Origin of the sequence: Sutcliffiella sp. NPDC057660, assembly GCF_042800035.1 — a bacterium.
In the GTDB taxonomy this organism is placed as follows: Bacteria; Bacillota; Bacilli; order Bacillales; family Bacillaceae_I; genus Sutcliffiella_A.
Map to the genome: position 1 here is coordinate 1 of NZ_JBHVHV010000025.1, position 57,671 is coordinate 57,671.

Here is a 57,671-nt window from a genome sequence, read left to right on the forward strand (position 1 = left end):
GTTGGGGGCTGTCCCCCTGTGAGAGTAGGACGTTGCCAGGCAAGTTTAGAGGGAAGATCAGTGCTTAGGTGCTGGTCTTTTTTTGTTTTGGTTTTTGTTTTTTGAATAGGTTGTTGTGGGGGGCGGTGCTGAGTAGTGCCAGGCCCCTCTTTTTTTGTTTTGGGGAGAAAGAGGTTGTGTGGTTGGTGGAGGGGCCAGGCACTGGTGAGGGTGTGGAAGTTGGTTTGTTTATTGTTCTTTAGATGAGTGTGGTGAGGGGATGGTACTTATTAGTGCCAGGCCCCTCTTTTTGTTTTGGGGAGAAAGAGGTCGTGTGGTTGGTGGAGGGGCCAGGCACTGGTGTGATTCGTACCGTGACAAAGGAAAAAAGCGAGTGAGGCGGTAAGAAAAGGAGTGATTCGTACCGTGACAGAGGGGGAAAATTGAGGATGACGGTAAGAAAGAGGTACTGATCTTTTTATGTTTGTTTTTTGGTTTGCATCTTTGGATTTGCGTAGTTGGGGGATGGTACTTAGTAGTGCCAGGCCCCTCTTTTTTTGTTTGGGGGAGAAAGAGGTTGGTTAGTGGATGGATGGGCCTGGCACTGGCGTAGTGAGGGATTGGTGGAGAACAATGTCCTTTTTAAAAACAGCCCATTCTTTTTATTTGAAGACAAACACAGACTAGTAGGCGCTACATACACTAGATGTAAGAGTTTGGTAGGCTGTGATTTTGATAATTTTGTATAGAGTCGGCGCTTTTGGATAGACTAGTGGATGGAGGTGGAGAAAGAGAAATGGAGTCCATTCATTCATCGGTTGGGGAAACGTGTATTGTTTGTGAGGAGAAGAAAGAAAGAGGGATCCATCTTTATACGGAGTTTATTTGTACGGACTGCGAGAAGGATATGCTTCAGACGGGTACTGAAGATCCGAAGTATAGGTTTTATCTGCAACAGCTCAAAAAGATTACGATTCCTAAGATTTATTCCTGAGTAGAAAAGTCCTGTAAAAGGGCTTTTATTTTTGTTACGGGAGAAAAGGGGAAAGGCTTTTGGATGGCAGGGGTAGGAGTTGGGACGGCTATCGGCTATAATGGGTAGTAATAATGAAGGAAAAAGAGTGAAGGTTATGAAGATGGATCAACAGAAAACACCGGTATATTCAAGATTGAAGGAGCATTGGGAGACAAACCCTGTTTCGGGTCATGTGCCTGGGCATAAGTATGGGAGAGTCCTGCCTGATAAGGGGCAAGCTTACTTTCGGGATATTTTAAAAATAGATGCAACGGAAATTTCCGGGTTGGATGATTTGCATGATCCGGAGGAGATGATAAAGGAAGGTCAGGAGCTGGTTGCCGACTTATATGGCTCGGATGCTTCCTTTTTCCTTGTGAATGGTTCGACTGTAGGGAATCTTGCTATGATTCTTGCAGCATGTTCGAGGGGAGGCAGGGTGCTGGTACAGCGTAATTGCCATAAATCCATTTTGAACGGCTTGGAGCTAGCAGGAGCGGAGCCTGTGTTTTTATCATGCGGATATGATTCAGGGATGGATGTTTCGACATCCATAGCATTGGATGAACTGGATGAGGCGTTGAAGACCATCCAAGATGTGCAGGCGGTTATTTTGACCAATCCAAACTATTATGGACTATCGATAGAACTGAAAGCTATCATCGAAAGGGTGCATGAGGAAGGAATTCCTGTACTTGTCGATGAGGCGCATGGTGCTCATTTTGTGCTTGGGGGAGCCTTCCCTGTTTCTGCTTTGGAACTGGGGGCAGATGCAGTGGTGCATTCTGCGCACAAAACATTGCCGGCGATGACAATGGGATCTTTTTTACATATAAAGGGGAACCTGGTGCGTGAAGAACGGATAGCCTATTATTTACGGATGCTTCAATCGAGCAGCCCTTCCTATCCTATAATGGCATCGTTGGATTTGGCGAGATATTACCTTGCTGCCTTAAGTAAAGAAGATGTAGCTGCCATTGTAGAGGAAACTGCAGAGATCCGCCGGGAATTGGACAAGCTGGATGGCTTAAGCGTGGTAGTTCCTAAGAGTAAAAGTATAGCAGTGGATCCTTTGAAGGTAGTGATGAGGTCGACGAGGGGCTGGAGCGGCTTCGAATTGCAGAAGGTTTTGGAGAAAGAAGGCGTGTTTTCGGAGCTTGCTGATGCTTGGAATGTATTAATTGTTTTGCCGTTAGCGGTTATGGACTTAAAACATGATATGATAGAGAGAATAGAACGAGCTTTGCAAAAGAACGTCGGGAATGAGAGTAGCAGGAAAGAGATCGGTTATGGGAGTGTTCCTCTTTTCCCGATGAAAATCAGTCGGCTTGCGATCCATCTTGATAAGCAGCAGAAGCTTCCGAGTATGGAGTGCAAATTGGAGGAAGCGGTAGGAAAGGTTGCAGCAGAATCCATTATTCCCTACCCGCCCGGTATTCCTGTACTGTTAAAGGGAGAAAGGGTTACAGAGGAAGTTGTAAGGTACCTTGGCCAGCTTATGAGACTTGGGGCAAGGTTTCAGGGAAATGATAGAATAAAAAGTAATTATATTTCTATATATAAGGAAGTAAAGGAGTAACAGGCTTGTGAGTGGACTATTTATTACGTTTGAAGGACCTGAAGGAGCAGGAAAGACGTCGATTATCCAGAAGTTGGCCAGAGAGTTGAAGGAAGAGGACTTTCCCATTCTTTTAACACGGGAGCCAGGGGGCATCAAGATTGCCGAACAGATCAGAAGTGTTATTCTGGATTGTGATAATACGGAGATGGATGCGAGAACAGAGGCGCTATTATATGCAGCTGCAAGACGTCAGCATCTGGTTGAGAGAGTGCTGCCTAGCATGAAGGAAAATAAAATCGTGTTATGCGACCGCTTTATTGACAGCTCATTGGCATACCAGGGACATGCACGAGGAATAGGGCTCGAGGAAGTGTTAAGCATCAACGAATTTGCGACAGAAAAAAAGATGCCATCCCTGACGATTTATTTCGATATCGAGCCGGAAGAAGGACTTAAGAGAATTGCGGCGAATAATAAACGAGAAATAAACCGTTTGGATCAGGAAGAATTGGATTTTCACTATCGAGTAAAAGAGGGCTATAGTAAAGTGATAGAAAAGTATCGGGAGCGTTTCCTCATGATTGATGCGTCAAAGGACTTTGATACGGTGTATGCGTCGGTAAAAGGTGAGCTTACTGGATACTTAAAGAAACAAGGATATTAAGATTTACCAATAATGAAGTAATGAAGATATATCTTATTAATGGTAAAATAAAGGAGGTACAACAAGATGAAAATGATTATGGCTGTTGTTCAGGATAAAGATAGCAATAAGTTGATGAATGCGCTGGTGGAAAATAATTTTCGCGCAACCAAGCTAGCAAGTACCGGCGGATTTCTTAAGTCCGGGAATACCACGTTTATGATTGGTACGGAGGATGTTCGCGTGCAAAAGGCAATGGATATCATCAAAGAGAATTGTCAGCATCGTCAACAGTTGGTTGCTCCTGTTTCCCCAATGGGTGGGAATGCAGATTCGTATGTTCCTTATCCTGTTGAGGTGGAAGTCGGAGGGGCTACGGTCTTTGTTTTACCGGTAGAGCAATTCCACCAGTTTTAGTTTTTGGAGCGGCTTATCGGAGCTGCTTTTTTATAAGAAGGTTATTCTATAAGAAAGGGACGTTTTCATTTGAAAATATCGTCTGAGCTTCGAACGAATTTAGATAAAAGCAGAATGGACATAAAAGGCGATGCCGCTTCCCGTGCAGGCTTTGGGGAGATCATGCAAAAGCATTCGTCCAAGCTGCATTCGGAACAGCTGAATATCCTGATGAAAGATATAGAGATTGTGGGAAATAGACTGGGAAACTCCAGGACATTTCAGGATCTGGCAAAATATAAAACGCTCGTAAAGCGGTTTATGGAAGAAGCGGTGGAGTTCGGCATGGAGCTTCATCAGTCCCACCACTGGACCAATGAAGGGCAATCCAGGCATCTGCAGATTGTGAAACAGGTGGATGAATCGTTGATTACCCTGACCGAAGATGTAATGGATCAAGAAAAAACAAGAATAAATATTTTGAGCAGTATCGGAGAGATCAAAGGCCTGCTCATTAATTTATACATGTAAGTAAGTGAGTGATAAATGTGATAAAAAGTTGGTCAGACTTGGACTACCAACCTACCGTTGCAAGAATCGTAACAAATAGTCTGCATAGAAACCGTATTGCACATGCCTATCTGCTGGATGGCATGAAAGGTACCGGTAAAAAAGAGGTTAGCTATCTCTTTGCAAAAAGCTTATTGTGCAGGGATCGTAATGGGGTAGACCCATGTCAGAGCTGTTCAAATTGTAAGCGGATAGATTCTAGAAATCATCCGGATGTGCATGTGCTCGAGCCTGATGGGAATTCGATCAAAAAACAGCAGATTCAGTTCCTGCAGGAAGAGTTTACGAAAACAGGTTTGGAGTCTAAAAGAAAGATATACATTATTGAGCATGCAGATAAGATGACCACCAATGCGGCGAATAGTCTATTGAAGTTTTTAGAGGAGCCAAACCAGGAAACTTTTGCCTTTTTATTGACCGAAAATGTTCATCAAATGCTGAACACCATCATTTCGCGCTGCCAGCCCCTGTCTTTTCGGGCATTAACCACTACTAGACTGGTCGATAAGCTTGTGGAAGAAGGCTTTTCCGTACCTTTGGCAAGGACAGCCACTCATTTGACCAACAGTTTAGAGGAAGCGGTAGAATTATGTCGAGATGATTGGTTTGCGCTTGCTAGAAATTTAGTGATAAAATTGTATGAAGCGCTATTCACGAGACAGCAGCAGGCGTTGCTGTTCATTCAAGAAAAGTGGATGCCTCATTTTCAAGAAAGAAAGCAATTGGAGATAGGTTTAGATTTAATGCTATTTATTTATAAAGATATGTTATATGCTCAAGTAGATAAAGGGGACGAGTTCGTATTTACGGACGAGAAGGAGCAGATTGAAAAGTATGCACTTCAGACAACCCAGCAACGTGTCACGGAGCATTTATCCTATATTTTACAAAGTAAGTCTCGGCTAGCATCGAATGTAAATCCGCACCTTCTCATGGAAAGATTAGCTTTAAACTTGCAGGAGGGATATTAGTTTGTATGAAGTTGTAGGAGTACGATTCAAAAAAGCAGGGAAAATATACTATTTTGACCCAAATGGGCTTGATATAACAGATAATGAATATGTCATTGTCGAAACGGTACGCGGTGTGGAATTCGGTAAAGCAGTTATCGGGATGAAACAAGTGGATGAAAATGACGTCGTTCTTCCATTGAAGAAGGTGCTGCGTATTGCGGATCAAAAGGATCGTCTCATAGTGGACGAAAACAAAAAAGCCGCACAGGAAGCGTTCGATGTATGCTTCACGAAAGTGACCGATCATGGATTGGATATGAAACTGGTCGATGTGGAATACACGTTCGACCGAAATAAGATCATCTTCTATTTTACAGCAGATGGCCGAGTGGACTTCCGGGAGCTGGTAAAGGATTTGGCTTCCATCTTCCGAACACGCATCGAGCTGCGTCAAATCGGGGTACGGGATGAGGCCAAGCTTCTTGGCGGAATTGGACCATGTGGAAGGATGCTATGCTGTTCGACCTTCCTGGGGGATTTTGAACCGGTGTCCATCAAAATGGCGAAGGATCAGAACCTGTCTTTAAACCCATCCAAGATCTCAGGGCTTTGCGGACGTCTCATGTGCTGTCTGAAATATGAAAATGACGAATATGAGTCTGCAAAAGAGCAATTGCCTGATTTGGATGAAGTGATCCAAACTCCAAGTGGTTCTGGTCGTGTGGTAGGGTTAAACATCCTGGAACGCGTGTTGCAAGTGGAGTTGGCAGGAAAAGAACGAGTGGTAGAATACACGCTGGATGAACTACTACAAGAGGGAGCCGTTTCATCACAAGCCACAGATTAAGAGGTGGAGAATTTGGACAAGAAAGAGATTTTTGATTCTGTAAGCAATATGGAAGAACAGATCGGACATTTATATAAACAGCTCGGAGAATTAAAAGAACACCTTGCCCTTATTATCGAAGAAAACAACAGTGTCCTCGTTGAAAACGGACATTTGCGGAACCGTCTGGAACAAATGTCAAATGAATCGGTTACGCAGAAGAAGACAAAAAAGAAACCGAACGAGCAAAAAGAGCTGAACAAGCAGATCGATGTGGGAGAAGGATATGATAACCTTGCACGTTTGTATCAAGAAGGGTTCCATATCTGCAATCTCCACTTTGGAAGTCCCCGTAAAGAAGGCGATTGCTTGTTTTGCCTGTCCTTTCTTAATAAGAAGTAAAGTCGCCTCCTTCAATGCGGGCGACTTTTTTCTATTTAAAAGGATCTTTTCATAAAGTTTGTTGCGATAAGAATAGAGCTGGGCTAAATATAAGGTGTCAACATTAAACACCCTGTTGGTCTCCGTTCCAGGCGTTCGCTTATCCTAAGGCGGCCTCGGGAGCCTCCTCGGCGCTTTTGCGCCTGCGGGGTCTCCCCTTGACACGCTGCTCCCGCAGGAGTCTCACACCTTGCACTCCAACCAACAGGGGTGACTCATAGTAGAAAATTGCCTTACTAAAGGTACAAAATTTATCTCAAGTTTTCATTTCAATAGTGAATTAAATTTGTCTTGAGGCTCTTTCTAATAGCAAATAATATTTTACCCGTGAGTTGATTGTAGCGGAGGACACTTGACTCCTGCGGGAAAGTAGAGGGCATGGGAGACCCCACAGGCGAAGCCGAGGAGGCTCCCATCCGTCCCCGGGGAATCTTGTGTCCGGAGCGGAAATCAACGGGCTTCATTTGTTGTGTCCATTTTTAATAGCGCCACTGAATACGAAAACAGCCATTTTAAAAAGAAGTCTAGGTTATAATAAAGTATAAGATAGGAAAGAAAGGGTTATGGAGAAATGGTACAGCTTGTAGAAGATGAGCGTTTAGATTACTTATTGGCAGAGAATTTACGAATTATACAGAGCCCATCGGTTTTTTCCTTTTCCTTGGATGCGGTCCTTCTGGCGCGGTTTGCCTATGTGCCTATCCAGAAAGGGGCAATCCTTGACCTTTGCACAGGAAACGGAATCATACCGTTATTATTAAGCACAAGAACCAAGGGGACCATTACAGGTGTTGAAATCCAAGAGCGGCTCGCAAACATGGCGCAAAGAAGCTTTGCCTATAACAACCTGGATGATCGATTGAAGGTACTGCATCAAGACATCAAGGAAATCCCGGCAATTATTGGGCATGGGAAATTTGATGTAGTAACGTGCAATCCTCCATATTTTCTCGTACCGGAAAAAGAAGAGAAGATAAATACCAATATCCATTATGCGATAGCTCGCCATGAAATCCATTGTACGCTTGAGGATGTGGTTAGAGTGAGCAGTCAAATGGTCAAACAAGGGGGCAAGGCTGCTTTTGTCCACCGGCCGGGAAGGTTCTTGGATATTGTGACGTTGATGAGAAAATACCGTCTGGAGCCAAAGCGAATCCAGTTTGTGCATTCAAGGGTGGATAAGCCCGCGAATACACTGCTTATAGAGGGAATAAAGGATGGCAATCCTGATATGAAAATACTGCCACCGCTTATTGTATATGATGAAAAAGGGGAGTACTCTCCGGAGGTCCGGAATATGCTCTATGGCGAAAACGAATAACCGGTGGCCATTTCGAAGAGCCGGCAAAAGAAAAGTACGTAAATGAGGGATGGAAAGATGGACATATGGCAGCAAAACAGTTTTTCAGATAAATATAAGGAAGGGCGGCTTTATCTTGTGCCGACCCCGATCGGCAACTTGGAGGATATCACCTTTCGCTCCCTTCGGATGTTGAAGGAAGTTGACTTTATTGCAGCAGAAGATACAAGACAAACGAAGAAGCTGTGCAATTATTTTGAGATAAGCACCCCGCTGATCAGTTATCACGAACATAACAAGCAGCAGAGCGGCAAGAAAATCATCGAGCTATTGAAAGAAGGAAAGGATGTGGCGCTTGTCAGTGATGCAGGTATGCCCTCCATCTCCGACCCGGGCTATGAAATAGTGGTAGAGGCGTTGGAAGAACGCTTGTATGTCGTACCGATGCCAGGGGCAAATGCTGCTTTGACCGCGCTGATTGCATCCGGACTGGTAGCCCAGCCCTTCTACTTTTACGGCTTCCTGGATCGGCATAAAAAGGAGAAGAAAAAGGAGTTGGACAAACTACTCCGTTTGCAGGATACCATTATCCTTTACGAATCTCCTCACCGTTTGAAGGATACGCTTACTGCAATGCTTGAGGTCCTTGGGGACAGGAGGATTGTTGTAAGCAGGGAATTGACCAAGAAGTTTGAGGAGTTCACTCGTGGACGGATTTCCGAAGTGCTTGCTTTGCTTGGCGATCAGGCTGTAAAAGGGGAATGCTGCCTGATCCTTGAAGGCAATAATGAAGAAATACAGGACGCGGGAGAAGCATGGTGGCAGACCTTATCCCTGCAGGAACACGTAGAGCATTATATGAAGGAAGGCAACCACTCTTCCAAGGACGCAATCAAACAGGTCGCAAAAGAAAGAGAACTGCCCAAACGTGAAGTGTATCAGGCGTTTCATGTGGAATAAATAAACAAGAAACTTAAGAAGTTGCAGACTGTAGACAAACTCGTGGTAATTCGAGGTTGTCTACAGTTTTTTTTGTAGCTGTATAATAAAGCCCGTTGATTTCCGTTCCAGGCACTGCGCTTTCCGCGGGCGGAAAGCGAACCCCTGGAGCGGAAACCATAAGGGTGTTTAACTGATTTATTTGTTAATGGGACAATAGGGTAAAAATAAAAAAGAGGTCGCGACAGCGACCTCTTTTTTATTTTGCAGCTAAGCTGTTTTGGATTTCTTCGATGATTTTTTCTGCACCTTCACGGCTTAAGATGATTTTGCCATCTGCAAGTGTAAGGTTGTTATCAGAAACTTCGCCAGTAACTTGACAAGTCATGTTAGGCTTGTATTTCTTTAAGATGATTTTTTCGTCATCCACATAGATTTCTAAAGCGTCTTTCTCAGCAATCCCTAATGTTCTGCGAAGCTCGATAGGAATAACCACACGGCCAAGCTCGTCAACTTTACGTACAATCCCAGTAGATTTCATAAGAAAAATACCCCTCTCTGAATATAAAATGAAATTTTATAAGAATCTAATAATCTATCATTTTCGTCATTATTCGACAAATCTAATGTAATTTCATCATAACAATATTTACAAAAATCGTCAACAGATTTAATTGAAAAAAATTGTATTTCTATAAAAAAATGTATTTAAAAAGCAGGTTAAAAGCGCTATACAAAGGGTTTTAAGGAATAAAAATTACAGTTTGTTTACAGAGTATCACTTTATGATTTATTTGAATGATAATAATATTATATACATCATTCGACAAAATTCAACTTTTTTATTCGGCGAAATTTCGACAAAACTCAACCTTGGTTAAAAGAGGAAATCAGGGGAAGCGCATTGCACTAAAAATTTTTGCTCAATCCTTAACAATACTGGCCTAAACCATGTATAATAGTAATAAAAATTAGGTTAAGATGTACATAAATGTATAAGTAGAAGACGCTCAATGCTCTCGTCCCATGGGCGAGAGCTTTCTGCTTTTATATGTTTCGATTAAAGGGAGGTAATTTTGATGGTAGAAAATAAAAAAACATTCTATATTACAACGCCTATCTATTATCCAAGTGGTAATTTACATATTGGCCATGCCTATACAACCGTTGCAGGTGACGCAATGGCCAGGTACAAGCGTCTAAAGGGCTATGATGTCATGTATCTGACAGGTACGGATGAGCATGGACAAAAGATCCAAAGAAAAGCGGAAGAAAAAGGGGTTACGTGCCAAGCATATGTGGATGATATTGTATCCGGCATCAAAGACCTTTGGAATAAGCTTGATATCTCTTATGACGATTTTATCCGTACAACGGAATCCCGCCACAAGGATGTGGTAGAGAAGATTTTCAAACAGCTTTTGGATCAGGGAGATATATACCTGGATGAATATGAAGGCTGGTATTCGGTTCCCGATGAAACCTACTACCGTGAACACCAGCTGGTCGACCCTGTCATGGAGAACGGAAAGGTTGTCGGCGGGAAAAGTCCGGATAGCGGTCACCCTGTAGAATTGGTGAGAGAACAGTCCTATTTCTTCAGAATGGGCAAATACGTGGATCGACTTCTTCAGTATTATGAAGAGAATCCAGGGTTCATCCAACCGGAATCCCGCAAAAATGAGATGGTCAATAACTTTATCAAACCAGGATTAGAGGATTTGGCGGTATCCCGTACTTCCTTCGATTGGGGAGTGAAAGTGCCTGGAGACCCGAAGCATGTCATTTATGTATGGATTGACGCATTATCCAACTATATTACGGCACTTGGATATGGAACGGAAAACGATGAGAAGTACCTGAAATACTGGCCGGCGGATGTTCATCTTGTAGGGAAGGAAATCGTCCGTTTCCACACTATCTATTGGCCGATCATGCTGATGGCTCTTGACATGCCGCTTCCAAAGAAAGTTTTCGCACATGGCTGGCTTTTAATGAAAGATGGCAAGATGTCCAAATCAAAAGGAAATGTGGTCGATCCTGTTACATTAATCGATCGCTATGGCCTGGATGCACTGCGTTATTACCTATTAAGGGAAGTTCCATTCGGTTCTGATGGTGTCTTTACTCCGGAAGGCTTTGTGGAACGGGTAAACTTTGATCTTGCAAATGATTTAGGAAACCTATTGAACCGTACAGTAGCGATGATTGATAAGTACTTCAACGGGGGAATTCCTGTATATAAAGGAAATGTCACTGATTTTGATCAGCCGTTGAGTGCGCTCGCACAGGAAACGGTGGTCCATTACGAGGAAGCGATGGAGAACATGGAGTTTTCCGTGGCATTATCAACGATTTGGCAGCTTGTGAGCAGAACTAATAAATATATTGATGAAACAGCGCCTTGGGTATTGGCAAAGTCTGAGGAAACGAAAGAGGAGCTTGCTTCCGTAATGGGACATCTGACAGAGTCCCTACGCTATATAGGGATCCTTCTTAAACCGTTCCTGACAAAAACCCCTGGTAAAATCTTTGAACAGCTAGGGATCAATGAGTCCTTGGCAAGCTTAGAAAGCCTGCAAAGCTTTGGTATCATACCGGAAGGAACTCAAACGAAAAAAGCAGATCCGATCTTCCCTCGCCTTGATGTGAAGGAAGAAGTTGAATACATCAAAGCAATGATGCAGCCTGCGCTTGCAGCAGAGGAAAAGCCGGAAGAGAACAAGCCGGAAGAAGTACCCGTTTCTGAAGAAATCACATTTGAGGATTTCATGAAAATAGACTTGCGTGTAGCGCAGGTTACCCATTGTGAACCTGTGAAGAAAGCAGATAAACTGCTGAAGCTGCAGCTTGATTTAGGTTACGAAAAGAGGCAGGTCGTTTCAGGAATCGCGAAATTCTATACACCTGAAGAACTGGTGGGGAAACGCGTAATTTGTGTGACGAATTTGAAGCCTGTGAAACTTCGCGGGGAGCTATCGGAAGGAATGATTCTTGCTGGGGAAAAAGACGGAATTCTGTCATTGGCTTCGGTGGACGAATCGTTGCCTCTTGGTGCGAAAGTGAAATAACTAATTCCTATCAGGAAATAATAAATTTTAAGAGTAAGAGATGTTTCACGTGTAACAACGGGCTACATCTCTTATTTTCTAATTGAGAATAATATTGGTTAATAATATTTCAAAAAAATTCTTTTATTGCTTGTTACCGCATTAAATGTTACCCGTTCCTTGCCGCTGCAGGCACTTGCTTTCCGCGGGGAGAGATGGGAGCCTCCTCGGCTTTGCCTGTGGGGTCTCCCATTCCCTCTATTTTCCCGCAGGAGTCAAGTGCCTTCCGCTCCAATCCACTAAGGATAATAAACTTTTTTAAAGATATTTAAAAACGATACCTACGAGTAATCATTTCAAAATTTGTTGCTCGTAGTAAAAAACTAATGCCTTTTAAAAGTGGTTTTGTTATAAAAGAGTTTTGATTTTAGACAGTTTCTAGCTGTTGATTGGAGCGTAAGTCGAAGACTCCTGCGGGAGAAGCGGAGTATGGGAGACCCCGCAGGCGTTAGCCGAGGAGGCTTCCGACCCGCCCGCGGAAAGCGAAGACTTACGCGGAAATCAACAGCGGTGCATACAGACCAAATAAAGTAAAAAACAGGAGTGTTAAAAATGTTATTTGATACACATGTTCACTTGAATGCAGATCAGTATGAAGAAGACCTTCAAGAGGTAATCGAACGGGCCCGGAATGAAAAAGTGATGAATATGGTGGTCGTTGGCTTTGATCGAAAAACAATCCAAAAAGCGATGGAGCTGGTAGAACAGTATGACTTCATCTATGCTGCTGTCGGTTGGCACCCTGTAGACGCAATAGATATGACAGAAGAGGACCTTAACTGGATCGAGGAGCTTGCCTCCCATGAAAAAGTGGTGGCCATTGGTGAGATGGGGCTGGACTACCATTGGGACAAGTCCCCAAAGGACATCCAAAAAGAAGTGTTCCGTAAACAGATTAGATTGGCCAAGAGAGTGAAGCTGCCAATTGTGATCCATAATCGTGACGCAACCGCGGACGTAGTGGAGATCCTGAAAGAAGAGGATGCAAAAGAGGTTGGTGGGATCATGCACTGCTATACCGGGAGTCTGGAAGTGGCAAAGGAATGCATGGAGATGAATTTCTACATATCCTTTGGAGGGCCAGTCACATTCAAGAATGCAAAAAAACCGAAAGAAGTGGCGAAGGAGATTCCGTTGGACATGCTGTTAATAGAAACGGACTGCCCATACCTGACGCCTCATCCATACCGGGGAAAACGGAATGAACCGGGCTATGTCCGTTTGGTGGCGGAAGAGATAGCTTACTTAAGAGGTATGACAGTGGAAGAGGTAGCAGAAAAAACAACAGCAAATGCAAAGAAACTATTCGGCATAAACTGACAAGAAAGCCTGACATAATTAGGGGATACTTGTCCAAAACCCTCAAAAAATAAAAAAGTTCTACCGTACTTCTTCTCTTCATAGGATAATCGTGTCGATATATTTCACTTCCCTTTTATTGAAATATTCTGCATAATAGACATTACGGTCAAGCAAGTGGCAAGGGTTGACAAGATACATACATGTCTATATAATTCCATCCGAGGAGAAGGAGGCGTTTTTTTACATGTTACAGAGCATGAAAAAACTGTTTTCTGGTTCGATGAGCAAGACCAGACTAGCTATTTTTATTACTAGTTTCATAGTCTTCTCAGCCATACTTGGCTTTGGTGTCTTCCATGGCACAAAGGCTGCTGTAAAAGTGAATGTTGACGGAGAAGAAGTGTCATTACGCACTCACGCTAAAACCGTAGCGGATATACTGAAAGAGCTGAATATCACAGTTCGCGCGGAGGATCATCTGCATCCTTCAGAAAATACAAAAGTAACCGATTCGATGCAAATAGTATGGAATCCCGCCAAAGAAGTGGAGCTCGTCATCGACGATGATAAGCAAAAGGTGTGGACGACAGCCAAAACAGTCAAGGAATTACTTAATCAAAAAGATATAAAGCTAGCAGAGCATGATAAATTGAATGTGAGTCTGAATGACTCAATCAAAGATGAGTTAGTCATAGAAATAGAGAAGGCATTCCAGGTAACCCTGAATGTCGCCGGAGAAGAGCAACAGGTATGGTCTACTTCGACTACGGTCGCTGACTTTTTAGAACAGCAAGAAATTACATTGAATGATCTTGACCGAGTGGAGCCAAGCTTAGAAGAATTGGTAGCAAACAATTCTGTAGTTAACGTTACTAGAGTTGAAAAAGTCACCGATGTAGTGGAAGAGACTATCGATTACGGTGTCGTCACAAAAAATGATGGCAACCTCGATAAAGGGAAAGAAAAAGTTGTTCAAGAAGGACAACACGGTACCGTTGCAAAGCATTATGAAGTGGTTTTTGAGAATGGAAAAGAAGTGTCTCGTGAGTTGGTCAAGGAAGAGACGTTAAAAGAGACGATGGATAAAATCGTGGCAGTCGGAACGAAAGCTGCTCCAAAGCCGGAACAAGTTGTTTCCCGTAGTACGGAAAGCAGCTCGAAGGAATTCTATGTGTCCTCCACAGCCTATACTGCGTTTTGCAATGGTTGTAGTGGAGTCACAAGCACAGGGATCGATTTGCGCGCAAATCCGGGTGTGAAGGTGATTGCCGTGGATCCTAGCGTGATCCCGCTGGGTACAAAGGTCTATGTAGAAGGATACGGCTATGCGATTGCCGGAGATACTGGCGGTGCCATCAAAGGAAATAAAATCGATGTGTTTTTCGCTGACAAAGAATCTGCGTATCGCTGGGGAAGAAAAAGAGTTAAAATCAAAATCCTCGATTAATATAATTTATTTATTTTTGGTAAATAACGGAGCAGGGGTGAACAGCCTCTGCTTTTTTCTGTTATTCTGTTAGAATGGAAAGAGTGAAATGGCTTATTGCCATTCCTATTATTCCATACCCGCTACTAATATTAATTAGTCAAGATAGATAAAATAAAGTAGAATACATACTATTGTCACCGTTCATATAGTTAGACGAATCAAACTAAAGAAAGTTTCACCATTTTGGAGGAAAAAATGAAAATAAAAGAAATAATTGTGGTCGAGGGAAAAGACGACACAGTTGCCATAAAAAGAGCGGTGGATGCCGATACGATTGAAACGGGCGGCTCTGCCATTAATGAAGAAATACTGAATCGGATCAAACATGCCCAGGAGACGCGAGGGGTAATTGTGTTCACCGATCCGGATTACCCAGGGGAAAAGATCAGGCATACCATCAGACAGTCTGTTCCTGGCTGTAAGCATGCATTTTTGCCAAAGAGCCTTGCGCGTGGAAAAAACGGCAAAGGGATTGGAGTCGAACACGCTACGGTTGCTTCCATCCAAGAGGCATTATCCGGACTTCATCAGGAATATGAGCAGAACATGGAATTGATTTCCTTTGACACATTACTCTCCTTCGGGTTGATAGCAGGTCCTTCTGCCAAGAAAAAAAGGGAGCGGTTAGGGGAGTTCCTGAATATAGGATACACAAATGGGAAGCAGCTTCAGAGGCGCTTGCAGATGTTCCATATCACCCAGGAGCGGCTTGAAGAGGCATTAGTTCAATTAGAGCAGGAGGAGCAATAAATGCAAAAGGATATCGCCACACCGAAACGAACGAAGGAAATACTCGATAAATACGGCTTTTCATTCAAGAAAAGCTTAGGGCAAAACTTTCTGATCGACACAAACATCCTTAATAAGATTGTAGACTTTGCAGGGGTTTCAGAAAAAACTGCCGCGATCGAAATCGGACCGGGTATCGGCGCCCTTACCGAACAGGTTGCCAAAAGAGCGGGTAAGGTCATCGCCTTTGAAATCGATCAGCGTCTATTGCCAATCTTAGCGGACACACTATCACCGTATGATAATGTAAAAGTGATCCATCAGGATATCCTGAAGGCAGATGTAGAAAACCTGATACGTGATGAAATCAAAGGCTTTGAAGAAGTGAAGGTGGTAGCGAACCTTCCTTACTATGTAACCACGCCGATCATCATGAAGCTCTTAACGGAAGGTTTGCCTTTAAACAGCATCACTGTCATGTTGCAAAGGGAAGTGGCCGATAGGATGGCTGCAAAACCGAGCACCAAGGAATATGGATCCCTTACCATTGCCGTGCAGTACTATACCAAGGCTGAAACGGTCATGATCGTTCCTAAGACAGTCTTTGTGCCGCAACCTAACGTAGATTCAGCGGTTATCCGCCTCACGGTCAGAGACGAGCCTGCAGTGAAGGTAGGGGACGAAAACTTTTTCTTTGAAGTGGTCAGGGCAAGCTTCGGACAACGCCGGAAAACCATCCTGAACAACCTGACAAGCCACCTCCCTGAAGGAAAAGCAAAAAAAGCACAAATTGAAACTGCCCTAGACCAAGCATCCATCGATCCAAGGAGAAGAGGGGAAACACTCTCAATCGAGGAGTTCGGTAAACTAAGTGACGCACTACTGGAAATCTACCCATCATCACCAAACTAAAACGGCCTTTAGGGCCGTTTTTTTGTTTTGGTTTTGCTATTTGGAATTTTTGTTGGGTGGGACGGTACTTAGTAGTGCCAGGCACTTGCGGGTTGTTTGTTTTTGCGTATGTGCTCCTAAGGTATATTCCCTCTCACATAGAAACGCGGTATTGCATATTCTAGGTTAGATAGTCAGTTGGGATAGGTGCAGCCTCCCAGTTGGAGGGGAAAATATGAAAATTAAGGTTGGAGATATTGTAGCTCGCAAATCCTATAACTATGACCTTCTCTTTCGTGTCATGGATATTCATAAAACGGAATACGACCAGTTAGTGGTTTTATTATATGGGGAAGATGTTCGGCTAATGGCAGATTCACCTTACAGTGATCTGGAGATAATGGATGGCAAGGAACAGATGATGCGAAAACAGCGTGCCGAATCGAAGGCAAACCGTTCTCTGCAGCTGTTTCAACAGGATTATCAATTGATCCGCGAAAAAAACGAATACCAGGCAACCGGAGGGTATAGTACGGACCAAAGCTACTTTCAAATGCCTGGAAGGGTGCTTCACATCGATGGAGACCCTTTATATTTAAAAAAATGCATGGAGCTTTATGACCGGATCGGTGTTCCTGTACACGGCTTTCATGTAAATGAAAAAGAAATGCCACAGAAGATAATGGGACTGATGGAAGAGTATCGCCCGGATATCCTGGTCATTACCGGGCATGACGCCTATTCCAAGAGCAAAGGGAAAGTGTCGGACATCTCCGCATATAGGCATTCACGCCATTTTGTACAAACGGTTCAAAAAGCAAGGAAAATTCAGCCCAACCTTGATCAGCTTGTCATATTTGCAGGGGCCTGCCAGTCGCATTTTGAGTCACTGATCCGTGCAGGAGCCAATTTTGCAAGCTCACCTTCGAGGGTGAACATCCACGCCTTGGATCCTGTATACATTGTCGCCAGAATATGCTTCACCCCGTTTATGGACCGAGTAAATGTCTGGGATGTACTGAAAAACACCCTCACAGGGGAAAAGGGACTAGGCGGAATCGAAACGCGTGGTGTGCTAAGAACCGGGATGCCATTCCGCCCCCCTTCAGATGAAGATGAGGAAGACTCTTAACATGGTGATGTTAAGGGTTTTTTTGATGATTAATGTGCATTGGCTTAATATCATTAAGATGAGTTCGGGTTTTCTTATAAGGCTTCATTGAAGCGTATTACATATTGTGCTTTCCTTGTTGATTGGAGAGCAAGGGGTGAGGCTCCTGAGGACGCCTTGGATAAGCGAAGCCCTGGATCGGAAATCAACATGTTTTTTGACGCTGACACCTAATTTTTAGGTTATTCTTGTCATTATTGCCTTTTGTAAAACTTTTTCAAGAACTTATACATATTCCAATAAATAGTAGTACATCATAAATGTAGACATATGGAGATAATTGTTGAAGGAAAGTTATTGACAGGGTGCTTTTAGGGTTGTTATAATTTTAAGTTTTATTTGAATTTTTTTTTGTGATGTGTTATACTATGTATAGTATAGTGAGGTGGAGTAAAATGGGAAAAACGTTGGTTGATATCAAAAGGACGTTAGATTCTAATTTAGGAAAAAAGTTAACTCTTCGTGCAAACGGTGGTCGGAGAAAGACGATTGAGCGCATTGGGGTTTTGGCAGAGACTTATCCATCGGTGTTTGTAATAGAACTAGATCAAGACGAAAATGCTTTTGAACGCGTATCCTACAGCTATGCAGATGTCCTCACAGAAACGGTACAACTTACATTCTTCGAAGAAGGAAATATGGCAATTAGTGGGCAGTAGACAAATAGTTTGCTGCTTTTTATTTTGCCCAAAAAAGCTTCATACATATATATCCGCTTATAAAAGGACGGTTTGGTACCTATACTAGTTACTGTCACCATTAAGATCATAAAGGAGGCTGTTCATTTTGGGCAGAAGAAGACGTGGAATGATGTCTTATCAGCTGAAAGAGGAGCTTGCAAAAGAGCTTGGCTTCTATGACGTGGTGCAACAGGAAGGTTGGGGCGCCATTCGTGCCAAAGATGCAGGGAACATGGTCAAGCGGGCCATTGAACTTGCGGAAAGACAGTTAGGCCAAAATCAACCTAAGTGACAAACGATCAAAACCGGAGTGCGGGACACTTCGGTTTTTTCACGATAAAAGGAAGATGCTGAATATAGTAAGGTGCACTATTTATAAGTGAGATAATATTTGACATAATATGAGATATTTCTACATCAAAATGTGGTACAATACAGAAATAATTGGAGACGATAAAAGTAGGTGAAGAGTGTGAGACTGTTAGAAAAAGCACCAGCGAAAATTAACTTATCGCTAGATGTGCTACATAAGCGTCCAGACGGCTTTCATGAAGTAAAGATGATCATGACCACCATCGATTTAGCTGATCGCATTGAGCTGACAGAAAGAAACGATGGTCAGATCCATATTATTTCTCATAACCGTTATGTACCGGATGATAATCGGAATCTGGCATACCAGGCTGCCTCTCTTTTAAAGCAGAGATTCAAAGTGGACAGGGGTGTTTCGATTTCAATCACCAAAATGATTCCTGTCGCTGCGGGATTGGCAGGTGGAAGCAGTGATGCTGCGGCAACACTTAGAGGGTTGAATAAGCTGTGGAAATTAGGGCTTACCCTGGACGAGCTGGCGGTGGTTGGCGCTGAAATAGGGTCGGATGTCTCCTTCTGTGTATATGGAGGTACAGCCCTTGCTACTGGAAGAGGAGAAATAGTGGAGCATTTGCCTGCCCCTCCTCACAGCTGGATTGTCCTTGCAAAACCGACAATCGGTGTATCCACTGCAGAAGTGTACAACAATCTGGATTTGACGAAGGTGTCTCATCCCGATGTGGATGGCATGATAAAGGCGATACAGGATAATGACTATGACCGGATGACAGGACTGGTCGGCAACGTACTGGAATCTGTTACCCTGAAGCTTTACCCTGAAGTGGCACATATCAAAGACCAGATGAAAAAATTCGGTGCTGATGCTGTGCTGATGAGCGGCAGCGGCCCTACCGTATTCGGGATTGTGCAATACGATTCCAGAATGCACCGCATTTATAATGGCCTTAGGGGATTCTGTGACCAGGTATTTGCTGTAAGGGTGCTGGGAGAACGAAACACCCTTGATTAAATCCGTATAATAATGTTATATTTACATTAAAACATTCGGATTTTAGGAGGAAGAGTCATGAAATTACGTCGGAGTGGTCGTCTTGTAGATATGACGCATTATATGCTGCAGCATCCCCAAGGCCTTGTACCACTTTCCTTTTTTGCTGACAGATATGGTTCCGCTAAATCATCTATCAGTGAAGATTTGGGAATTATCAAACAGACTTTTGAGCAACAAGGAATCGGAACCCTCATTACGGTACCAGGGGCTGCTGGTGGTGTGAAATATATCCCGTTCGTAAGTAATGGAGAGGCGGAGGCTTATCTGGAGGAACTGTGCACCATCATCGCCAAACCGGAAAGGCTGCTGCCTGGTGGATATCTGTATATGACAGATATACTAGGTAATCCAAAAGTGCTAAACAAAGTCGGGAAAATGTTTGCCACAGCCTTTAGTCACAAAAAGGTGGATATTGTCATGACGATGGCTACCAAAGGGATTCCTCTTGCACATGCGGTTGCAAGCTACCTGGATGTACCGGTAGTGATCGTAAGAAGAGACAGCAGGGTAACGGAAGGATCAACGGTCAGCATCAACTATGTATCCGGTTCCTCCAAAAGGATCCAAACAATGGTCCTGGCGAAACGAAGCCTGGAGACAGGGTCAAATGTCCTGATCATCGATGATTTCATGAAGGCTGGCGGCACTGTGAGCGGAATGGTCAACCTGCTGGCAGAATTCCAGGCCAATGTGGCGGGGATAGGAATCCTGGTAGAATCGGAGCATATTGAAGAACGTCTGATCGAGGATTACGTGTCCTTGGTGAAGTTGGAAAAGGTAAATGAAAAGGATCGTCAAATTGAAGTGCAGAAAGGCAACTACCTGCAGCACGTCAAAACGAACACTAATTTTAAATAATAGAGGTGTGTGAATATGAAAGTTGTGCATACGGATGATGCTCCAAAAGCAATAGGACCATACTCTCAAGGTATTGTAGTAAATAATTTATTTTATAGCTCCGGACAAATTCCATTGAAAGCGGATGGGGAACTGTTAAAAGGAGATGTGAAAGAGCAGACACATCAAGTATTCCAAAACCTGAAGGCTGTGTTGGCTGAAGCGGGTGCATCCCTGGAAACAGTCGTAAAGGCTACCGTTTTCATAAAAAACATGGATGAATTTCAAGAAATCAACGAAGTGTATGGGGAGTATTTCCACACTCATAAGCCTGCAAGATCCTGTGTAGAGGTAGCTCGTCTGCCGAAAGATGTTCTTGTTGAAATAGAAGTAATCGCGTTAGTAAAATAGTATCTATTCTTTTTTCACCAATTCGCCCAAAATTTTCAAAAAAATTTTTTGAAATAAGAAGGAATTATTAAAAATTTAGAGAATTTATAATACTAAGTTTTTTTATTGGGGAAAAGGTGGTGAACAGAATGGAAGTAACTGACGTAAGATTACGCCGCGTTAATACCGATGGTCGCATGAGAGCTATCGCGTCTATTACACTAGACCATGAATTTGTTGTTCATGATATTCGTGTAATTGATGGGAATAATGGCTTATTTGTTGCGATGCCTAGTAAACGTACGCCTGATGGAGAGTTCCGTGATATCGCGCACCCTATCAACTCAGGCACTCGCGGGAAGATCCAGGAAGCGGTCTTAGCCGAGTATCATCGTTTAGGCGAATTGGAAGTAGAATACGAAGAAGCAGGCGCTTCTTAATCAATAGAGCAAAGCAGGCTATCCACAATGCCCTGCTTTTCTTTTTTTTCAAAAAAGTTTTACAAAGCGCATCGATTATCCCCACCATACCCTCTCAAAATCTGTCCTCTTTTTGTCAAAATATTGTACTTTCGCGTACTTCCTTGAAATAGCCCTCATTTTAAGATATATTCGTAATGGATAATTAGGTAAAGTTTTCGCAAAGATTGTTGCTATTGACGAATGCAAAGTATGCACGTAAATTGACTACCATCGTGCTCTTTTCGAAGTATTAGCTCATTTACTCTTTGAATATGGCGTAGTTTATCTCTGTAAAAAATCCAAAATCCGATTTTTTACGGTTGTAAGCAACAAACTTTACGAAAAGAGCCTAGGTAAAAATGGAGGCTTGTTATGATAAATCGTTATGCCGTAATTTTAGCAGCTGGGCAAGGTACGCGGATGAAATCCAAATTATATAAAGTGTTGCATCCTGTATGTGGCAAGCCTATGGTCCAACATGTAGTGGATCATGTCTCTGCATTGAATTTTGAAAGCATCGTTACTGTGGTGGGACATGGAGCAGAAACGGTCAAGAGCCATCTAGGCAGCAGAAGTGAATATGTACTACAGGAGGAACAACTGGGTACGGCTCACGCTGTCATGCAAGCAGCACCTATTTTAAAAGATAAAAAGGGCGTAACCCTGGTTATTTGTGGCGATACTCCTCTTATAACTCCTGAAACCATGCAGGAATTGCTGGACTTGCACCAAAACACGGGTGCAAAGGCAACCATCCTGACTGCTTATGCGGAAGATCCTACCGGGTATGGTCGTATCATTCGCAACAGTGAAGGCCATGTAGGGAAAATCGTGGAGCACAAGGATGCAAGTGAAGAAGAGCGTAAAGTCACTGAAATCAATACAGGCACATACTGCTTTGATAACGAAGCGTTATTTACAGCACTAAGCAATGTTTCCAACGACAATGTACAAGGGGAATACTACCTGCCGGATGTAATTGAAATCCTGAAAGAAAAAGGGGATATCGTTTCCGCCTATCAAACATTGGACTTTGATGAAACATTGGGAGTAAATGACCGTGTCGCTCTTTCTCAAGCGGAAGCTACCATGAAAAAGCGAATCAACAAAAAGCACATGATCAACGGTGTCAGCATTATCGACCCGTCTAACACATATATCTCTGCAGATGCTGTAATCGGAAGAGATACTGTGATTTATCCTGGTACAGTCATTCATGGCGCTACCGTCATTGGAGAGGACTGTGTAGTTGGACCGAATTCAGAAATCAAGGACTGCCAAATCGGCGACCGTACGACCATCCGCCAGTCTGTCACTCATGATAGTGAGATTGGAAATGATGTGAACATCGGGCCGTTCGCACATGTTCGACCTTCCTCTAAAATCGGGAACGAAGTGAAGTTAGGTAACTTCGTGGAAGTGAAAAAAGCCTCTTTTGGAGATGGAAGCAAGGCATCTCATCTAAGCTATATCGGTGATGCAGAAGTAGGAAAAGATGTAAACCTTGGCTGTGGTTCGATTACCGTCAACTATGATGGGAAGAATAAATACTTAACGAAAATTGAGGATGGAGTGTTTGTTGGATGCAACTCCAATCTGGTTGCACCTGTAACTATCGGAACCAATGCCTATGTGGCAGCGGGATCGACCATTACAGAAGATGTACCGGGAGAAGCATTATCCATTGCCCGTGCGCGTCAAGTGAATAAAGAGAATTATGCTGAAAAGATCCATAATAAAAAATCCTAACGGAGGGTTCATGTAATCATGTCTAATAAATATGCCGACTCTAACTTAAAAATATTTACTCTGAATTCTAATACAGCCTTGGCGGAAGAAATTGCATCCAAGGTTGGGGTTCCTATCGGAAAGTGTTCCGTTTCACGCTTCAGTGACGGAGAGGTTCAAATCAATATTGAAGAAAGCATCCGCGGTTGTGATGTGTACGTGATCCAATCCACAAGTGCACCTGTAAACGAGCACATCATGGAAACGTTAATCATGATTGATGCGTTGAAACGCGCTTCAGCAAAAACGATTAACATCGTGATGCCTTATTACGGTTATGGCAGACAAGACAGAAAAGCACGAGCGCGTGAGCCCATTACGGCGAAGCTTGTAGCGAATCTCCTTGAAACTGCTGGAGCAGATCGTGTCATTACACTTGATTTACATGCACCTCAGATTCAAGGTTTCTTTGATATCCTTATTGACCATTTAATGGGTGTACCTATTTTGGCTGAGTACTTCCAAAGCAAGAATCTAGAGGACCTTGTAATCGTATCACCTGACCATGGTGGGGTAACAAGAGCGAGAAAGCTGGCAGATCGCCTGAAAGCACCTATTGCAATCATCGATAAGCGCAGACCTCGTCCGAATGTTGCGGAAGTAATGAACATTGTTGGTCATATTGAAGGAAGAACGGCTATTTTAATTGATGACATGATTGATACTGCAGGTACCATTACACTTGCAGCGAATGCCCTCATCGAAAATGGAGCGAAAGAAGTGTATGCGTGCTGTACACATCCAGTACTCTCCGGCCCGGCTATTGAACGCATCGAAAACTCCCAAATCAAAGAGTTGGTTGTGACAAACACCATCGCTTTGCCAGAGGACAAGAAAATCGGCAAGCTCACACAACTATCTGTGGCAGAGTTGATTGCAGAAGCAATTGTACGTGTTCACGAGGAGAAGTCCGTTAGTACGTTATTTGATTAATTCGAGAATGGATGTTTAACCTTCTGGAAATAGGGGAAATTGTTAGAGAGACAAGTAATATATTTTCCCAGGAAGGTGATTAGATGACTTCAGTATTACATGCAAATGAGCGTACGGAATTCAAAAAATCTTCAAGAAGAAAAACCCGTGAGGAAGGCCAGATTCCAGCGGTTGTATATGGGAACGACACGGAAAACAAATCAATAAGTGTCGATAGCAAGGATTTTATTAAAACAATCAGGGAAACCGGAAGAAACGGCATTATCGATTTGGAAATCGGTTCTGATAAACGAAAAGTAATGCTGTATGATTATCAAGTTGACCCATTAAAGAGTATGGAATTCGTTCACTTGGACTTCCATGTGGTAAACTTCAAATCCGAAATCGATGTAGATGTTACGGTACATGTTACTGGTGACGCTGCAGGAGTGAAGGATGGAGGAGTTCTGCAGCAGGTTCTCCACGAGGCTTCCGTAAAGGTTCTGCCTGGTGATGTACCGGATAGCATAGATGTGGATGTATCGAACCTGCAAGTCAATGAAACGATCACTTTTGGTGACTTGGATACTTCAGGTAAATATAAGTTCAATCATGAAGATGATGAAGTGATTGCATCGATCCTTCCTCCACGACAGGAAGAGGAAATCGACAGTGGAGAAGAGCAGGAGCCAGGTGAGCCTGAGCTTGTCGAAGGTAGAGAAAAAAATAACGATTCAGATAATGAGGCGTAACCCCCAGGGGTTGCGTCTTTTCTCTAGTGGGGACAGGTCCGTTCTCCCGCCCTTCTAGTCATTTTTGCAGAATATGTTGAAATCTTACGAAGGCAGAAATGTAATAGGGCCACGCTTGTTGTGTTAAAATAGAGATACCTAAATTATCTGGAGGCCTAAGATGAAAAGATTCTTTCGGTCCCTCTTTGTAAAAGAGGAAGAGTCAGTTGTTTCAGGAGGAGAAAAAATGAAAGTTCTTGTAGGCCTTGGAAATCCAGGCCGCCAATATGAAGAAACAAGGCATAATATCGGCTTTATGGTGATCGATGAATTAGCGGATCGCTGGAACATACCTTTGAGCCAATCCAAATTCAAGGGGATATTTGGTCAAGGTGTAGTGAATGGGGAAAAGGTGTTGCTGGTTAAACCCCTTACATATATGAACCTATCAGGTGAAACCGTTCGTCCTTTATTGGATTTTTATAAACTCGATATCGAGGATCTGGTTGTCATCTATGATGACCTGGATCTTCCTGTCGGAAAACTGAGATTGCGTCAAAAGGGAAGTGCTGGAGGGCATAATGGCATCAAGTCCTTGATTCAGCATCTCCAGACACAGAATTTTAACCGCATCCGGATGGGAATTAATCGCCCCACAAACGGTCAACCCATCTCGGATTACGTACTAGGAAGGTTCTCCCAGGAAGAACGTCCGGACATTGACTCCACCGTCAAAAAAGCTGCCGATGCATGTGAAGAAGTTCTATCCAAAGACTTTCTCCAAGTGATGAATACATTTAACCAATAGGGAAAATTTCTTTTGGCTTTAGTAATACTCGTTATTGACTTAGGATCTCCCCTGTTGATTGTAGTGCAAGGCATGAGACTCCTTGAAAATGCAAGCATTTTCTGCATGCGATGTATCGCTCCCGAAGCCGCTATGGATAAGCGAATGCCTGGAACGGAAATCAACAGGGTGTTTAAAGGGTACACTCTATTTTCAGGTAAGCATTTTACTCTTAACGAAACGAGCATTGTATAACAATGGAAGCCTCTGTTTATACTATTCCTAAAAAGGATGGGCTAGGAGGAAAACAGTGGCTATTCATTATAATTGTAGACATTGCGGACATAGAGTCGGTACGATTGAAAAAGAAAGAGTCTATACAGAACAATTGGGATTCCACCAATTAACGGATTCAGAACGTCAAGAAATGATAGCATACCAACAAAACGGTGATATACATGTTAAAACCATATGTGAGGATTGCCAGGAGGCACTGGAGCGAAATCCAGCCTGGCATGAAACAGAGAGCTTCATACAATAATAAAAACGCTTTGGTTTAATGCCAAAGCCTTTTTGCGTATACGTGTTCAGACAGAGCACTTTTACCAGGAGAGGAGGGAGTAGTGCCATGAAGGGTTTTATTCCTTATTTTACAGAAAACGATGATTTTGAATCGATATTGGTCGGGTTGAACGAAGGGCTGGAGGAACAGCTTGTTTCCGGTATTTCCAATTCTGCCAGATCCCTGTTCATCGCTTCCTTATACGAAGAAAGAAAAGCGCCGGTCTTATTGGTGACACATAATTTATACCACGCCCAAAAGGTGTATGACGATTTGAGCTCCTTTCTGCCGGAGAACGAACTGTATTTGTATCCGGTCAATGACGTCCTCGCTGCGGAGATCGGGATTGCAAGTCCGGAGCTGAAAGCGCAGAGAATTGAAGCCTTGAACCACTGGGCTACAAAGAGTAACGGAATTATCATTACCCCGATAGCGGGATTAAAAAGAATGCTTCCATCCAAGACTAAATGGCAGCAATCCCTGCTTCATATAGAAGTGAATAAGACCATACCGCTGGATAATCTGGCAGACCGCTTGGTGCGTTTCGGCTATCAAAGAGTGGGGATGGTAGCGACGCCGGGGGATTTCAGCATCCGTGGCGGTATTATCGACATCTATCCACTGACAGAAGAACTGGCAGTCCGAATCGAACTGTTTGATGATGAGGTGGAATCCATCCGCTCCTTCTCTGTTGAAGATCAACGTTCGCAAGCGCACAAGAAAAGTATTGCAATCGGCCCCGCTACAGAAATTCTTCTGACAGGGGAAGAGCTGGAAAGAGGCCGGGAGCGTCTTGGGAAAGAGCTTTCCAACTCGGTTGCCAAGGTGAAAAACGACAAGGTAAAGCAGCTGTTAATGGAAAATATCACATATGAACTAGAGCAGCTTGATAATGGCCAGGTTTTTTCAGAGCTGTATAAGTACTTGAGTTTCTTCTATGAAAAGCCAGCTAGTTTACTAGATTATGTTCCCGATAACGGGGTTGTTGTGCTGGATGAAATCAGCCGCATCCAGGAAACGGCAGAGAGCCTGGATAAAGAAGAAGCGGAATGGCTGGTTGAGCTCTTGGCTGAGGGAAAGGCAGTTCACGACCTGAAATTCTCGCATTCATTTGCCCAATTGGTTCATAGCAAAAAGCTGCCATTCATTTATTTATCCTTATTTTTAAGGCATGTCCCGCATACCCATCCGGAAAATCTGATCAATCTCTCATCCAAGTCGATGCAGCATTTCCATGGTCAAATGCATTTGTTGAAATCAGAGATAGATCGCTGGAGAAAGGCGAATTATGCGATTGTCGTCATGGCTACCGACCAGGAGCGCATGGATAAGCTGGAATCCGTCCTGGCCGATTATGATGTGGATGTCAGAAAGCTCTCAAGCGGCTCCACCTTCGCACATGGAGAGGTTCAGATCATTGAAGGGGACCTCCAGTCAGGTTTTGAGCTGCCTATGCAAAAGCTCGCTGTTCTGACAGAAGAAGAGCTGTTTAAAAAGAAGGCCAAAAAACCGAAGAACAGGCAGAAGCTCTCCAATGCAGAACGGATAAAAAACTACTCCGAATTGAATGTCGGGGATTATGTTGTTCATATCAACCACGGTATCGGAAAGTATCTAGGGATAGAAACGCTTGATATCAACGGTCTGCACAAAGACTATATTCATATCAAGTACCAAGGTTCAGACAAGCTTTATGTTCCGGTTGAACAGATAGATCAGGTGCAGAAATATGTAGGATCTGAAGGCAAGGAACCGAAAGTCTACAAGCTTGGAGGAACCGATTGGAAGAAAGTGAAATCCAAGGTGGAATCCTCTGTCCAGGATATTGCCGACGACCTGATCAAGCTGTATGCAGAACGGGAGGCAAGTGAAGGGTTTTCCTTCTCACCTGACGGGGAAATGCAGAGGGAGTTTGAAGCTACCTTCCCTTATCAGGAAACCGAGGATCAGCTTCGCTCCATTCATGAAATCAAGCTGGATATGGAACGTACACGCCCAATGGACCGTCTTTTGTGCGGGGATGTGGGGTACGGTAAAACAGAGGTGGCTATCCGAGCTGCATTCAAGGCGATCGCGGATGATAAGCAGGTTGCCATTCTTGTTCCAACGACCATTCTTGCTCAGCAGCACTATGAAACGGTCAGGGAGCGCTTCCAGGACTTCCCGATCAATATCGGGCTGTTGAGCCGTTTCCGTTCCAGAAAGCAGCAGACGGAAACCATGAAGGGCCTTGCAAACGGGACGGTCGATATTGTAATAGGAACGCATCGATTATTATCAAAAGATGTGAAATATAAAGATCTAGGTTTGCTGATCATCGATGAAGAGCAGCGATTCGGTGTGACGCATAAGGAGAAAATCAAGCAGCTGAAGGCCAATATAGATGTATTGACCCTGACGGCCACACCTATTCCGCGGACCCTTCATATGTCCATGTTGGGCGTACGAGATCTTTCCGTCATCGAGACACCGCCGGAGAACCGTTTCCCTGTACAGACCTACGTCATGGAGTATAATGGGAATCTAGTGAAGGAAGCGATTGAACGCGAACTAGCCCGCGGGGGGCAGGTATACTTTCTATACAATCGCGTCGAGGACATCGAACGGAAAGCGGATGAGATCTCGATGCTAGTACCGGATGCAAGAATAGTCTATGCCCATGGGAAGATGACGGAAAACGAGCTGGAATCTGTGATGCTTCAATTCATGGAAGGAGAAGCGGAGGTCCTGGTAAGTACCACGATCATTGAAACAGGAGTGGACATCCCGAATGTCAACACGCTCATTGTCTTTGACGCGGACAGAATGGGCCTATCACAACTTTACCAGCTCAGAGGACGGGTAGGGCGTTCCAACAGGGTGGCCTATGCCTATTTCACCTATAGAAAAGACAAAGTATTGACAGAGGTGGCAGAAAAGCGACTGCAATCCATCAAGGAGTTCACAGAGCTTGGCTCAGGCTTTAAGATTGCCATGCGGGATCTAACGATTCGTGGTGCTGGAAACCTCTTGGGGGCTCAACAGCACGGATTTATCGATTCGGTCGGCTTTGATATGTATTCACAGATGCTGAAGGATGCAATCGAGGAGCGAAAAGGAAATCCCGACAAGAAGAAACAGCGCAATATGGAAATTGATGTCGAACTCGATGCCTACATCCCTGAATCCTATATTGGGGACAGCAAGCAAAAGATTGATATGTATAAGCGCTTCCGTGGCATAGAGACGCCGGAGGACCTAAAAGAACTGCAGGAAGAAATGAAGGATCGGTTCGGAGAGTATCCGAAAGAAGTGGACTATCTTTTCCGCGTATCAGAAATGAAAGTATATGGCTTGAAGGAAAAAGTGGATTCCATCAAGCAGACGAAGCAGGAATTGGTGCTGTTGATTTCAGAAGAGGCGAGCAATAAAATTGACGGACAGAAGCTTTTCTTGCTAGGAAATGAATTTGGACGAATGGTCAGCCTCGGGATGGAAGGCAAACGATTGAAGGTCGTGATTCAAACAAAGCGTACGGAACCAGATGAGTGGATCCAGGTTGCGATTTCTATGATAAAAGGACTAGAGAATGTGAAAAAAGAAAGTGTAAATGCATCGTAAAAGGTTTAAGTATGTGAAATCTTGTCTATATAAATACTGGGGGATTTTACAAACTAAAAAAAACTTTTCCAACATGTATATAACTCACGGTGTGAAGGATACTAATTTCAACAAATGGTGAATTCTTCAAAAGCAGGACAACTTGATCAATTCCACCAATTTAACTCATCTCTTTTTATCATCGGATGAAGGAGGCAACCTAAGAAATGAAAGCAACTGGTATTGTACGTCGTATTGATGACCTAGGTCGAGTTGTAATTCCAAAAGAAATCAGAAGAACGTTACGTATTCGTGAAGGTGACCCGTTGGAGATTTTTGTCGACCGGGATGGAGAAGTAATTCTGAAGAAGTACTCTCCTATCTCAGAGCTTGGCGATTTCGCAAGAGAATATGCGGAAGCTCTGTATGATAGTTTAGGACATCCTGTATTAATCTGTGACCGTGATACGTTTATTGCAGTAGCTGGCGGATCCAAGAAGGAGTATCTCAATAAGAGTGTCAGCGATGTAGTGGAGAAATCCATGGAAGATCGCAATTCCGTATTGAAAACTGATGAGCAGCAGCTTGCAATTGTAGATGGTCATGTAGAATCCCTCGCGTCCTATACCATCGGACCGATCGTAGCGAACGGCGATCCAATTGGTGCAGTAGTAATCATGTCCAAAGACAAGTCACTCGGAGAAGTGGAACAAAAGGCTGTGGAAACGGCTGCAGGCTTCTTGGCAAGGCAGATGGAGCAATAATATCGTAATAGGAAGCAGCAGAGGCGTTCTGCTGCTTTTTTTGTTTTTTTACGGTCTCAAAGTAGCGGAATGAGACCGTGATAAAGAGCAAAAGAGGAAATGGTGGTCTCAAAGTAGCGGAATGAGACCGTGATAAAGAGCAAAAGAGGAAATGGTGGTCTCAAAGCAGCGGAATGAGACCGTGATAAAGAGCAAAAGAGGAAATGGTGGTCTCAAAGCAGCGGAATGAGACCACGAAAAAGAAAAAAAGAGGAAATGGCGGCCTCAAAGCAGCGGAATGAGACCGCGATAAAGAGCAAAAGAGAAAATGGCGGCCTCAAAGCAGCGGAATGAGACCGCCAAAAAGAGAAAACTAGTGTGATGTTTAAACGAGGTGTCCAGCTCCAGTTCCTCCCCCTCGAGGTCATAAGTCATTTTTCTACGAAGGTTAAATTGCAACCATCTTAGAACACCGTCTTATGCTAATTCGGGGGTGACCAAGGCGCTTATGCTTTTCTTATGGTACAATAATACAATTGTGACATTAGGTTGAAAGCGGGTATTTTCATGAAACATCAGTCAGACCACCATCTCGAAGCAATATGGAAAGGTGCCATGATATTAACGGTTGCGGGCATACTGGTAAAAGTGCTGAGTGCCGCATACAGGGTCCCTTTCCAGAATATTGTGGGAGATGTCGGTTTTTATATCTATCAACAGGTCTATCCGTTCTACGGAGTAGCCATCATTCTATCTACATATGGGTTCCCGGTGGTCATCTCGAAGCTGATAGCAGAACATCCGGAAGTGAACAAAACGGAAGCTGCCAGGAAAATCGGGACCATCTCCTTTGCTTTTCTCCTTCTCTTAGGGGGGCTTCTATTTTCGTGCCTTTATTTAGGAGCCGATGCACTGGCCGGAATGATGGGAGATTCAAAGCTTTCGCAGTTAGTCCGGATTGTCGCTTTCTCCTTTCTGCTCATGCCGTTTCTATCTGTTGGAAGAGGGATATTCCAGGGCAGTGGCGAAATGACACCGACCGCAGCTTCCCAGGTAGGTGAACAGCTTATACGGGTTTGTACTATTCTTGTTCTTGCATACTATCTTGTAGAGCACGGTCATTCTTTATACGAAGTAGGCGCAGGTGCCATGGTTGGTTCCGTCGGAGGCGGCCTTGCGGCTGTAGCCGTCCTTTTTCTTTTTTATCATCGGTATCAAGCAAAAGCTAAGCGACAAAAGAAACCTGGTGTGTATTTCTCCACCAGGAGCATAGTCAGGGTACTTATGCTGCAGGGCTTTACGATCTGTATCAGTAGTCTATTGCTCGTCCTCTTTCAAATGGTGGACTCTTTTTCCGTTTATGCGTATCTAGTCAAAAGCGGCACTTCTCCTGATGAGGCTAAGCTTCTCAAAGGTTTATATGACCGGGGGCAGCCCTTGATTCAACTCGGGACGGTGGTGGCAACGGCGTTCTCTTTATCGCTGGTTCCTTACATAACTCGGGCGAAGGCACAAGGCTCCTTCAGGGAAATGAAAGACAAGATCATGATATCGATTCGCGTAAGCTTTGCAATCGGCGCTGCAGCCTCAGTCGGTTTGGCATGGCTGATCAAGCCGGTCAACACGATGCTGTTTTCTAATGGAAATGGATCTGGTGTATTATTGGTATTAGGATTATCCATTCTATTCTGCAGTATCGCGCTTACGGCATCAGCAATCCTGCAAGGTCTTGGACATGCCTATCTGCCTGCCTTTTATGTTCTTGCAGGAGTGTTGGGGAAAATAGTGCTGAATTTCGCGTTCATTCCAGGATCCCAGACATCTGGTGCAGCATTCAGTACGCTTTTGGCAAGTAGTGTGGTAGCTGTCGGCCTCTTGTTTGAAATAAAAAGAAAGACAGGCATAACCATATTGGAGAAAGCATACATATACCCGCTTCTCGTGAGTATCGGACTTATGTCAGCTGCACTCGCCGTTCTCTTGGAGGGAAGTCATGGGTTAGTGGGATCGAGCCGGCTTTTGGCTTCTGCACAGAGCTTGGTCGGAGTGATGCTTGGTGGTATCGTGTTCCTGTTTGTTTTAATAAAAAATAATTATTTTACAAAAACGGAGCTTTCCTTCCTGCCTTTGGGAAGCAAGTTATCCAAACTAATCAAATAGAGTTGGTGAAAAAATGGCAAAGATAACTGTACTAGGTTTGGGGGCGGGTGATCTCGAACAGCTGCCGATGGGAGTTTATAAGAGGCTGCTTTCCTGTAATCACCTGTACCTGCGAACGAAAGAACATCCAGTCATCCAGGAACTTGAAAAGGAAAACATATCTTACACATCCTTTGATAGCATCTATGAAAAGCATGATTCCTTTGAGAGCGTGTATGAAGAGATTACAAGGATACTTGTGGAAGCAAGCAAAGGAAAGGAAATAGTCTATGCAGTTCCTGGCCATCCGCTCGTAGCAGAGAGAACCGTTCAACTTTTGCTGGATAAGGCTAATAAAAATGAGCTGGCACTCGATATAAAAGGTGGACAAAGTTTTCTTGACCCGATGTTTACAGCAGTGGGCTTGGATCCGATAGAAGGCTTTCAGTTCCATGATGCTACCTCACTTGTCAAAGAGACGATTGTTCCAACGCAGCATATGATTTTCTGTCAGGTTTATGATGCGTTCATTGCTTCAGAGGTGAAACTGACTTTGATGGATATTCTGCCTGATGATTACCCTGTTACCATTGTGACGGCAGCGGGATCCTCTCAGGAAAAAATAACAGAAGTTCCTTTATATGAATTAGATCGTGCAGCGGAAATCAACAATCTCACAAGCGTATATGTGCCGCCTGTAAAAGAGGATGAGCTCTTGTACAAGCAATTTGCCCACTTCCGCCAAACCATCGCGATTCTAAGGGGACCGAATGGCTGCCCGTGGGATCAGAAGCAGACGCACGAATCCCTGAAAAAATACCTGATTGAAGAAGCGTATGAATTGATAGACGCCATTGATGAAGGGGATATTGATGGGATCATGGAGGAGCTAGGGGATGTATTGCTCCAGGTGATGCTGCATGCGCAAATCGGGGAAGACGAAGGCTACTTCAGCATAGAGGATGTCATAGAGGGCGTAAATGAAAAGATGATCCGCAGGCATCCCCATGTGTTCGGTGATATAAATGTCGAGGATGCAGATGAAGTGGTGAGCAACTGGGAGCAGATCAAAAAGGCCGAAAAAGGGGAAAGAGCGGAGCAATCCATTCTTGATGCTGTGGCAAAAGGACTGCCGAATTTGACGAAGGCCTATCAATACCAGAAAAAAGCTGCAAAGGTAGGGTTTGATTGGGATGATGTCGCCCCGATGTGGGAGAAGGTATCAGAGGAAATCCAGGAGCTGAAGGAAGAAATCGCAAAGGACGGCAACGCGGAGAAAGTCGAAGCGGAGTTCGGCGATATCCTGTTCGCTCTGGTGAATATAGCAAGATTCTATAAGGTAGATCCGGAAGAAGCGGTTTCCGCCACCAACCGGAAATTCTATCGCAGGTTTACTTTTATTGAAAAAAAGGTAAAAGAGTTAGGGCTGGAATTCGAAGCCTTATCGTTGGAACAGCTGGATGAAATCTGGAATGAAGCGAAGAAGTTGGGTTTATAAAGCCAACCTGTATATAAAGTGTCATTGTTAAACACCCTGTTGATCTCCGTTCCAGGCGTTCGCTTTCCGCGGGCGGCCTCGGGAGCCTCCTCGGCGCTATTGCGCCTGGGGTCTCCCTTGACACGCTGCTCCCGCAGGAGTCTCACGCCTTGCACTCCAATCAACAGGGGAAACCTAAGTAAATAATGAGCAGTACTAAAAGCCAAGAAAAATCAGGCTTTAATAATTTTCCTTTTCACCTTATCGCGGTATTGGAAGGCTCTTGCTTTTAGAGAATTTTATTAACCACTTGAGTTGATTGTTGGCGGATATTCTTGACTCCTGCGGGAACTTAGAGGGAAGTGGGAGACCCCACAGGCGAAGCCGAGGAGGCTCCCACCCTCCCCGGCGAATCTTGTGTCTCTCGCTGCAATCAACGGGCAAAATTAGTAGTGTAAATTCTATCAAAGAGTAACTGAGCATCCGAAAACTGTCTTTCCTTAGGTGATATATAAAGGAACCTATAATAGGAGGAAACAGATATGCGTTTAGATAAATTTTTGAAAGTGTCCCGGATCATCAAGCGCCGTACGCTGGCAAAGGAAGTGGCGGAACAGGGACGTATTTCCATCAATGGAATTCAGGCGAAAGCGAGCAGCAATGTAAAAGCAGGTGACGAGCTGACAATCCATTTCGGACAGAAAATCGTGACAGCATCTGTCGACCACGTCCAGGAAACAGCGAAAAAAGAAGAAGCGACAATGATGTATACGATTGTCAAAGAAGAGAGAGTCGCACAAAGCGAGGAGTAGAACGGGTAGGCTTGTTCTAAAAAAGAATCCCTTTCATATACATGTACTATCTTCAAGTAATGGATAGGTGAGGGATGAAAATGAACCAATACTATGAATCAAATCAGGCGAATAAACAGACTGTCCAGGAACAGGACATCGTGATGAGAAGCAGAAGGCTGCTTGATATCACAGGGGTGAAACAAGTGGAAAGCTTCGATAACGAAGAGTTTCTGCTTGAAACCGTCATGGGCTTTCTCTCCGTAAGGGGTCAAAACCTGCAGATGAAGAACCTGGATGTGGAAAAAGGGGTAGTCTCCATCAAAGGCAAGATCATGGAGATTATTTACCTCGACGACCAACAAGGAGAGAAAGCTAAAGGATTCTTTAGTAAGTTGTTCAAATGAGCCTGACCACTCAACTTTACACCATGCTTGCCATGATCGGCGTAGGCACGTATCTTGGAGCGGCAATTGATACGTATGGAAGGTTCATGAAAAGAGACAAAAGAGCGAGATGGATCGTGTTTCTGCACGACCTTCTCTTTTGGCTCTTGCAGGGTCTTGTTACATTCTATGTTTTGCTCCTGGTAAACGAAGGGGAGATCCGCTTCTATATTCTCATCGCACTTGTTTGTGGATATGCAGCGTATCAAAGCCTGTTTCGCTATTTGTATTTAAGTTTACTAGAGTCATTGATCAGACTATCCATCAGCGTATACCGCTTTATGGGGAAATTGGTGAAGATGCTGATTGTGAAACCCATTCAATTATTGGTACAAGCTATCATATTTATTTTAGTGGGACTCTTTAGAGCAGTTTATTCTCTGGGGCGCTTTTTGCTTCTTTTGGTCTGGAAAATAATCAAACTTTGTACTCTACCATTCAAATGGCTCGGTATGCTAGGATGGAAACTGATTCCGAAAGCCTGGAAAAAATATTTACAAAGTCTTTTCAAGAAATTTGCAGGATTTTGCTCACTAGTAAAGAATAGGAAACATAGTATAATGAATAGAGTAAGGAATTTCTGGAAAAAGCGCTAGGAGAGGAATGATAAGATGAGCGCGGCAAGAAACGAAAAAGTAGCAAAAATCCATTCAGACTATTCAGATGCCAAACAAGAACAGCATATAAAACAGCAAAAAAAACGCCGTGGACTTTATCGCCGTTTGTCATTATTCTTTTTGGTCGTGGTAATTTTTGGGATTCTCATGGGTAAAACCCTCCTGGAGCAGCGGGCTATTTTGCAGGAAAAACAAGATAGAAAAGAAGCGGTGGAACAGGAGCTGGTTCAGTTACAAAAAGAACAGCAGCGTTTGGAAGAAGAGATTGTGAAGCTGAACGATGATGAATATATTGCGAAGATCGCACGTAGAGATTATTTCATGTCAGAGGATGGGGAAATCATCTTTAATTTACCAGAGGATTCCTCATCTGATTAGTCGTTGTATTGACACCTCAATTGCTCTAGGTATAATGGTAGGTAAAGTGATTTATTTTTTATGATTTTAAGGAGGAGCATTTTTTTTATGTCAATCGAAGTAGGCAGCAAGTTACAGGGTAAGGTAACAGGAATAACTAATTTTGGCGCGTTTGTCGAGTTGCCAGGAGGAACAACAGGTCTAGTTCACATCAGTGAGGTTGCAGACAACTATGTGAAGGATATCAATGACCATTTAAAAGTTGGCGACGAAGTGCAAGTGAAGGTCATCAATGTGGAGAAGGACGGAAAAATCGGCTTATCCATCAAGAAGGCAAGCGATACTTACCGTGAGCCTCAGCCACGTTCTGCTCAACCAACGCAACGCCCAAATAACCAAAACCGTCCTAACCAAGGACGTCCACCAAGAAAAAGAGAAGAATTCCGTCCAAAGGAAAACTTCGAGCAAAAAATGGCAAGGTTCTTAAAGGATAGCGAAGATCGTTTGACATCCCTGAAACGTAGCACGGAATCAAAACGTGGAGGTCGTGGAGCGAAAAGGGGCTAACTTGCTGCTGAACATCACACATATAAAAACGTACATGTAACGTTATGAAGCACGCCCATGAAAATGGGGCGTGCTTTTTGTATTTATTGCGGATTTTAAAAAAGCTCTTTTAGTAAAGAATATTGCTTTAAGAATAGGGCTGGGCTAAAGATGAGATGTCTACATTAAACACCCTGATGGTTTCCGTTCCAGGCGTTCGCTTTCCGCGGGCGGCCTCGGGAGCCTCCTCGGCGCTAAAGCGCCTGCGGGGTCTCCCTTGACACGCTGCTCCCGCAGGAGTCTAAGCCTTACACTCCAACCATCAGGGGTGACTCATAGTAATAAATTTGTCTTACTATCTTCCTAAAGGCAAGAAATTTGCATTATATCTTTATATTCGTATCAGTATCGAATTAAATTTGTTTTAAAGGCTCATTCATAGAGCAAATATTATTTAAACCGTGAGTTGATTGTAGCGGAGGACACTTGACTCCTGCGGGAAAGTAGAGGGCATGGGAGACCCCACAGGCGAAGCCGAGGAGGCTCCCATCCGTCCCCGCGGAAAGCAAGTGTCCGGAGTGGAAATCAACGGGCTACATTTGATGTGTACATTTATCAGATTAGCAAAATAAATAACCCCAAAATTAAATAACAAAAAAGCTGCCTCCGATTAGTAGAAACTAATCGGAAACAGCTAAATTGTATGACCCATACGGGATTCGAACCCGTGTTACCGCCGTGAAAGGGCGGTGTCTTAACCGCTTGACCAATGGGCCTTATTAAATTGGTAGCGGCGGAGGGAGTCGAACCCACGACCTCACGGGTATGAACCGTACGCTCTAGCCAGCTGAGCTACACCGCCAAAATAATAAGTTGTCATATGCGTGCGTATTAGGCACAAAAAATATATTACTAAGATATTAAATATATGTCAATACATTTTAAAAATGTAAGAATAATTAGAACATTATCCATGGTAATGTGTAGTGAAATTACAAAAACTGATGGACGGGAATAGCAAATGCGATGATTTCCTGACAGCTTTTCCCCCATTTCCTTGGATTACGTCGAACGTTTTTTGTGAACGCCACTGCTCGTTTGACAAAACTTTTCGTTTTTCCTTTGTATAATGACCTCAATGAACCGAAACGGGAGTGGATATGATGGAGAGGATAGAAGGGAATATGGGGGAGCCAGTTTCTAATGTTCATCTAGGGAAGCTTAAAAAGGGACTGATAAGAAATATTCAAAATGCCAGGAGCAGGATAACATCCATTCTTTTTCACCAGGGATTCCTGTTGGTCTTCATCGGCTTTCTTTTAGGACGAGCCCTGATCCTTGGAGAAGTGACGCCGTTCGCACTGCCATTTTTTGCGGCAGTTTATTTTATGAAAAAGAAACGAGCAGGCTTGACCTTGATAGCGCTGTTGGTCGGCTCCAGTACGGTATCGCTTATGACGGCTGCCTATGTGTTCGGAGGGATGATTCTTTTCGTGCTCCTGTTCAGGTGGATGCTGGCATTGAAGTTCGAAGCGCTGAAAGCTTTGCCGTTCCTGGTGTTCCTATCGGCATTCCTTTCTAAGTCGGCCATGCTATATTTTACAACCGGGATCGTTGCCTATGACTGGATGATGATTGGGGTGGAAGCGGGGCTTGGCTTTATCCTGACGCTTATCTTCTTTCAAAGTATCCCGCTGATCATGATGAGAAAAAAGCGACAGGCATTTAAGACCGAAGAAATTATTTGCCTCATAATCCTATTGGCCTCCGTACTGACAGGAACAATCGGCTGGACCATGTATGACATGGCCATTGAACATATATTATCAAGATACCTCGTACTGATCTTCGCGTTTGTCGCCGGTGCTACGATCGGATCGACGGTCGGTGTGGTCACAGGCTTGATTCTGAGCCTTGCTACCGTCTCGAATTTATACCAAATGAGCCTGCTTGCTTTTGCGGGGCTTTTGGGAGGGCTGCTGAGGGAAGGGAATAAACTCGGTGTATCCGTGGGGCTGCTCCTTGGAACACTTTTGATTGGTATTTATGGCGAGGGAACAAATATGCTGATGCCGACAATCCTTGAATCGATGACGGCAGTGGTGCTCTTTTTACTTACCCCGCAGAAAGCCATTTCCAATCTGGCTAAATTTATCCCGGGCACCGCAGAATACAATGCCGAACAGCAGCAATATCTAAGGAAAATACGGGATGTGACCGCCAACAGGGTCGAGCAGTTCTCACATGTATTCCAGGCGCTGTCGAGCAGCTTTTCCAAGTTTCAGTTTGAACAGCCGGATTCCGAGCAGGAAGTGGATCTATTCTTGAGCAATGTGACGGAAAAAACATGTCAAAACTGCTTCAAGAAGGACCAGTGCTGGACGCAGAATTTTCATAAAACCTATGAATATATGACGAAATTGATGGAGGACACCGAGGAGGGAACCATTAGTTTAAACGTCAAACTACAAAAGGAGTGGGATCGCCATTGTGTAAAATCAGAAAAAGTGAAGACTGTCATCAAGAACGAGTTAACCCAGTTCCACGCGAGTGAAAAGCTGAAAAAACAATTAATGGAGAGTAGGAGGTTGGTAGCCGATCAATTATTGGGAGTTTCGCAGGTTATGGAAGATTTCGCAAAAGAAATCCAACGAGAGCGAGAGAATCATTATCTTCAGGAAGACCAAATACTAGAAGCGCTGCAAGCGTTCGGTATCCAAATCGAACAAGTGGAGATTTACAGTGTCGAGCAGGGGAATGTCGATATTGAAATGACCGTTCCTTATTGCCAGGGAAGAGGCGAATGTGAAAAGCTCATTGCTCCGATGCTTTCAGATATATTGAATGAAAACATTATGGTGAAAAAAGAAGAGTGTAATGCAGACAACAATGGATACTGCTATGTATCATTTGGCTCTGCGAAAGCATTTACGGTAGATACAGGTGTGGCCCATGCGGCAAAAGGGGGAGGGCTTATATCGGGAGATAGTTTTTCCACTATAGAGTTGGGGCATGGAAAATTCGCCATCGCCATTAGTGATGGTATGGGAAATGGGGAGCGTGCACATTATGAGAGCAAAGAAACCTTAAAACTTTTACAGGAAATTCTGCAATCAGGTATAAAAGAGAAGGTCGCGATAAAATCGGTGAATTCCGTTCTATCGTTGCGGACCACCGATGAGATATTTACGACGCTTGATCTGGCAATGATCGATCTCCAGGATGCTTCTGCAAAGTTCCTGAAGGTCGGATCGACGCCAAGCTTTGTCAAAAGGGGGGACCGTGTACTAAAAATAGAAGCCAGTAACCTACCGATGGGAATTATTCAGGAGTTCGATGTGGATGTCGTCAGCGAACAGCTTAAGGCGGGAGACTTGCTCATTATGATGAGTGACGGAATCTTTGAGGGTCCTAAGCATGTAGAGAACTATGATTTATGGATGAAACGGAAGGTGTCGGAGATTCAAACGGACGATCCGCAGGAAGTGGCAGATATCATCATGGAGGAGGTTATCAGAACCCGCTCAGGGCAGATACAGGATGACATGACCGTTGTGGTGGCAAAAATAGAGAGGAACATTCCGAAATGGGCAGCGATTCCTGCCTATCATTATCTATCAAAAAATCAAACGATGAAGGAGGCGTTGTGAAAATCAAGGTATAAATCCTAGTGATTTCGTCCATGATGGCTAATGTAAATTATACGCATTAGGAGGGGACGAAACGTGTATAAAGGAACGTTGAAGCAAATTCTATTGATTACAGATGGGTGCTCGAATTCAGGGGAAGACCCGATTGCGATGGCAGCACTTGCGAAGGAACAGGATATTACGGTAAACGTCATTGGGGTTATGGATGAAGATACGATAGATGAGAGAGGCATGCAGGAAATTGAAGGCATTGCGATGTCGGGTGGAGGGGTAAGTCAGATCGTTTATGCGAAAAACTTGTCCCAGACCGTCCAGATGGTAACAAGAAAGGCGATGACCCAAACGTTGCAGGGGGTTATCAACAAAGAGCTCCAGCAAATTCTGGGCTCCAATTCTTCCATGGAGGACCTGCCGCCTGAAAAGCGCGGCGAGGTCATGGAAGTGGTGGATGAATTAGGGGAGACGGTATCCCTGCAGGTATTGATACTGGTGGATACGAGTGCCAGCATGAAATCCAAGCTTCCGACGGTAAAGGAAGCCTTGCTCGATCTTTCCCTTAGCTTAAATGCCAGAATGGGAGACAACCAGTTTTCCGCCTTTGTCTTTCCTGGAAAACGCCAGGAGGTGGAAAACATTCTGGATTGGACGCCGAAGCTGGAATCCCTATCCAGCATTTTCCCGAAATTGGCGACAGGGGGAATTACGCCTACAGGACCTGCACTTAAAGAAGCCATTCCTTATTTCAAGAAAACGCGTAGCTTAAGGAGCTTGATTTCCGATGATGAACAATACTATGAAGAATCAGGTAGGTAACCTGCCTCAAGGAACGACCATCTTCGGAAAATGGCACAAAAAAAGTTACACGATTCTAAAGACGCTGGGATATGGTGCGACAGGATATGTGTACTTAACCAGAAGCTCAAATGGATTAGCGGCACTGAAAATTAGTGAAAATAGTTCATCCATCACTTCTGAGGTTAACGTCCTACGTCATTTTTCGAAGGTCCGGGGATTTTCCCTCGGGCCTTCTTTGTTGGATGTGGATGATTGGCTAATAGGCAATGGTCAAAAGGCATTCTCCTTCTATGTCATGGAGTATCTGGAAGGAGAAGCATTCCTGACTTTTATTCAGAATAAGGGAATGGAGTGGGCAGGTATCCTTGTTCTGCAACTATTGACTGATCTCCATACTTTGCACGAGGAAGGCTGGGTGTTCGGCGATCTGAAGCCCGACAATCTGATTGTAACCGCGAACCCTCCAAAGGTACGGCTGATTGATGTCGGCGGCACCACGATACAAGGAAGAGCGATCAAGGAATTCACGGAGTTCTTCGATAGAGGATACTGGGGATTGGGTTCAAGAAAAGCAGAGCCGACCTACGACCTTTTTGCCGTAGCGATGATTATGATTCATACATGCTATCCGAAGCAATTTCAAAAAAACGGGGATGGCGGAATCAAGCAGCTGTCATCCTATATACAGGGAAATCTTTGGCTGCGTAAATATGAAAAGGTGCTTGTCCGTGCTTTATCCGGACAGTATGCTTCTGCCGTCGCAATGAAAAGGGAATTTCTGCAGGCAATGAGCATTTCAAAGCCTAGCGCGAAAGTTCAGGCTGCACCACAGGGCAAAGCCAAAGCATCCCCGCAGCAAGCGTCAGCCTCCTATACGAATCGCACGCAGAAACACCGGGCACGGCAGCAGGCAGCGCAAAGCCAAGTGGTACCGTCAAAAAGCAAGTCCAAAGGCTTTATTGAAACAAGTGTCCTGATCACCATTGTACTGGCCGCGTATTTTTTCTATATATATGGAACACTGCTCTAGTACGACATCGTTTAGTGCAAGGGATAATGGGTATAAAGGGATATGGATGTTTTTACTAGTTGATGGAACGAGCAACTGTTTTGCAGGGGGTTGCCTCAAATGGTAGGATAAAGGAGAAAATTATACGTGTAAGTTCAAAGGAATGGGTATGATATATGTGGAACAATGTTTCTGCCTTTATTCAAAAGCATCATTTACTTCCTGAAGATTCCAAAGTGGTGATCGGAGTCAGCGGAGGCGCAGACTCCATCAGTCTGATGCATTATTTAATCAGTATCCGCAAGGAAAAGCGGTTGGAGTTGGTTGTAGCCCATGTGGATCATATGTTCAGGGGGAAGCAATCGGAAGAAGACCTGCTTTTCGTAAAAGCGGAATGTGAAAAAAGAAATATTCTTTTTGAAGCGGCAAGAGTAGATGTAAAGGCCTTTCAAAAGGAGAACAAATGGAGCGCACAAGTTGCTGCAAGAAAGTGTCGTTACTCTTTCTATGAGGAAGTGATGGTAAAGCATAGCGCGGATTTTTTGGCACTGGGACATCACGGCGATGATCAGGTGGAAACGATGCTTATGAGAATGGGACGGGGCTCCACCATTAATGGATATGCCGGGATTCTGCCGAAGCGCCCTTTTGGAAACGGATGGATCATTCGCCCGCTTCTTTCCGTTACAAAGGAGGAAGTGCTAGAATATGTTCAACAAAACGGGCTCTCATACCGTCACGACCCCAGCAATGATAAGGATGCCTATCGCAGAAACCGGATAAGGCATCATGTACTGCCATTGCTGAAAGAAGAATTTCCTGCACTGAATGAGAAGTTTCAGAGCTTCAGTGAGCATTTACAAGAGGACAATTCCTACTTGGAGGAATTAACCGAAAAAGAATGGAATAAAGTAATTAAAACCAAAAATGAAAGCGGAGTGGTTATAAGGAGAAAACCTTTGCTTTTAATGGCAAAACCTTTACAAAGAAGAGGGTTTCAACTAATATTAAACTATCTCTATAATAATGAAATTCCTCCATCTCTTTCCTCTATACATATTGATAATTTGTTATCCTTATTGGAAAGTGAACACCCTTCTGGAATGTTACATTTCCCTAATGATTTGAAGGTTACTCGGTCCTACAATGATTGCACATTGTCATTTGAAAATGAAAGGGCCATTCCCTTTCGTGCCATGATTGAAGTGCCTGGGAAGATAACATTGCCTACAGATGATGTAATCATTAGCGAGGTTTGGACACACTACAAACATGCTGTTCATGTAGAAAAGAACCAAGCTATCCTAGATTTATCGAAAGTAGCATTTCCGCTTCATGTCAGATCGCGGCTTAATGGGGATCGAATGAAGTTGAAGGGGACGCAGGGCTCCAAAAAACTGAAAAGCATCTTTATCGAAGCGAAAATTCCGATAGAAAAACGGGATTCATGGCCGATTATAGTCGATGCAAATGAAACTGTTTTATGGGTGCCCATGCTGAAACGTTCATCTTTTGAAGTAACAGAGGAAACGGTGGGTCCAGTTTTAGTTTTAACCATTAAGAAGAGCTAACAGTTTGGGAGGCAACAACGAAATGAACAAAGACATTGAAAAAGTACTCTTTAGCGAAGAAGAGCTTCAAGCAAAGGTAAGAGAATTAGGTGCTCAATTAACAGAAGACTACAGTGATCGTTTTCCATTGGCAATTGGTGTCCTTAAAGGCGCTATGCCATTTATGGGTGACCTGATCAAACGTATGGATACATATTTGGAAATGGATTTCATGGATGTTTCAAGCTATGGAAATTCCACTGTTTCCTCAGGAGAGGTTAAGATCCTGAAGGATTTGGACACTTCCGTGGAAGGCAGAGATATCCTGATCATTGAAGATATCATTGATAGCGGCCTGACTCTTAGCTATCTAGTGGAGCTTTTCCGCTACCGTAAAGCAAAAACAATCAAAATCGTTACATTGTTAGATAAGCCAAGCGGAAGAAAAGCTGATATTACGGCCGACTATGTAGGGTTTATCGTACCTGATGAATTCGTAGTGGGCTACGGACTAGATTATGCGGAAAGATACCGCAACCTCCCTTATATCGGAGTGTTAAAACCTGAAATCTATACAAATAACGAAGAATAAAGCTCTTTTCGTAAAGTTAGTTGCATATGTTCGTGAAAAATCGGCTTTTGGATTTTTTACAGCACATATCCCCCATATTATTTAAAGAGGAAATAATCTACTATACGGGAAAAGAGCACGAAAGTGAATAATATTACGTGTTTAAGTTGGATACGTCAAAAGCAACAATGTATGCGAAAACAGCCAAGAATAAACACAGAAAACCTGATTTCTTGAATTGGATTAATTTTCTATGATACTATTGGTTTAGTTTGTCTATCGTGGGAGGAGGTAAGGGATGAACAGAATATTTCGAAACACCATATTTTATTTGCTGATATTTCTAGTGGTCATTGGGGTAGTGAGCTTCATTAACAGCCCTAATTCGAAAGAAGACCCGATCACCTATAATACATTCATCCAAAATCTTGAAGAGAATAAAGTAGAAGAGTTTTCCATACAGCCTACTCGTTCCGTCTACGAGGTGCGCGGGAAAATTAAAGGTGCAGAAGAGGGCAAGACTTTTGTAACTGCTGTTCCGAATAGTCCCAGTGCTTTAGAGCGTGTGGAAACCATTGCTGAAACGAATAACATTGTCATGAACGTGGAAAAAGCGGAAGAAACAAGCGGGTGGGTAACCTTCTTTACTTCCATCATTCCTTTTGTCATCATTTTCATCCTATTCTTCTTCTTGCTCAATCAAGCACAAGGCGGCGGAAGCCGAGTGATGAACTTTGGTAAAAGTAAGGCGAAGCTATATAGCGAAGAAAAGAAAAAGGTCAAATTCAAAGATGTTGCCGGTGCTGATGAAGAAAAGCAAGAGCTTGTAGAGGTTGTAGAGTTCCTGAAGGATCCTCGTAAATTCTCTGAGCTTGGTGCCCGCATTCCGAAAGGGGTCCTGTTGGTAGGTCCTCCGGGTACTGGTAAAACCTTGCTTGCAAGAGCGGTAGCCGGTGAAGCAGGCGTACCATTCTTCTCCATCAGTGGATCTGACTTTGTGGAAATGTTCGTAGGGGTCGGTGCATCACGTGTGCGTGACCTATTCGAAAACGCAAAGAAAAATGCACCTTGTATCATCTTTATCGATGAAATTGATGCAGTAGGTCGTCAACGTGGAGCAGGTCTGGGAGGAGGTCACGATGAGCGTGAACAAACCCTGAACCAATTGCTTGTTGAGATGGACGGTTTCGGTGCCAATGAGGGTATCATCATTGTCGCTGCAACGAACCGACCGGATATTCTTGATCCAGCACTACTGCGTCCTGGACGTTTTGACCGTCAGATTACGGTGGACCGCCCAGATCTAAAAGGTCGTGAAGCAGTACTTCAAGTACATGCCCGCAATAAACCTTTAGATGATAACATTAATATGAAAACAATCGCGATGCGCACACCTGGTTTTTCGGGTGCCGACCTGGAAAACCTGTTAAATGAAGCTGCGTTAGTGGCGGCAAGACATGACAAAAAGAAAATCGATATGCTTGATATTGATGAAGCGATTGATCGTGTCATTGCAGGTCCAGCGAAAAAGAGCAGAGTCATTTCCAAGAAGGAGCGAAACATTGTCGCTTATCATGAAGCGGGCCATACCATTATCGGTGTCGTTCTTGATGAAGCGGATATGGTACACAAAGTTACCATCGTTCCTCGCGGGCAAGCTGGCGGTTATGCAGTGATGCTTCCAAAAGAAGATCGCTATTTCATGACCAAGCCGGAGCTGTTAGACAAGATTGTCGGATTGTTAGGTGGTCGCGTAGCAGAGGAATTGGTATTTGGAGAAGCGAGTACAGGGGCGCATAACGATTTCCAACGCGCAACTGCCATTGCCCGAAAAATGGTAACGGAGTACGGAATGAGCGAAAAGCTTGGACCGTTACAGTTTGGCCAGAATTCAGGCGGGCAGGTATTCCTCGGTCGCGATATCCAGAACGAGCAGAACTACAGCGATGCCATTGCACACCAGATCGATACGGAAATTCAGCGTTTCATCAAAGAATCGTATGAACGTGCAAAACAAATCCTGACAGAAAACCGCGATAAGCTTGAGCTGATCGCTCAGACTTTATTAGAGGTTGAAACACTTGATGCAGATCAAATCAAGCACCTTGTGGAAAAAGGAAAACTACCAGAACTTCCTTTAACACAAGCAACTGGCCAAGATGATGTAAAAGTGAACATCAACAGTAAAAAAGACGCGGACAAATTAGATACAACGGACGATAAGAAAGAATAACAAAAAGATGCCTGGTCTCAGGCATCTTTTTTTATGGCTATGTTAAAAAAAAGAATACTGTTTATGTGTATACTAGCTGTTGATTGGAGCAATAGGCGGAGACTCCTCGAAAATGCGAGCATTTTCTTCGGGCGATGTATCGCTGCCGCAGCTTTCCTTGTCCTGCGGGAGGTAGAGGTAGGCTGGAGACCCCGCAAGGCGAAGCCTGAGGAGGCTCCAGCACCGCCCCTTGGGTCGCTGCGCCTAGTGCGGAAATCAACAGCGGTGTTAAACAGAGCATTTTTGTAGGGGGTTTTGTCGATTTGTGTATTTCCCGCGGAATAAGAATTTTTTTCTGGGGTTGAATAAGGCGTTGTGTGGTATGATGTAGCCATGTAAATAGTTAGTAAAGTGGGGATTATAATGATATTTGTCTTGGATGTTGGGAATACAAATACTGTTATTGGTGTATACGAAGGAGAAGAGTTAAAACATCATTGGAGAGTGGAAACGAGTCGGAATAAGACCGAGGATGAATTTGGAATGATCATCAAATCCCTCCTTGAACATGTCGGCCTTTCCTTCAAAGATTTTGAAGGAATTATCATTTCGTCTGTAGTACCGCCAATCATGTTCTCTCTGGAAAGAATGTGCCAGAAATACTTTCATTTAAAACCATTAGTAGTCGGTCCTGGTATAAAAACAGGCTTGAATATAAAATATGAAAATCCGAGAGAGGTCGGGGCAGACCGTATCGTAAATGCGGTAGCAGGTATCCACCTTTACGGAAGTCCATTGGTCATTGTGGATTTCGGAACTGCTACAACCTATTGCTATATCAATGAGGACAAGCAATACATGGGCGGGGCCATTGCGCCAGGTATCAGCATTTCAACGGAGGCCCTTTATTCCAGGGCTTCAAAGTTGCCAAGGATTGAGATTGCCCGACCTGAAGGTGTTATAGGAAAAAACACAGTCAGTGCCATGCAGGCAGGTATCCTTTTTGGGTATGTAGGCCAAGTGGAGGGGATTGTGGAGCGGATGAAACGTCAGTCTCCTACTCCTCCTAAAGTTATCGCAACTGGTGGACTTGCTTCCCTTATCGGAAATGAATCGGATGTCATCGATATTGTCGACCCGTTTTTAACGCTTAAAGGATTGCATTTGATCTATACAAAGAACACAAAAGAAGATTGAAATTAGAAAGGAGCAACATCAATGTCAGACTATCTTGTTAAAGCACTCGCTTTTGAAGGGCAAGTCCGTGCGTATGCAGTAAAAACAACAAACACCGTATCAGAGGCTCAAAAGCGCCATCAAACCTGGCCAACCGCTTCTGCTGCACTAGGAAGAGCGATGTCTGCTTCTGTTATGCTAGGAGCAATGCTTAAAGGGGAAAACAAGCTTACCGTAAAGATTGATGGTGGTGGTCCAATTGGAGTCATCCTAGTGGACAGCAACGCAAAAGGACAGGTAAGAGGGTATGTAACCAATCCACAAACGCATTTTGATTTGAATCAACATGGTAAGTTGGATGTTGCGCGTGCGGTGGGAACAAACGGAAATCTTTCTATCGTTAAAGACCTAGGTCTAAGAGAGCATTTCTCCGGCCAGACAGAATTGATTTCCGGAGAACTTGGGGAGGACTTCACCTATTATCTGGTCTCCTCTGAGCAAGTTCCATCTGCAGTGGGAGTAGGGGTGCTGGTAAATCCGGATAACTCGATTCTTGCGTCAGGCGGTTTCATCATTCAATTGATGCCGGGTACATCAGAAGAAACCATCACGGTGATTGAAGAAAAGATAAACAATATGACTCCAGTTTCGAAGTTGATAGAAAAAGGACTTACGCCGGAAGAACTTCTGATGGAGATTCTCGGAGCGGAAAATCTGAAGTTCCTGGAGACGTTACCGGTGGAATTTAAATGTCAATGTTCCAAGGAACGCTTTGAACGTGCAATCATTTCATTAGGGGAAAAGGAAATTACGGAAATCATAGAAGAAGAGGGACAAGCTGAGGCTATGTGCCATTTCTGCAATTCATCCTATAAATTCTCCAAGGAAGAGCTAGAAAGTATGAGAGAGCAAGTTAAAGGTTAGGTGACATAGATGCAGCAAAAGGGGCATTTAAAGAGAAAATGGTTGTGGAATATTATTTTTGGACTCGTCATTATCAACTGTTTGACCCTGGCATTCTTAGCCAAGCAATCCTTTTCGCTGAAAGAGGCATCAGAAGCGGCTGCATTCGTTAATGGCAATGATAATGTGGTGGCCACTGTCGGTGATACGCCAATCACCAGAAAAGCCTTGCTTCAAGAGCTTGAAAAGATGTATGGAGATGAAGTTTCCCGGACGTTGGTAAATCAAGAGGTTGTCAAGCAGATGGCGAAAAAATACAAGGTCACCGTTTCGGATGAAGTGGTGGAGAGGGAATGGAACATGATCAAGACCATGTACACCCGTTCCCCGATGCTTCAGACAACATCAGAAGAAGTAGTGAAGCAGCAAATCAAATCGAGCCTGCTTTTAGAGGAATTGCTTGTAAAAGATGTTACCATCCCGGAAGAGGAGCTTGAATCCTACTATGAACAAAATAAAGAAACTTTCGCCCTGGACGAAGCATTCCATCTTTCGCACATCGTAGTGGAAACGAAAGAGGAAGCAGAGGCCGTGATAAAAGATCTTAAGGGCGGTTCGAGCTTCCCTTCTCTTGCGATGGAAGTTTCAACGGATGAGCTTACTGCAAACCAAGGGGGAGACTTAGGTTTCTTGACTGAAAAAACGGAGATGTACCCAAGCTCATATCTGGAAGAGGCAAAAGGAATGAAGGATGCTTCATGGAGCGATGCTTTTGCTGTTGATGATCGTTATGTGGTGCTGTATTTGCATGAAAAGATCGAAGGAGTTACATATTCCTATAAAGAAGTGAAGGATCAAATTCGACGCCAGCTTGCCTTGGAGCATATGGAAGGAACCATGGATCCATCTATTTTTTGGGAAGAGGTAGGAGTGGAATGGAATCAACCCTCCGCCCAATAGGGGTGCATATTTCGTCGATGCAAATAAATTGACAATTCAGATTAAGTGGTGTTAAATGGAAGTAATTCCGACAAAAACACTAAGTTTTAATTGAATGGGGGAGTTCAAGTGGTACGAGTTGCAAATTCCATTGAAGAGTTAATCGGTCAAACACCTATAGTAAAACTGAATAGAATCGTGGAAGAGGATATGGCGGATGTCTACCTGAAGCTCGAATTCATGAACCCGGGAAGCAGCGTGAAGGACCGGATTGCTTTAGCGATGATTGATGCGGCAATAGAAGAGGGAACGCTGAAAGAGGGCGATACCATTATCGAACCTACGAGTGGAAACACGGGGATCGGTTTAGCGATGGTGGCAGCGGCTAAAGGGCTGAAGGCAATTTTGGTTATGCCTGATACGATGAGCTTGGAGCGACGCAACCTTCTGCGTGCTTATGGAGCGGAACTGGTACTGACACCAGGTACAGAAGGTATGGGCGGTGCCATCCGAAAGGCGGAGGCCATCTCCAAGGAAAAAGATCTTTTCATGCCACAACAGTTTAATAATAAAGCAAACCCGGAAATTCACCGTAAAACCACAGGGAAAGAAATTGTGGAGCAGATGGGTGATCAGCTGGATGCTTTCGTTTCCGGTATTGGAACAGGCGGAACGATTACCGGTTCAGGGGAAGTGCTGAAGGAAGCTTATCCTGGCATCAAGATTGTAGCGGTAGAGCCAACCGATTCCCCGGTGCTATCCGGCGGGAAACCAGGGCCGCATAAAATTCAGGGGATCGGAGCAGGATTTGTTCCTTCCATCCTTGATACGGAAATCTATGATCAGGTCATAACGGTCAAAAACGAAGAAGCCTTCGAATATGCCCGTCTTGCTGCTAAAGCGGAAGGTATTTTAGGGGGGATTTCCTCTGGAGCGGCCATTTTTGCGGCATTGAAAGTGGCGAAGGAGCTCGGGAAGGGCAAAAAAGTGCTGGCGGTTATCCCGAGTAACGGGGAACGCTATTTGAGCACCGCGTTATATCAATTTGAAGAATAGGAAATGTTAAAGGAAAACAGGTACATACTGTTTTCCTTTTTTTATGGTGTTCGCCGAAATTGTTGATTTGACGAATAAAACATAGGCACGTAAATTTACCTACAACCGTGCTCTTTTCATTCTATAAAATAATTCACTTTTTAATCATGCGACGTTTACCTCTGTAAAAAATCCAAAAGCCGATTTTTTACGGGCATGAGCAACATACTTTACGAAAAGAGCTTCTTTTATTGGACTATAGAAGTGCAATAATCGACAAGTTTCATGTAGAATATAGGTAATATGCAAGTTAGGAGCGTGACAGCAAGAATGCAAAAAGTACCTGTCGGACGTAAGATAGCAATGGAAATGAATGAATGGTTTACCCGGTATAAAGCGTTGGCTGAAAATAAACCCTATCATATTCTTTTGGAAAGTGGCCGTGGAGGAAGGTATTGTATCATGGGCCTGGACCCGGTAGCTTCCCTCAAAGGTAAAGATACAACGCTTGAAATCACGGATAAGGATGGGAACAAACATATAGTGAACGGTCATCCTTTGAAGAGGCTGAAAGAGTTTGTGTCAGACAGAACCACTAGAAGGCTGGAAGGCTTTCCTGATTTCACAGGTGGTGCCATCGGTTATTTGACCTATGATTGTGTGCGGTTCATTGAAGACCTTCCTTCTATTTCCGAAGACGATCTTGCCATACCGGACTTGTATTTCCTGCTGTTTGACGATGTGTTCGTTTATGATAAAGAGGAAAAGTCCCTCTACATGGTTGTCCATGTAAAGGAGGGAGAAGAAGCCTCTGCTGAGGAAATGCTCGATAGGTACCAAAACGAGTGGAGCAAACAGGCGGAATCTGTCACATATCCTTTTGAGTCTGTCAGCCATTCCTTGAACAGGGAGGTTTCCTTTACGGAAGAATCCTTCATGGAAGCGGTGGAGAAGGTGCAGGAGTATATCGCGCAGGGGGATGTATTCCAGGTGAACCTTTCTGTAAGGCAAGCAGAAAGGCTTTTAACTCACCCAATGGAGATCTATACTGCTTTAAGAAAAATAAACCCTTCGCCATATATGGGCTATTTACAATTTCCCGAGTTCCAGCTTGTAAGTGGATCTCCTGAGCTTTTAGTGAAGAAAAAAGGCAAGGTAGTAAGTACAAGGCCAATAGCCGGGACTCGTTCACGCGGAAAGACGGATGCGGAAGATTTGCAGCTTGCCAAGGAACTGATTGAAAATGAAAAAGAGCGCGCGGAGCACGTGATGCTGGTGGATCTCGAGCGCAATGACCTTGGAAGAGTGTGTCAGTACGGTACGGTGGAAGTAAATGAATTTATGGCGATAGAGAAATATTCGCATGTCATGCATATCGTTTCCAATGTGCAAGGAGTACTGGCGCAGGACAAAGATGTGGATGATATCATTGAAGCTACGTTTCCGGGAGGAACCATTACGGGTGCACCTAAGGTTCGGACGATGGAGATCATTGAAGAACTTGAGCCGGTGAGGCGTTCTGTTTATACTGGTTCTATAGGCTGGATCGGTTTTGATGGAGACATGGAACTGAACATTTCCATCCGGACGATGATTGCAAAGGATGGAATGGCCTATGTGCAAGCGGGAGCGGGAGTGGTAGTAGACTCTGTTCCAAAAAGAGAATACAAAGAGTCCCTGAAAAAAGCGGCGGCGCTTTGGAAGGCAAAAGAGTTGAGCGAAGAAGAGCAAAAATTACGAGCTGAGGTGAGAGTATGATTTTAATGATTGATAATTACGATTCCTTCACATACAACCTTGTACAGTACTTGGGGGAGCTAGGTGAAGAACTTGTTGTAAAAAGAAATGATGAAATAACGATAGAAGAAATAGAGGAAATGGATCCGGAGTTTCTGATGATATCGCCCGGCCCATGTTCTCCTAATGAAGCGGGGATATCCTTGGAGGTAATCCGGCATTTTGCAGGAAAAAAACCGATCTTTGGCGTCTGCCTTGGGCATCAGTCCATTGCTCAGGTATTTGGCGGAGATGTCGTTCGGGCAGAAAGGCTGATGCACGGGAAAACCTCGGAAATGCACCATGATGAGAAAACCATCTTCCGTACCCTTGCCAATCCTTTTACGGCAACAAGATACCATTCCTTGATTGTAAAAAAAGAAACATTGCCAGACTGCTTTGAAATTACGGCATGGACGGACCAGGATGAAATAATGGCAATACGCCACAAAGAGCTGCCGATCGAAGGGGTGCAGTTCCACCCGGAATCCATCATGACCTCTGTCGGCAAGGAATTGTTGCGAAACTTTATCGATACCTATTCCGCAAAGAAGGTGTAGCATGATTGTCTACAAGGATGGTTCGTGGCAGCCGATCGAAAATACGAGCATTCCTGTCATGGATCATGGATTTTTATATGGAGTAGGGCTTTTTGAAACATTTCGGACCTATCAAGGATCACCATTTCTTTTCCAGGATCATTTGAAAAGATTAAGAGAAGGCTTATCGTCCGTCTATATTGAATGGGAAGAGGATGATGAGTCCCTCCAGCAATTAATCGGGATGGCCCTAGAAAAAAACGGTCTAGCCGACGGTGTCCTTCGTTTGAATGTCACTGCAGGCATCAGTAATTGGGGACTGCCCAATGAAACCTATACAAAGCCTTCCACCCTTCTATTCACGAGACCCTTAGCCCCGGTTCAGGATGAAGGAAGAAGAGCTGTATTCCTACAGATTCCCCGCAATACCCCGGAGGGATCTGTTCGTCTTAAATCGCACCACTATCTTAATAATCTATTAGGAAAACGGGAGCTCGGAAAGCTGTCTGATACCGAGGGGATCTTCCTTACTAGAGAGGGGTATGTCGCCGAGGGTGTCGTATCCAATATTTTTTGGGTGAAGAACAATACCCTATACACCCCAAGTATTTCCACAGGAATCCTGAATGGGGTGACAAGGCAATATGTGATCCACTTGGCATCTCTGCTTGGAGTTAAAGTGGAAGAGGGAACTTTTACGAAAGAAGATCTTCTGCGAAGTGAGGAAGTGTTTGTGACCAATTCCACGCAGGAAATGGTCCGGATCTCCCGGGTGGATGATGTTGAATTTTCAATAATCCGGCACACGCTATTCGAACGTCTAAAAGAACTCTACAAAGAAAGCACCAACAGGCAGCTACGGTCCTATCAACAGGCAAAGAGGGTTGAAATTCAAAATGGCAAAGACGAACTTATATCAGAGTAAATTATCGTGCGGCCCTTATGAGCTTCCACTTGGAGAGAAAACACTCATTATGGGAATCCTCAACGCCACTCCGGACTCCTTTTCGGATGGCGGAAAATATAATCACATAGAGGCCGCGGTGGAACGTGCCAAGGAACTGATTGATCACGGAGCGGATATTATTGATATCGGCGGGGAATCCACTCGGCCCGGCAGCCTGTATGTGGAAGTGGAGGAGGAACTGGAGCGGGTCATTCCCATCATTTCCGCCTTGGCAAAAAAAATAAAGGTGCCAATCTCCATCGACACGTATAAAGCCGAAGTGGCAAAGCGGGCCGTTGAGGCTGGCGCGACCATCATCAACGATGTATGGGGGGCAAAAGCGGATCCCGATATGGCGAAGGTTGCGGCCGAATACGGGGTCCCGATCATACTGATGCACAACCGTAAGGAACGGAAATATGCTCAGCTTATTCCGGATATGATCAGCGACCTCTATGAGAGCATTACCATTGCCAAGCAGGCAGGCGTGAAGGAAGAGAACATCGTGCTTGATCCGGGTATCGGCTTTGCAAAAACACAAGAGGATAACCTCGATGTGATGAACGCCCTGGAGCACTTTACGAGTCTTGGGTATCCGGTTCTGCTTGGAACCTCGAGGAAATCCTTCATCGGGCATGTGTTGGATGTGCCCCCTCAGGAAAGAATGGAAGGTACAGGAGCTACCGTGTGCCTTGGTATTCAAAAGGGCTGTCAAATAGTTCGGGTGCATGATGTAAAAGAAATCGCCAGAATGGCCAAAATGATGGATGCCATGCTGCAAAGGGGAGGGAGCACTCATCGATAAAATCTATGTGAACCAGATGAAGTTTTACGGATACCATGGAGTTTTTCCGGAGGAGACGAAGCTCGGGCAACGTTTTGTCATTGATCTAACCGTGGAGCTCGACCTGTCCAATGCCGGACAATCGGATGACCTGACACAATCGGTCAATTACGCCGACCTCTATAACACGTGCCAGCAGGTAGTGGAAAAGGAAACCCACAAATTGGTGGAGACGGTTGCAGAACGAATTGCGGCAGATGTGCTGGGCAATTTTCCTCTTATTGAACGCTGCACGGTCAAAGCGATCAAGCCGGACCCTCCCATACCGGGACACTATGAATCGGTTGCGGTGGAGATTACAAGGAGCAGAAGATGAACAATAATTCCTATATTGCACTGGGGTCCAACCAAGGGGACCGCGCGGACATTCTGTGCCGCGCGATCAGGAAATTGGGTGAGAATAAGGAAGTAGAAGTAGAGAAAATTTCCTCCATGTATGAAACAGATCCGGTCGGCTATACCGAACAGGCAAAATTTCTCAACATGGTAATTAAAGTAAATACCTCGTATGCCCCCCTTGAATTATTAAAGTTTCTACAAGAAACAGAGCATTTTTTTGGCAGGGAAAGAGAGATTCGATGGGGGCCACGAACTTTAGACCTTGACATTTTATTGTATAACCAAGAAAATATTGAAAATGAAGAGCTTATAATTCCCCACCCGCGAATGTGGGAAAGAGCCTTTGTGTTGGTTCCTTTGATAGAGATTGCGGATAGTGCAGCTATTCCCAATAATATAGATAAAGAAGCACTTCTTGAATTACAAGAAAGAGAAGGGGTACAAGTATGGAAGCCGAAAAATGGGGAAGACGTATCCGTGCATTTCGAAAGCTGAAGGGATATACCCAAGAAGCCTTTGCAAAAAATTTAAACATATCTGTTTCCGTACTGGGAGAAGTAGAGCGCGGCAACCGGATGCCAAAAGAAGAATTCCTTCATGCCATTGCGGCAGAATTGAAGGTTCCGTTAGAAGAATTAACACCACCAGAACTAAGAACAAGAGAGGAGGTTAAAAGTTAATGATGAAAATCGGTGATATTACACTGAAAAATCAAGTGGTACTGGCACCGATGGCTGGAGTATGCAACGCAGCCTTCCGTTTGACTGTCAAAGAATTCGGAGCGGGTCTCGTATGTGCAGAGATGGTTAGCGACAAAGCCATTCTTTACAAAAACGCCAAAACAATGGGCATGCTCTACATTGATGAAAGAGAGAAACCGCTAAGCCTTCAGATCTTTGGAGGAGAAAAAGATACATTAGTAGAAGCGGCGAAATTCGTAGACAAAAATACGACTGCTGACATTATCGATATTAATATGGGATGCCCGGTCCCTAAAATCGTAAAATGTGATGCAGGGGCAAGATGGCTTCTCGATCCGAACAAGATCTATGAAATGGTATCCGCGGTAGTAGATGCAGTGGACAAGCCGGTTACAGTCAAAATGCGTACTGGCTGGGACGAGGAACATATCTATGCCATCGAGAATGCCCAAGCGGTGGAGCGTGCCGGCGGCCAGGCGGTAGCGGTACATGGCCGAACACGAGTCCAGATGTATGAAGGGCATGCGGATTGGGACATCATCAAGCAGGTAAAAGAAAACGTAAAAATCCCGGTAATCGGCAATGGCGATGTAGAAACCCCTCAAGATGCGAAAAGAATGCTCGAGGAAACAGGAGTGGACGGCGTGATGATCGGCCGTGCCGCGCTTGGAAACCCATGGATGATCTACAGTACCGTGCAATACCTTGAAACCGGCAAGCTGGTAGGAGATCCATCCGTGCGTGAAAAAATGGACGTATGCAAGCTTCACCTGGATCGTCTGATCGACCTGAAAGGCGAAAATGTTGCCGTTCGTGAAATGCGGAAGCATGCCGCGTGGTACCTGAAGGGCATCCGTGGAAACGCGAAAGTGCGTAATTCCATCAATGAATGCAACACAAGATCAGATCTTGTCAGCCTTATAGACAGCATGGTCGAAGAAAAAGAACAGCAGGAAATGAACATCCAGGTAATTTGACACGCCCACAAGGCTATCCTATAATACCCCTAGATTACCCTTCTAAACTGCCAGTACGATGCTGGCAGTTTTAGCTTTATTTATAGTTGGTAAAAATATAAGATATAGTAATAGATGGAACGTGTTAGAAAAGATATGTAATGACACATGTACATAGAAGGAAAGAATAATATGAAGGTTGGAGTTGAGTGTGATGAGTCAAGAAGAATTAAACTTGAATGACCAATTATTGGTGAGACGGGAAAAGCTGCAAAAGCACAGAGATAAAGGCTTGGATCCATTTGGAACAAGATTTGAACGTACAAACGATTCAAAACAGCTAATCGCTGAATACGGAGATATCGAAAAAGAGGAACTGGATACAAAAGAAATCTCTGTTACAATTGCCGGACGTATAATGACTAAGCGCGGCAAAGGCAAAGCGGGCTTTGCTCACATTCAGGACCTGACAGGCCAAATCCAGCTATATATCCGTAAAGATGCGGTCGGAGATGATGCCTACGAAATTTTTAACTCAGCGGACATCGGAGATATCGTTGGAGTAACGGGTATGATTTTTAAAACTAAAGTTGGCGAGCTTTCCATTAAAGTTACTTCATTTGAGCTTCTGACAAAAGCATTACGTCCACTTCCTGAAAAATATCATGGGTTAAAAGACGTGGAGCAACGCTACCGTCAGCGCTACCTGGACTTGATTACCAATCCGGAAAGCAAAGAGACATTTATCGCAAGAAGCAAAATCATTCAAGCGATGCGCCGCTACCTTGATGACCACGGTTACCTTGAAGTGGAAACACCGATGATGCATTCTATCGCAGGTGGAGCTTCGGCACGACCATTCATCACGCACCACAATACATTGGATATGACTCTTTATATGCGTATTGCCATTGAGCTTCACTTGAAACGTCTGATTGTCGGCGGACTGGAGAAGGTCTATGAAATCGGACGTGTGTTCCGTAATGAAGGTGTGTCCACTCGACATAACCCGGAATTCACCATGATTGAACTGTACGAAGCGTATGCAGATTACAATGATATTATGAATCTTACAGAAAATCTGATTGCCCATATTGCCAAAGAAGTACTTGGCAGCACAAAAGTCATGTATGCCGATACAGAGGTAGACTTGACTCCACAGTGGAAGAGACTGCACATGGCTGACGC

At 44.1% G+C, this 57,671-nt stretch carries 57 protein-coding genes and 2 tRNA genes (1 of these 59 running past the window's edge); 56 read left to right on the forward strand and 3 right to left on the reverse strand.

All coding sequences use genetic code 11. From position 1 onward, the window contains the following. Positions 1 to 775: 775 nt before the first annotated feature. From ACFVAD_RS22330 to rsmI, 10 genes are all read left to right on the forward strand, one after another. Positions 776 to 973 (forward strand): sigma factor G inhibitor Gin, encoded by a 198-nt coding sequence (locus ACFVAD_RS22330; RefSeq protein WP_386645684.1) that lies wholly within the window; start codon positions 776 to 778, stop codon positions 971 to 973. Between the two features lie 136 nt (positions 974 to 1,109). Beyond that, the gene (locus ACFVAD_RS22335) at positions 1,110 to 2,573 is read left to right on the forward strand and encodes an aminotransferase class I/II-fold pyridoxal phosphate-dependent enzyme (RefSeq protein WP_386645545.1); all 1,464 of its coding nucleotides are present in this window, start codon (positions 1,110 to 1,112) and stop codon (positions 2,571 to 2,573) included. 7 nt (positions 2,574 to 2,580) lie between these two features. Next, entirely contained in the window at positions 2,581 to 3,219 is a 639-nt protein-coding gene (gene tmk, locus ACFVAD_RS22340) for a dTMP kinase (RefSeq protein ID WP_386645548.1), read from the forward strand. Positions 3,220 to 3,285: 66 nt separating this feature from the next. Continuing rightward, entirely contained in the window at positions 3,286 to 3,615 is a 330-nt protein-coding gene (locus tag ACFVAD_RS22345; protein ID WP_204419842.1) for a cyclic-di-AMP receptor, read from the forward strand. Between the two features lie 69 nt (positions 3,616 to 3,684). Then, positions 3,685 to 4,125, forward strand: a complete 441-nt coding sequence (locus tag ACFVAD_RS22350) for a YaaR family protein (RefSeq protein ID WP_386645551.1) — start codon at positions 3,685 to 3,687, stop codon at positions 4,123 to 4,125. 17 nt (positions 4,126 to 4,142) lie between these two features. Further along, entirely contained in the window at positions 4,143 to 5,135 is a 993-nt protein-coding gene (gene holB / locus ACFVAD_RS22355) for a DNA polymerase III subunit delta' (protein ID WP_386645554.1), read from the forward strand. Between the two features lies 1 nt (position 5,136). Beyond that, entirely contained in the window at positions 5,137 to 5,964 is an 828-nt protein-coding gene (locus ACFVAD_RS22360) for a PSP1 domain-containing protein (RefSeq protein WP_386645557.1), read from the forward strand. 12 nt (positions 5,965 to 5,976) lie between these two features. Continuing rightward, complete coding sequence (gene yabA, locus ACFVAD_RS22365; RefSeq protein WP_386645560.1) at positions 5,977 to 6,345, forward strand: DNA replication initiation control protein YabA; 369 nt, start codon at positions 5,977 to 5,979, stop codon at positions 6,343 to 6,345. A gap of 610 nt (positions 6,346 to 6,955) precedes the next feature. After that, a complete protein-coding gene (locus ACFVAD_RS22370) occupies positions 6,956 to 7,705 on the forward strand; it encodes a tRNA1(Val) (adenine(37)-N6)-methyltransferase (RefSeq protein WP_386645563.1) in 750 nt (249 codons plus the stop codon). A 63-nt stretch (positions 7,706 to 7,768) separates the two neighbouring features. Beyond that, positions 7,769 to 8,644, forward strand: coding sequence for a 16S rRNA (cytidine(1402)-2'-O)-methyltransferase (gene rsmI / locus ACFVAD_RS22375; protein WP_386645686.1), 876 nt, complete (start codon positions 7,769 to 7,771; stop codon positions 8,642 to 8,644). Positions 8,645 to 8,882: 238 nt separating this feature from the next. Here the strand turns inward: rsmI and ACFVAD_RS22380 are convergent, their stop codons facing one another. Further along, on the reverse strand, positions 8,883 to 9,164 hold the full coding sequence (locus tag ACFVAD_RS22380; RefSeq protein ID WP_386645566.1) for a transition state genes transcriptional regulator AbrB: 282 nt from the start codon (positions 9,162 to 9,164) through the stop codon (positions 8,883 to 8,885). A gap of 538 nt (positions 9,165 to 9,702) precedes the next feature. Between ACFVAD_RS22380 and metG the strand changes: the two genes are divergently transcribed. The 27 genes from metG (at position 9,703) to ACFVAD_RS22515 (ending at position 36,563) form a co-directional block, all read left to right on the forward strand. Next, positions 9,703 to 11,694, forward strand: a complete 1,992-nt coding sequence (metG, locus tag ACFVAD_RS22385) for a methionine--tRNA ligase (RefSeq protein ID WP_386645569.1) — start codon at positions 9,703 to 9,705, stop codon at positions 11,692 to 11,694. Positions 11,695 to 12,285: 591 nt separating this feature from the next. Beyond that, positions 12,286 to 13,053 carry a TatD family hydrolase gene (locus ACFVAD_RS22390; protein WP_386645571.1) on the forward strand — a complete coding sequence of 256 codons (768 nt, stop codon included), beginning with the start codon at positions 12,286 to 12,288 and terminating at the stop codon, positions 13,051 to 13,053. A 226-nt stretch (positions 13,054 to 13,279) separates the two neighbouring features. Beyond that, a complete protein-coding gene (locus tag ACFVAD_RS22395; RefSeq protein ID WP_386645574.1) occupies positions 13,280 to 14,482 on the forward strand; it encodes a ubiquitin-like domain-containing protein in 1,203 nt (400 codons plus the stop codon). Between the two features lie 237 nt (positions 14,483 to 14,719). Continuing rightward, positions 14,720 to 15,274 (forward strand): ribonuclease M5, encoded by a 555-nt coding sequence (gene rnmV, locus ACFVAD_RS22400; RefSeq protein ID WP_386645577.1) that lies wholly within the window; start codon positions 14,720 to 14,722, stop codon positions 15,272 to 15,274. Next, positions 15,275 to 16,165 carry a 16S rRNA (adenine(1518)-N(6)/adenine(1519)-N(6))-dimethyltransferase RsmA gene (gene rsmA / locus ACFVAD_RS22405; RefSeq protein WP_386645580.1) on the forward strand — a complete coding sequence of 297 codons (891 nt, stop codon included), beginning with the start codon at positions 15,275 to 15,277 and terminating at the stop codon, positions 16,163 to 16,165. It begins immediately after the preceding gene. Positions 16,166 to 16,379: 214 nt separating this feature from the next. After that, complete coding sequence (yabG, locus tag ACFVAD_RS22410) at positions 16,380 to 17,276, forward strand: sporulation peptidase YabG (protein WP_386645582.1); 897 nt, start codon at positions 16,380 to 16,382, stop codon at positions 17,274 to 17,276. Positions 17,277 to 17,710: 434 nt separating this feature from the next. Continuing rightward, positions 17,711 to 17,974, forward strand: coding sequence for a biofilm formation stimulator Veg (gene veg, locus ACFVAD_RS22415; protein WP_078378395.1), 264 nt, complete (start codon positions 17,711 to 17,713; stop codon positions 17,972 to 17,974). Between the two features lie 148 nt (positions 17,975 to 18,122). Then, entirely contained in the window at positions 18,123 to 18,287 is a 165-nt protein-coding gene (locus ACFVAD_RS22420) for a small, acid-soluble spore protein, alpha/beta type (protein WP_386645688.1), read from the forward strand. 180 nt (positions 18,288 to 18,467) lie between these two features. Continuing rightward, positions 18,468 to 19,337, forward strand: coding sequence for a 4-(cytidine 5'-diphospho)-2-C-methyl-D-erythritol kinase (gene ispE / locus ACFVAD_RS22425; RefSeq protein ID WP_386645587.1), 870 nt, complete (start codon positions 18,468 to 18,470; stop codon positions 19,335 to 19,337). A gap of 57 nt (positions 19,338 to 19,394) precedes the next feature. Then, entirely contained in the window at positions 19,395 to 20,237 is an 843-nt protein-coding gene (gene purR, locus ACFVAD_RS22430) for a pur operon repressor (protein WP_386645590.1), read from the forward strand. 15 nt (positions 20,238 to 20,252) lie between these two features. Beyond that, complete coding sequence (locus ACFVAD_RS22435; protein ID WP_386645592.1) at positions 20,253 to 20,627, forward strand: RidA family protein; 375 nt, start codon at positions 20,253 to 20,255, stop codon at positions 20,625 to 20,627. 128 nt (positions 20,628 to 20,755) lie between these two features. Beyond that, the gene (gene spoVG, locus ACFVAD_RS22440) at positions 20,756 to 21,046 is read left to right on the forward strand and encodes a septation regulator SpoVG (RefSeq protein ID WP_010191385.1); all 291 of its coding nucleotides are present in this window, start codon (positions 20,756 to 20,758) and stop codon (positions 21,044 to 21,046) included. A gap of 393 nt (positions 21,047 to 21,439) precedes the next feature. Next, a complete protein-coding gene (glmU, locus tag ACFVAD_RS22445; RefSeq protein ID WP_386645596.1) occupies positions 21,440 to 22,816 on the forward strand; it encodes a bifunctional UDP-N-acetylglucosamine diphosphorylase/glucosamine-1-phosphate N-acetyltransferase GlmU in 1,377 nt (458 codons plus the stop codon). Positions 22,817 to 22,834: 18 nt separating this feature from the next. After that, positions 22,835 to 23,788, forward strand: a complete 954-nt coding sequence (locus tag ACFVAD_RS22450; protein ID WP_386645599.1) for a ribose-phosphate diphosphokinase — start codon at positions 22,835 to 22,837, stop codon at positions 23,786 to 23,788. Between the two features lie 83 nt (positions 23,789 to 23,871). Further along, positions 23,872 to 24,519 (forward strand): 50S ribosomal protein L25/general stress protein Ctc, encoded by a 648-nt coding sequence (locus tag ACFVAD_RS22455; protein WP_386645601.1) that lies wholly within the window; start codon positions 23,872 to 23,874, stop codon positions 24,517 to 24,519. 226 nt (positions 24,520 to 24,745) lie between these two features. After that, the gene (pth, locus tag ACFVAD_RS22460; protein ID WP_386645604.1) at positions 24,746 to 25,306 is read left to right on the forward strand and encodes an aminoacyl-tRNA hydrolase; all 561 of its coding nucleotides are present in this window, start codon (positions 24,746 to 24,748) and stop codon (positions 25,304 to 25,306) included. Between the two features lie 12 nt (positions 25,307 to 25,318). After that, positions 25,319 to 25,540 (forward strand): hypothetical protein, encoded by a 222-nt coding sequence (locus tag ACFVAD_RS22465; protein WP_386645607.1) that lies wholly within the window; start codon positions 25,319 to 25,321, stop codon positions 25,538 to 25,540. A gap of 55 nt (positions 25,541 to 25,595) precedes the next feature. Then, entirely contained in the window at positions 25,596 to 25,826 is a 231-nt protein-coding gene (gene fin, locus ACFVAD_RS22470) for an anti-sigma-F factor Fin (protein ID WP_386645609.1), read from the forward strand. A gap of 87 nt (positions 25,827 to 25,913) precedes the next feature. Beyond that, positions 25,914 to 29,447, forward strand: coding sequence for a transcription-repair coupling factor (gene mfd / locus ACFVAD_RS22475; protein ID WP_386645612.1), 3,534 nt, complete (start codon positions 25,914 to 25,916; stop codon positions 29,445 to 29,447). A gap of 206 nt (positions 29,448 to 29,653) precedes the next feature. Continuing rightward, on the forward strand, positions 29,654 to 30,190 hold the full coding sequence (gene spoVT / locus ACFVAD_RS22480; protein WP_386645615.1) for a stage V sporulation protein T: 537 nt from the start codon (positions 29,654 to 29,656) through the stop codon (positions 30,188 to 30,190). A gap of 546 nt (positions 30,191 to 30,736) precedes the next feature. Then, on the forward strand, positions 30,737 to 32,329 hold the full coding sequence (locus tag ACFVAD_RS22485; protein ID WP_386645618.1) for a putative polysaccharide biosynthesis protein: 1,593 nt from the start codon (positions 30,737 to 30,739) through the stop codon (positions 32,327 to 32,329). 13 nt (positions 32,330 to 32,342) lie between these two features. Continuing rightward, complete coding sequence (gene yabN, locus ACFVAD_RS22490; RefSeq protein WP_386645620.1) at positions 32,343 to 33,806, forward strand: bifunctional methyltransferase/pyrophosphohydrolase YabN; 1,464 nt, start codon at positions 32,343 to 32,345, stop codon at positions 33,804 to 33,806. A 521-nt stretch (positions 33,807 to 34,327) separates the two neighbouring features. Beyond that, the gene (locus ACFVAD_RS22495; protein WP_386645622.1) at positions 34,328 to 34,597 is read left to right on the forward strand and encodes an RNA-binding S4 domain-containing protein; all 270 of its coding nucleotides are present in this window, start codon (positions 34,328 to 34,330) and stop codon (positions 34,595 to 34,597) included. An 80-nt stretch (positions 34,598 to 34,677) separates the two neighbouring features. Beyond that, a complete protein-coding gene (yabP, locus tag ACFVAD_RS22500) occupies positions 34,678 to 34,983 on the forward strand; it encodes a sporulation protein YabP (RefSeq protein ID WP_204419935.1) in 306 nt (101 codons plus the stop codon). Further along, entirely contained in the window at positions 34,980 to 35,618 is a 639-nt protein-coding gene (gene yabQ, locus ACFVAD_RS22505) for a spore cortex biosynthesis protein YabQ (protein ID WP_386645625.1), read from the forward strand. The genes yabP and yabQ overlap by 4 nt, the downstream gene beginning before the upstream one ends. Positions 35,619 to 35,633: 15 nt before the next feature. Continuing rightward, complete coding sequence (locus ACFVAD_RS22510; protein ID WP_386645628.1) at positions 35,634 to 36,017, forward strand: FtsB family cell division protein; 384 nt, start codon at positions 35,634 to 35,636, stop codon at positions 36,015 to 36,017. Positions 36,018 to 36,104: 87 nt separating this feature from the next. Continuing rightward, entirely contained in the window at positions 36,105 to 36,563 is a 459-nt protein-coding gene (locus tag ACFVAD_RS22515; RefSeq protein ID WP_386645631.1) for a S1 domain-containing RNA-binding protein, read from the forward strand. Positions 36,564 to 37,246: 683 nt separating this feature from the next. Here ACFVAD_RS22515 and ACFVAD_RS22520 read toward each other — a convergent pair. Then, positions 37,247 to 37,318, reverse strand: a tRNA-Glu gene (locus ACFVAD_RS22520). Between the two features lie 9 nt (positions 37,319 to 37,327). Next, positions 37,328 to 37,404 (reverse strand) — tRNA-Met (locus tag ACFVAD_RS22525). A gap of 301 nt (positions 37,405 to 37,705) precedes the next feature. On the opposite strand from ACFVAD_RS22525, the gene spoIIE reads away from it, so the two are divergent. The 19 genes from spoIIE to lysS form a co-directional block, all read left to right on the forward strand. Next, entirely contained in the window at positions 37,706 to 40,192 is a 2,487-nt protein-coding gene (gene spoIIE / locus ACFVAD_RS22530; protein ID WP_386645692.1) for a stage II sporulation protein E, read from the forward strand. Between the two features lie 75 nt (positions 40,193 to 40,267). After that, positions 40,268 to 41,005 carry a VWA domain-containing protein gene (locus tag ACFVAD_RS22535; RefSeq protein ID WP_386645634.1) on the forward strand — a complete coding sequence of 246 codons (738 nt, stop codon included), beginning with the start codon at positions 40,268 to 40,270 and terminating at the stop codon, positions 41,003 to 41,005. Then, a complete protein-coding gene (locus ACFVAD_RS22540) occupies positions 40,971 to 42,017 on the forward strand; it encodes a protein kinase domain-containing protein (RefSeq protein ID WP_386645637.1) in 1,047 nt (348 codons plus the stop codon). Before ACFVAD_RS22535 ends, ACFVAD_RS22540 begins: the two co-directional genes overlap by 35 nt. A 155-nt stretch (positions 42,018 to 42,172) precedes the next feature. Next, complete coding sequence (tilS, locus tag ACFVAD_RS22545) at positions 42,173 to 43,567, forward strand: tRNA lysidine(34) synthetase TilS (protein ID WP_386645640.1); 1,395 nt, start codon at positions 42,173 to 42,175, stop codon at positions 43,565 to 43,567. 22 nt (positions 43,568 to 43,589) lie between these two features. Beyond that, positions 43,590 to 44,138, forward strand: a complete 549-nt coding sequence (gene hpt, locus ACFVAD_RS22550; RefSeq protein WP_386645643.1) for a hypoxanthine phosphoribosyltransferase — start codon at positions 43,590 to 43,592, stop codon at positions 44,136 to 44,138. 277 nt (positions 44,139 to 44,415) lie between these two features. Continuing rightward, positions 44,416 to 46,350, forward strand: coding sequence for an ATP-dependent zinc metalloprotease FtsH (gene ftsH / locus ACFVAD_RS22555; protein ID WP_386645646.1), 1,935 nt, complete (start codon positions 44,416 to 44,418; stop codon positions 46,348 to 46,350). Positions 46,351 to 46,752: 402 nt separating this feature from the next. Beyond that, positions 46,753 to 47,526 carry a type III pantothenate kinase gene (locus ACFVAD_RS22560; protein WP_386645649.1) on the forward strand — a complete coding sequence of 258 codons (774 nt, stop codon included), beginning with the start codon at positions 46,753 to 46,755 and terminating at the stop codon, positions 47,524 to 47,526. Between the two features lie 21 nt (positions 47,527 to 47,547). Continuing rightward, positions 47,548 to 48,429 carry an Hsp33 family molecular chaperone HslO gene (gene hslO / locus ACFVAD_RS22565; protein ID WP_386645652.1) on the forward strand — a complete coding sequence of 294 codons (882 nt, stop codon included), beginning with the start codon at positions 47,548 to 47,550 and terminating at the stop codon, positions 48,427 to 48,429. Positions 48,430 to 48,471: 42 nt separating this feature from the next. Further along, a complete protein-coding gene (locus ACFVAD_RS22570; RefSeq protein WP_386645654.1) occupies positions 48,472 to 49,368 on the forward strand; it encodes a peptidyl-prolyl cis-trans isomerase in 897 nt (298 codons plus the stop codon). Positions 49,369 to 49,476: 108 nt separating this feature from the next. Next, the gene (cysK, locus tag ACFVAD_RS22575; protein ID WP_386645657.1) at positions 49,477 to 50,403 is read left to right on the forward strand and encodes a cysteine synthase A; all 927 of its coding nucleotides are present in this window, start codon (positions 49,477 to 49,479) and stop codon (positions 50,401 to 50,403) included. A 309-nt stretch (positions 50,404 to 50,712) separates the two neighbouring features. Further along, positions 50,713 to 52,140, forward strand: a complete 1,428-nt coding sequence (locus tag ACFVAD_RS22580; RefSeq protein ID WP_386645660.1) for an anthranilate synthase component I family protein — start codon at positions 50,713 to 50,715, stop codon at positions 52,138 to 52,140. Beyond that, the gene (pabA, locus tag ACFVAD_RS22585; protein ID WP_386645663.1) at positions 52,137 to 52,718 is read left to right on the forward strand and encodes an aminodeoxychorismate/anthranilate synthase component II; all 582 of its coding nucleotides are present in this window, start codon (positions 52,137 to 52,139) and stop codon (positions 52,716 to 52,718) included. Before ACFVAD_RS22580 ends, pabA begins: the two co-directional genes overlap by 4 nt. Before the next feature lies 1 nt (position 52,719). After that, on the forward strand, positions 52,720 to 53,622 hold the full coding sequence (gene pabC, locus ACFVAD_RS22590; RefSeq protein ID WP_386645666.1) for an aminodeoxychorismate lyase: 903 nt from the start codon (positions 52,720 to 52,722) through the stop codon (positions 53,620 to 53,622). Next, complete coding sequence (gene folP / locus ACFVAD_RS22595) at positions 53,594 to 54,448, forward strand: dihydropteroate synthase (protein WP_386645669.1); 855 nt, start codon at positions 53,594 to 53,596, stop codon at positions 54,446 to 54,448. The genes pabC and folP overlap by 29 nt, the downstream gene beginning before the upstream one ends. Next, positions 54,441 to 54,803, forward strand: coding sequence for a dihydroneopterin aldolase (gene folB, locus ACFVAD_RS22600; protein ID WP_386645695.1), 363 nt, complete (start codon positions 54,441 to 54,443; stop codon positions 54,801 to 54,803). Before folP ends, folB begins: the two co-directional genes overlap by 8 nt. Beyond that, a complete protein-coding gene (folK, locus tag ACFVAD_RS22605; protein WP_386645672.1) occupies positions 54,800 to 55,321 on the forward strand; it encodes a 2-amino-4-hydroxy-6-hydroxymethyldihydropteridine diphosphokinase in 522 nt (173 codons plus the stop codon). The genes folB and folK overlap by 4 nt, the downstream gene beginning before the upstream one ends. Beyond that, entirely contained in the window at positions 55,273 to 55,506 is a 234-nt protein-coding gene (locus ACFVAD_RS22610) for a helix-turn-helix domain-containing protein (RefSeq protein WP_386645675.1), read from the forward strand. Before folK ends, ACFVAD_RS22610 begins: the two co-directional genes overlap by 49 nt. Then, positions 55,506 to 56,504 (forward strand): tRNA dihydrouridine synthase DusB, encoded by a 999-nt coding sequence (gene dusB / locus ACFVAD_RS22615; protein ID WP_386645678.1) that lies wholly within the window; start codon positions 55,506 to 55,508, stop codon positions 56,502 to 56,504. The genes ACFVAD_RS22610 and dusB overlap by 1 nt, the downstream gene beginning before the upstream one ends. Positions 56,505 to 56,697: 193 nt before the next feature. After that, a protein-coding gene (gene lysS / locus ACFVAD_RS22620) for a lysine--tRNA ligase (protein WP_386645681.1) crosses the window boundary here: on the forward strand, positions 56,698 to 57,671 show its 5' portion. It continues 517 nt past the right edge of the window; the window shows 974 of its 1,491 coding nt (coding positions 1-974); the start codon lies at positions 56,698 to 56,700; its stop codon lies beyond the right edge, outside the window.

What these genes read in the sequence shown, in the direction of transcription:
- ACFVAD_RS22370 (WP_386645563.1), top strand. Translation starts at nt 6,956, where the DNA reads ATGGTACAGCTTGTAGAAGATGAGCGTTTAGATTACTTATTGGCAGAG.
- ACFVAD_RS22335 (WP_386645545.1), top strand. Translation starts at nt 1,110, where the DNA reads ATGAAGATGGATCAACAGAAAACACCGGTATATTCAAGATTGAAGGAG.
- rnmV (WP_386645577.1), top strand. Translation starts at nt 14,720, where the DNA reads ATGAAAATAAAAGAAATAATTGTGGTCGAGGGAAAAGACGACACAGTT.
- metG (WP_386645569.1), top strand. Translation starts at nt 9,703, where the DNA reads ATGGTAGAAAATAAAAAAACATTCTATATTACAACGCCTATCTATTAT.
- pabA (WP_386645663.1), top strand. Translation starts at nt 52,137, where the DNA reads ATGATTTTAATGATTGATAATTACGATTCCTTCACATACAACCTTGTA.
- ACFVAD_RS22455 (WP_386645601.1), top strand. Translation starts at nt 23,872, where the DNA reads ATGACTTCAGTATTACATGCAAATGAGCGTACGGAATTCAAAAAATCT.
- ACFVAD_RS22330 (WP_386645684.1), top strand. Translation starts at nt 776, where the DNA reads ATGGAGTCCATTCATTCATCGGTTGGGGAAACGTGTATTGTTTGTGAG.
- spoIIE (WP_386645692.1), top strand. Translation starts at nt 37,706, where the DNA reads ATGGAGAGGATAGAAGGGAATATGGGGGAGCCAGTTTCTAATGTTCAT.
- ACFVAD_RS22450 (WP_386645599.1), top strand. Translation starts at nt 22,835, where the DNA reads ATGTCTAATAAATATGCCGACTCTAACTTAAAAATATTTACTCTGAAT.
- ACFVAD_RS22495 (WP_386645622.1), top strand. Translation starts at nt 34,328, where the DNA reads ATGCGTTTAGATAAATTTTTGAAAGTGTCCCGGATCATCAAGCGCCGT.
- ACFVAD_RS22510 (WP_386645628.1), top strand. Translation starts at nt 35,634, where the DNA reads ATGAGCGCGGCAAGAAACGAAAAAGTAGCAAAAATCCATTCAGACTAT.
- ACFVAD_RS22435 (WP_386645592.1), top strand. Translation starts at nt 20,253, where the DNA reads ATGAAAGTTGTGCATACGGATGATGCTCCAAAAGCAATAGGACCATAC.
- tilS (WP_386645640.1), top strand. Translation starts at nt 42,173, where the DNA reads ATGTGGAACAATGTTTCTGCCTTTATTCAAAAGCATCATTTACTTCCT.
- ACFVAD_RS22395 (WP_386645574.1), top strand. Translation starts at nt 13,280, where the DNA reads ATGTTACAGAGCATGAAAAAACTGTTTTCTGGTTCGATGAGCAAGACC.
- hslO (WP_386645652.1), top strand. Translation starts at nt 47,548, where the DNA reads ATGTCAGACTATCTTGTTAAAGCACTCGCTTTTGAAGGGCAAGTCCGT.
- ACFVAD_RS22580 (WP_386645660.1), top strand. Translation starts at nt 50,713, where the DNA reads ATGCAAAAAGTACCTGTCGGACGTAAGATAGCAATGGAAATGAATGAA.
- hpt (WP_386645643.1), top strand. Translation starts at nt 43,590, where the DNA reads ATGAACAAAGACATTGAAAAAGTACTCTTTAGCGAAGAAGAGCTTCAA.
- ACFVAD_RS22515 (WP_386645631.1), top strand. Translation starts at nt 36,105, where the DNA reads ATGTCAATCGAAGTAGGCAGCAAGTTACAGGGTAAGGTAACAGGAATA.
- folK (WP_386645672.1), top strand. Translation starts at nt 54,800, where the DNA reads ATGAACAATAATTCCTATATTGCACTGGGGTCCAACCAAGGGGACCGC.
- spoVG (WP_010191385.1), top strand. Translation starts at nt 20,756, where the DNA reads ATGGAAGTAACTGACGTAAGATTACGCCGCGTTAATACCGATGGTCGC.
- veg (WP_078378395.1), top strand. Translation starts at nt 17,711, where the DNA reads ATGGGAAAAACGTTGGTTGATATCAAAAGGACGTTAGATTCTAATTTA.
- spoVT (WP_386645615.1), top strand. Translation starts at nt 29,654, where the DNA reads ATGAAAGCAACTGGTATTGTACGTCGTATTGATGACCTAGGTCGAGTT.
- pabC (WP_386645666.1), top strand. Translation starts at nt 52,720, where the DNA reads ATGATTGTCTACAAGGATGGTTCGTGGCAGCCGATCGAAAATACGAGC.
- ACFVAD_RS22610 (WP_386645675.1), top strand. Translation starts at nt 55,273, where the DNA reads ATGGAAGCCGAAAAATGGGGAAGACGTATCCGTGCATTTCGAAAGCTG.
- yabP (WP_204419935.1), top strand. Translation starts at nt 34,678, where the DNA reads ATGAACCAATACTATGAATCAAATCAGGCGAATAAACAGACTGTCCAG.
- mfd (WP_386645612.1), top strand. Translation starts at nt 25,914, where the DNA reads ATGAAGGGTTTTATTCCTTATTTTACAGAAAACGATGATTTTGAATCG.
- ACFVAD_RS22420 (WP_386645688.1), top strand. Translation starts at nt 18,123, where the DNA reads ATGATGTCTTATCAGCTGAAAGAGGAGCTTGCAAAAGAGCTTGGCTTC.
- ACFVAD_RS22380 (WP_386645566.1), bottom strand. Translation starts at nt 9,164, where the DNA reads ATGAAATCTACTGGGATTGTACGTAAAGTTGACGAGCTTGGCCGTGTG.
- ACFVAD_RS22560 (WP_386645649.1), top strand. Translation starts at nt 46,753, where the DNA reads ATGATATTTGTCTTGGATGTTGGGAATACAAATACTGTTATTGGTGTA.
- rsmA (WP_386645580.1), top strand. Translation starts at nt 15,275, where the DNA reads ATGCAAAAGGATATCGCCACACCGAAACGAACGAAGGAAATACTCGAT.
- glmU (WP_386645596.1), top strand. Translation starts at nt 21,440, where the DNA reads ATGATAAATCGTTATGCCGTAATTTTAGCAGCTGGGCAAGGTACGCGG.
- yabG (WP_386645582.1), top strand. Translation starts at nt 16,380, where the DNA reads ATGAAAATTAAGGTTGGAGATATTGTAGCTCGCAAATCCTATAACTAT.
- ACFVAD_RS22485 (WP_386645618.1), top strand. Translation starts at nt 30,737, where the DNA reads ATGAAACATCAGTCAGACCACCATCTCGAAGCAATATGGAAAGGTGCC.
- purR (WP_386645590.1), top strand. Translation starts at nt 19,395, where the DNA reads ATGAAATTACGTCGGAGTGGTCGTCTTGTAGATATGACGCATTATATG.
- yabQ (WP_386645625.1), top strand. Translation starts at nt 34,980, where the DNA reads ATGAGCCTGACCACTCAACTTTACACCATGCTTGCCATGATCGGCGTA.
- ftsH (WP_386645646.1), top strand. Translation starts at nt 44,416, where the DNA reads ATGAACAGAATATTTCGAAACACCATATTTTATTTGCTGATATTTCTA.
- yabN (WP_386645620.1), top strand. Translation starts at nt 32,343, where the DNA reads ATGGCAAAGATAACTGTACTAGGTTTGGGGGCGGGTGATCTCGAACAG.
- dusB (WP_386645678.1), top strand. Translation starts at nt 55,506, where the DNA reads ATGATGAAAATCGGTGATATTACACTGAAAAATCAAGTGGTACTGGCA.
- folP (WP_386645669.1), top strand. Translation starts at nt 53,594, where the DNA reads ATGGCAAAGACGAACTTATATCAGAGTAAATTATCGTGCGGCCCTTAT.
- pth (WP_386645604.1), top strand. Translation starts at nt 24,746, where the DNA reads ATGAAAGTTCTTGTAGGCCTTGGAAATCCAGGCCGCCAATATGAAGAA.
- ACFVAD_RS22345 (WP_204419842.1), top strand. Translation starts at nt 3,286, where the DNA reads ATGAAAATGATTATGGCTGTTGTTCAGGATAAAGATAGCAATAAGTTG.
- ACFVAD_RS22390 (WP_386645571.1), top strand. Translation starts at nt 12,286, where the DNA reads ATGTTATTTGATACACATGTTCACTTGAATGCAGATCAGTATGAAGAA.
- ACFVAD_RS22540 (WP_386645637.1), top strand. Translation starts at nt 40,971, where the DNA reads ATGATGAACAATACTATGAAGAATCAGGTAGGTAACCTGCCTCAAGGA.